Annotated in this window: 55 protein-coding genes (2 of these 55 running past the window's edge); 22 read left to right on the plus strand and 33 right to left on the minus strand. The window is 42.3% G+C overall.

Going from position 1 to position 57,671, the window contains the following annotated elements; genetic code table 11:
- The 6 genes from ACYUCY_RS17335 to ACYUCY_RS17360 all read left to right on the plus strand — a co-directional run.
- Nucleotides 1-14 carry the end of a transglycosylase SLT domain-containing protein gene (locus ACYUCY_RS17335; protein ID WP_460227792.1) on the plus strand. It extends 655 nt beyond the left edge of the window, so 14 of the gene's 669 nt are visible here — the last part of the coding sequence; its start codon lies beyond the left edge, outside the window; the stop codon is at nt 12-14.
- A gap of 69 nt (nt 15-83) precedes the next feature.
- Nucleotides 84-509, plus strand: a complete 426-nt coding sequence (locus tag ACYUCY_RS17340; protein WP_460227793.1) for a hypothetical protein — start codon at nt 84-86, stop codon at nt 507-509.
- On the plus strand, nt 479-1,372 hold the full coding sequence (locus ACYUCY_RS17345; RefSeq protein WP_460227794.1) for an HAD family hydrolase: 894 nt from the start codon (nt 479-481) through the stop codon (nt 1,370-1,372). Before ACYUCY_RS17340 ends, ACYUCY_RS17345 begins: the two co-directional genes overlap by 31 nt.
- Nucleotides 1,373-1,423: 51 nt before the next feature.
- On the plus strand, nt 1,424-1,678 hold the full coding sequence (locus ACYUCY_RS17350) for a hypothetical protein (RefSeq protein WP_460227795.1): 255 nt from the start codon (nt 1,424-1,426) through the stop codon (nt 1,676-1,678).
- 133 nt (nt 1,679-1,811) lie between these two features.
- On the plus strand, nt 1,812-3,416 hold the full coding sequence (locus ACYUCY_RS17355) for an AMP-binding protein (protein WP_460227796.1): 1,605 nt from the start codon (nt 1,812-1,814) through the stop codon (nt 3,414-3,416).
- 116 nt (nt 3,417-3,532) lie between these two features.
- Nucleotides 3,533-4,672, plus strand: coding sequence for a patatin-like phospholipase family protein (locus ACYUCY_RS17360; RefSeq protein ID WP_460227797.1), 1,140 nt, complete (start codon nt 3,533-3,535; stop codon nt 4,670-4,672).
- 106 nt (nt 4,673-4,778) lie between these two features.
- Here ACYUCY_RS17360 and acnB read toward each other — a convergent pair whose 3' ends face one another.
- The gene (acnB, locus tag ACYUCY_RS17365) at nt 4,779-7,370 is read right to left on the minus strand and encodes a bifunctional aconitate hydratase 2/2-methylisocitrate dehydratase (RefSeq protein ID WP_460227798.1); all 2,592 of its coding nucleotides are present in this window, start codon (nt 7,368-7,370) and stop codon (nt 4,779-4,781) included.
- Nucleotides 7,371-7,814: 444 nt separating this feature from the next.
- On the opposite strand from acnB, the gene ACYUCY_RS17370 reads away from it, so the two are divergent.
- On the plus strand, nt 7,815-8,279 hold the full coding sequence (locus ACYUCY_RS17370; RefSeq protein ID WP_460227799.1) for a DUF1289 domain-containing protein: 465 nt from the start codon (nt 7,815-7,817) through the stop codon (nt 8,277-8,279).
- 4 nt (nt 8,280-8,283) lie between these two features.
- Here ACYUCY_RS17370 and ACYUCY_RS17375 read toward each other — a convergent pair whose 3' ends face one another.
- On the minus strand, nt 8,284-8,844 hold the full coding sequence (locus tag ACYUCY_RS17375; RefSeq protein ID WP_460227800.1) for a PepSY domain-containing protein: 561 nt from the start codon (nt 8,842-8,844) through the stop codon (nt 8,284-8,286).
- 366 nt (nt 8,845-9,210) lie between these two features.
- On the opposite strand from ACYUCY_RS17375, the gene pcaF reads away from it, so the two are divergent.
- Both pcaF and ACYUCY_RS17385 read left to right on the plus strand, forming a co-directional pair.
- Nucleotides 9,211-10,416, plus strand: coding sequence for a 3-oxoadipyl-CoA thiolase (gene pcaF / locus ACYUCY_RS17380; protein WP_460227801.1), 1,206 nt, complete (start codon nt 9,211-9,213; stop codon nt 10,414-10,416).
- A gap of 90 nt (nt 10,417-10,506) precedes the next feature.
- Complete coding sequence (locus ACYUCY_RS17385; RefSeq protein WP_460227802.1) at nt 10,507-11,115, plus strand: MiaE family protein; 609 nt, start codon at nt 10,507-10,509, stop codon at nt 11,113-11,115.
- A gap of 250 nt (nt 11,116-11,365) precedes the next feature.
- On the opposite strand, the gene ACYUCY_RS17390 is transcribed toward ACYUCY_RS17385, so the two are convergent.
- The 14 genes from ACYUCY_RS17390 to ACYUCY_RS17455 all read right to left on the minus strand — a co-directional run bounded on the left by ACYUCY_RS17390 (nt 11,366) and on the right by ACYUCY_RS17455 (nt 25,501).
- Nucleotides 11,366-11,884 carry a DUF1287 domain-containing protein gene (locus ACYUCY_RS17390; protein WP_460227863.1) on the minus strand — a complete coding sequence of 173 codons (519 nt, stop codon included), beginning with the start codon at nt 11,882-11,884 and terminating at the stop codon, nt 11,366-11,368.
- 127 nt (nt 11,885-12,011) lie between these two features.
- On the minus strand, nt 12,012-12,473 hold the full coding sequence (locus tag ACYUCY_RS17395; protein ID WP_460227803.1) for a hypothetical protein: 462 nt from the start codon (nt 12,471-12,473) through the stop codon (nt 12,012-12,014).
- Nucleotides 12,474-12,493: 20 nt separating this feature from the next.
- The gene (locus ACYUCY_RS17400) at nt 12,494-13,615 is read right to left on the minus strand and encodes a phosphatidate phosphatase App1 family protein (protein ID WP_460227804.1); all 1,122 of its coding nucleotides are present in this window, start codon (nt 13,613-13,615) and stop codon (nt 12,494-12,496) included.
- Nucleotides 13,616-13,706: 91 nt separating this feature from the next.
- A complete protein-coding gene (locus ACYUCY_RS17405; RefSeq protein ID WP_460227805.1) occupies nt 13,707-14,771 on the minus strand; it encodes an MJ1255/VC2487 family glycosyltransferase in 1,065 nt (354 codons plus the stop codon).
- Between the two features lie 507 nt (nt 14,772-15,278).
- The gene (locus ACYUCY_RS17410) at nt 15,279-15,464 is read right to left on the minus strand and encodes an SDR family oxidoreductase (protein ID WP_460227806.1); all 186 of its coding nucleotides are present in this window, start codon (nt 15,462-15,464) and stop codon (nt 15,279-15,281) included.
- 214 nt (nt 15,465-15,678) lie between these two features.
- Nucleotides 15,679-16,173: a CHRD domain-containing protein gene (locus ACYUCY_RS17415; protein WP_460227807.1), complete on the minus strand. Its 495-nt coding sequence runs from the start codon at nt 16,171-16,173 to the stop codon at nt 15,679-15,681.
- A gap of 158 nt (nt 16,174-16,331) precedes the next feature.
- Entirely contained in the window at nt 16,332-17,441 is a 1,110-nt protein-coding gene (locus ACYUCY_RS17420) for a S41 family peptidase (protein WP_460227808.1), read from the minus strand.
- Between the two features lie 479 nt (nt 17,442-17,920).
- Nucleotides 17,921-19,267, minus strand: coding sequence for an HD-GYP domain-containing protein (locus ACYUCY_RS17425; protein WP_460227809.1), 1,347 nt, complete (start codon nt 19,265-19,267; stop codon nt 17,921-17,923).
- A 216-nt stretch (nt 19,268-19,483) separates the two neighbouring features.
- Nucleotides 19,484-20,473, minus strand: a complete 990-nt coding sequence (locus ACYUCY_RS17430; RefSeq protein WP_460227810.1) for a hypothetical protein — start codon at nt 20,471-20,473, stop codon at nt 19,484-19,486.
- 401 nt (nt 20,474-20,874) lie between these two features.
- On the minus strand, nt 20,875-21,606 hold the full coding sequence (locus ACYUCY_RS17435) for an energy transducer TonB (protein ID WP_460227811.1): 732 nt from the start codon (nt 21,604-21,606) through the stop codon (nt 20,875-20,877).
- Between the two features lie 101 nt (nt 21,607-21,707).
- Complete coding sequence (locus tag ACYUCY_RS17440; protein WP_460227812.1) at nt 21,708-21,938, minus strand: hypothetical protein; 231 nt, start codon at nt 21,936-21,938, stop codon at nt 21,708-21,710.
- A gap of 82 nt (nt 21,939-22,020) precedes the next feature.
- A complete protein-coding gene (locus ACYUCY_RS17445) occupies nt 22,021-23,292 on the minus strand; it encodes an O-acetylhomoserine aminocarboxypropyltransferase/cysteine synthase family protein (protein ID WP_460227813.1) in 1,272 nt (423 codons plus the stop codon).
- A 254-nt stretch (nt 23,293-23,546) separates the two neighbouring features.
- A complete protein-coding gene (locus ACYUCY_RS17450) occupies nt 23,547-24,491 on the minus strand; it encodes an NAD(+)/NADH kinase (RefSeq protein ID WP_460227814.1) in 945 nt (314 codons plus the stop codon).
- A complete protein-coding gene (locus ACYUCY_RS17455; RefSeq protein ID WP_460227815.1) occupies nt 24,488-25,501 on the minus strand; it encodes an SPFH domain-containing protein in 1,014 nt (337 codons plus the stop codon). Before ACYUCY_RS17455 ends, ACYUCY_RS17450 begins: the two co-directional genes overlap by 4 nt.
- Nucleotides 25,502-25,849: 348 nt before the next feature.
- Here ACYUCY_RS17455 and ACYUCY_RS17460 point away from each other — a divergent pair, with 348 nt between their 5' ends.
- Nucleotides 25,850-26,740 carry an alpha/beta fold hydrolase gene (locus tag ACYUCY_RS17460; RefSeq protein ID WP_460227816.1) on the plus strand — a complete coding sequence of 297 codons (891 nt, stop codon included), beginning with the start codon at nt 25,850-25,852 and terminating at the stop codon, nt 26,738-26,740.
- A gap of 108 nt (nt 26,741-26,848) precedes the next feature.
- On the opposite strand, the gene ACYUCY_RS17465 is transcribed toward ACYUCY_RS17460, so the two are convergent.
- The 6 genes from ACYUCY_RS17465 to ACYUCY_RS17490 form a co-directional block, all read right to left on the minus strand.
- Nucleotides 26,849-27,166: a hypothetical protein gene (locus ACYUCY_RS17465; protein WP_460227817.1), complete on the minus strand. Its 318-nt coding sequence runs from the start codon at nt 27,164-27,166 to the stop codon at nt 26,849-26,851.
- A 70-nt stretch (nt 27,167-27,236) separates the two neighbouring features.
- Nucleotides 27,237-27,641, minus strand: a complete 405-nt coding sequence (locus tag ACYUCY_RS17470; RefSeq protein ID WP_460227818.1) for a hypothetical protein — start codon at nt 27,639-27,641, stop codon at nt 27,237-27,239.
- 121 nt (nt 27,642-27,762) lie between these two features.
- A complete protein-coding gene (locus tag ACYUCY_RS17475) occupies nt 27,763-28,938 on the minus strand; it encodes an MBL fold metallo-hydrolase (protein WP_460227819.1) in 1,176 nt (391 codons plus the stop codon).
- Between the two features lie 193 nt (nt 28,939-29,131).
- The gene (locus ACYUCY_RS17480; protein ID WP_460227820.1) at nt 29,132-30,400 is read right to left on the minus strand and encodes a phospholipase D-like domain-containing protein; all 1,269 of its coding nucleotides are present in this window, start codon (nt 30,398-30,400) and stop codon (nt 29,132-29,134) included.
- Between the two features lie 344 nt (nt 30,401-30,744).
- Nucleotides 30,745-31,491, minus strand: a complete 747-nt coding sequence (locus tag ACYUCY_RS17485; protein ID WP_460227821.1) for a UDP-2,3-diacylglucosamine diphosphatase — start codon at nt 31,489-31,491, stop codon at nt 30,745-30,747.
- A gap of 103 nt (nt 31,492-31,594) precedes the next feature.
- Entirely contained in the window at nt 31,595-32,095 is a 501-nt protein-coding gene (locus ACYUCY_RS17490) for a peptidylprolyl isomerase (RefSeq protein WP_460227822.1), read from the minus strand.
- Nucleotides 32,096-32,268: 173 nt separating this feature from the next.
- Between ACYUCY_RS17490 and ACYUCY_RS17495 the strand changes: the two genes are divergently transcribed.
- The 8 genes from ACYUCY_RS17495 (at nt 32,269) to ACYUCY_RS17530 (ending at nt 42,402) form a co-directional block, all read left to right on the plus strand.
- A complete protein-coding gene (locus tag ACYUCY_RS17495; protein WP_460227823.1) occupies nt 32,269-33,942 on the plus strand; it encodes a glutamine--tRNA ligase/YqeY domain fusion protein in 1,674 nt (557 codons plus the stop codon).
- A gap of 47 nt (nt 33,943-33,989) precedes the next feature.
- Complete coding sequence (cysS, locus tag ACYUCY_RS17500; protein ID WP_460227824.1) at nt 33,990-35,372, plus strand: cysteine--tRNA ligase; 1,383 nt, start codon at nt 33,990-33,992, stop codon at nt 35,370-35,372.
- A 177-nt stretch (nt 35,373-35,549) separates the two neighbouring features.
- Nucleotides 35,550-36,536, plus strand: a complete 987-nt coding sequence (hemB, locus tag ACYUCY_RS17505) for a porphobilinogen synthase (protein WP_460227825.1) — start codon at nt 35,550-35,552, stop codon at nt 36,534-36,536.
- Entirely contained in the window at nt 36,533-36,721 is a 189-nt protein-coding gene (locus ACYUCY_RS17510; RefSeq protein ID WP_460227826.1) for a DUF3012 domain-containing protein, read from the plus strand. The genes hemB and ACYUCY_RS17510 overlap by 4 nt, the downstream gene beginning before the upstream one ends.
- Nucleotides 36,722-37,051: 330 nt before the next feature.
- A complete protein-coding gene (locus tag ACYUCY_RS17515) occupies nt 37,052-38,851 on the plus strand; it encodes an FAD-dependent oxidoreductase (protein WP_460227827.1) in 1,800 nt (599 codons plus the stop codon).
- Nucleotides 38,839-40,710: a 2-oxoacid:acceptor oxidoreductase subunit alpha gene (locus ACYUCY_RS17520; RefSeq protein WP_460227828.1), complete on the plus strand. Its 1,872-nt coding sequence runs from the start codon at nt 38,839-38,841 to the stop codon at nt 40,708-40,710. Before ACYUCY_RS17515 ends, ACYUCY_RS17520 begins: the two co-directional genes overlap by 13 nt.
- Before the next feature lie 61 nt (nt 40,711-40,771).
- Nucleotides 40,772-41,824 (plus strand): 2-oxoacid:ferredoxin oxidoreductase subunit beta, encoded by a 1,053-nt coding sequence (locus tag ACYUCY_RS17525; protein WP_460227829.1) that lies wholly within the window; start codon nt 40,772-40,774, stop codon nt 41,822-41,824.
- 362 nt (nt 41,825-42,186) lie between these two features.
- Nucleotides 42,187-42,402 carry a hypothetical protein gene (locus ACYUCY_RS17530; protein WP_460227830.1) on the plus strand — a complete coding sequence of 72 codons (216 nt, stop codon included), beginning with the start codon at nt 42,187-42,189 and terminating at the stop codon, nt 42,400-42,402.
- Between the two features lie 59 nt (nt 42,403-42,461).
- Here the strand turns inward: ACYUCY_RS17530 and dmeF are convergent, their stop codons facing one another.
- Nucleotides 42,462-43,376 carry a CDF family Co(II)/Ni(II) efflux transporter DmeF gene (gene dmeF, locus ACYUCY_RS17535; RefSeq protein ID WP_460227831.1) on the minus strand — a complete coding sequence of 305 codons (915 nt, stop codon included), beginning with the start codon at nt 43,374-43,376 and terminating at the stop codon, nt 42,462-42,464.
- 330 nt (nt 43,377-43,706) lie between these two features.
- Between dmeF and ACYUCY_RS17540 the strand changes: the two genes are divergently transcribed.
- On the plus strand, nt 43,707-44,153 hold the full coding sequence (locus ACYUCY_RS17540) for an acyl-CoA thioesterase (RefSeq protein ID WP_460227832.1): 447 nt from the start codon (nt 43,707-43,709) through the stop codon (nt 44,151-44,153).
- A 94-nt stretch (nt 44,154-44,247) separates the two neighbouring features.
- Nucleotides 44,248-44,949: a DUF3047 domain-containing protein gene (locus tag ACYUCY_RS17545; RefSeq protein ID WP_460227833.1), complete on the plus strand. Its 702-nt coding sequence runs from the start codon at nt 44,248-44,250 to the stop codon at nt 44,947-44,949.
- Between the two features lie 16 nt (nt 44,950-44,965).
- Here ACYUCY_RS17545 and ACYUCY_RS17550 read toward each other — a convergent pair whose 3' ends face one another.
- From ACYUCY_RS17550 to ACYUCY_RS17570, 5 genes are all read right to left on the minus strand, one after another.
- Nucleotides 44,966-45,676, minus strand: coding sequence for a dienelactone hydrolase family protein (locus tag ACYUCY_RS17550; protein ID WP_460227834.1), 711 nt, complete (start codon nt 45,674-45,676; stop codon nt 44,966-44,968).
- 48 nt (nt 45,677-45,724) lie between these two features.
- Nucleotides 45,725-46,405 carry an NUDIX hydrolase gene (locus ACYUCY_RS17555; protein WP_460227835.1) on the minus strand — a complete coding sequence of 227 codons (681 nt, stop codon included), beginning with the start codon at nt 46,403-46,405 and terminating at the stop codon, nt 45,725-45,727.
- 132 nt (nt 46,406-46,537) lie between these two features.
- Nucleotides 46,538-47,704: a cation:proton antiporter domain-containing protein gene (locus tag ACYUCY_RS17560; protein ID WP_460227836.1), complete on the minus strand. Its 1,167-nt coding sequence runs from the start codon at nt 47,702-47,704 to the stop codon at nt 46,538-46,540.
- Between the two features lie 258 nt (nt 47,705-47,962).
- On the minus strand, nt 47,963-48,484 hold the full coding sequence (locus ACYUCY_RS17565; protein ID WP_460227837.1) for a DUF934 domain-containing protein: 522 nt from the start codon (nt 48,482-48,484) through the stop codon (nt 47,963-47,965).
- On the minus strand, nt 48,468-50,132 hold the full coding sequence (locus ACYUCY_RS17570; RefSeq protein WP_460227838.1) for a nitrite/sulfite reductase: 1,665 nt from the start codon (nt 50,130-50,132) through the stop codon (nt 48,468-48,470). Before ACYUCY_RS17570 ends, ACYUCY_RS17565 begins: the two co-directional genes overlap by 17 nt.
- A 955-nt stretch (nt 50,133-51,087) precedes the next feature.
- Here ACYUCY_RS17570 and ACYUCY_RS17575 point away from each other — a divergent pair.
- The gene (locus tag ACYUCY_RS17575; RefSeq protein ID WP_460227839.1) at nt 51,088-51,567 is read left to right on the plus strand and encodes a MarR family winged helix-turn-helix transcriptional regulator; all 480 of its coding nucleotides are present in this window, start codon (nt 51,088-51,090) and stop codon (nt 51,565-51,567) included.
- A gap of 175 nt (nt 51,568-51,742) precedes the next feature.
- On the opposite strand, the gene ACYUCY_RS17580 is transcribed toward ACYUCY_RS17575, so the two are convergent.
- Together ACYUCY_RS17580 and ACYUCY_RS17585 are read right to left on the minus strand one after the other, a co-directional pair.
- A complete protein-coding gene (locus ACYUCY_RS17580) occupies nt 51,743-51,946 on the minus strand; it encodes a DUF2970 domain-containing protein (protein WP_460227840.1) in 204 nt (67 codons plus the stop codon).
- A 149-nt stretch (nt 51,947-52,095) separates the two neighbouring features.
- The gene (locus ACYUCY_RS17585; protein WP_460227841.1) at nt 52,096-54,180 is read right to left on the minus strand and encodes a M13 family metallopeptidase; all 2,085 of its coding nucleotides are present in this window, start codon (nt 54,178-54,180) and stop codon (nt 52,096-52,098) included.
- 417 nt (nt 54,181-54,597) lie between these two features.
- Here ACYUCY_RS17585 and ACYUCY_RS17590 point away from each other — a divergent pair, with 417 nt between their 5' ends.
- On the plus strand, nt 54,598-55,146 hold the full coding sequence (locus tag ACYUCY_RS17590) for a hypothetical protein (protein WP_460227842.1): 549 nt from the start codon (nt 54,598-54,600) through the stop codon (nt 55,144-55,146).
- 144 nt (nt 55,147-55,290) lie between these two features.
- Here the strand turns inward: ACYUCY_RS17590 and ACYUCY_RS17595 are convergent, their stop codons facing one another.
- The 3 genes from ACYUCY_RS17595 to ACYUCY_RS17605 all read right to left on the minus strand — a co-directional run.
- The gene (locus ACYUCY_RS17595) at nt 55,291-55,881 is read right to left on the minus strand and encodes a hypothetical protein (protein WP_460227843.1); all 591 of its coding nucleotides are present in this window, start codon (nt 55,879-55,881) and stop codon (nt 55,291-55,293) included.
- 332 nt (nt 55,882-56,213) lie between these two features.
- A complete protein-coding gene (locus tag ACYUCY_RS17600) occupies nt 56,214-57,224 on the minus strand; it encodes a hypothetical protein (RefSeq protein WP_460227844.1) in 1,011 nt (336 codons plus the stop codon).
- Between the two features lie 207 nt (nt 57,225-57,431).
- Nucleotides 57,432-57,671, minus strand: the final stretch of a protein-coding gene (locus ACYUCY_RS17605) for a hypothetical protein (protein ID WP_460227845.1). The gene runs 807 nt beyond the window's last position; only the last 240 of its 1,047 coding nucleotides appear in the window; the start codon falls outside the window, past its right edge; the stop codon is at nt 57,432-57,434.

Below are 57,671 nucleotides of genomic sequence, written 5' to 3' on the forward strand. Positions count from 1 at the left end.
GGTGGCCTTTTTAAAATATACTGTTTTAACTATTGGTTGAGAGTGGATGCCATTAACCAAAGCGAGTGTACTTAGGGGGAAAAGTGGATCAAGAGTCAATAGTTTACGGATGTATAAAAGACGCGGCATATTATTACGACGAATCTCAGCGTCGCCGTGTTAATCGTGATGCAATGTTAATGTTGCCACACGAAGATGAGTGGCCATTTTTAAGCCAAGAAATGTTTTCTGTTCCAAGGCTCGAAGGTTCAAAAGGTCAATATCAAACCGAGGTTATGCATTTCGGTGCATCCTACAAAGCTGTTGAATACGAATGGGATCAGTGGGTTTCGCAATTTGAAGGTTTATTGAAACGTATGTATTGGGTGTCGGCGGTCGTACATCTAGAAACCGAACTTAATGGCACTCACACTTTCGTTTGGCATTCACTATCTAACTGCCATGAGCCGGGTTCTGACGATATGCAAGTGCATTGCGAGTGGAGTCAAGAAGCAGCGATTGGTTTTTAAGTACAGTGATAGAAGGTTTAATTTCACAGTTGCCCGTTATTAATAATAGTGACATTCGATTAGCTTTTTTTGACATTGATGGCACCTTAATTGGGTCTGATGGAAGGTATTCCGAAAGTACAAAACGAGAGATTAATAGAATACAAGCTTGCGGTATAAAAACCGCCATCGCGAGCGGAAGACCGAAGTTCGCTGCGGAATTTTTGATTGAAGAACTTTCAATAAACGGTGCAGGATTATTTAGCGCTGGTGCATTGTTAATTGATCCAAGTAGCAATGAAGTTATTATGAAAAAACCATTAGAAATTGATGGTTTAAAAGAGCTTGTTAGATTTTCTCGTCATCACCAAATGCATTGTGAAATTTACGAAGAAGATTGTTACTGGGTTGAGCACGATTCTGACATCCAGCTAGCTCACAGCAGGGTGTTAAGGTCGATGCCACAGACCACCCAATTTGATGACCTGTTGAGTAATGAAATAAATCCAATGAAGTTGCTAGTGGGTATAAATGAAGTAGAGCGCCCTGGTCTTCTCGAAACGATGATCGGTACCTATCCGCAGTATAATTTTGCTCTAGCGCGAATGGCCTCTCACCAGGAATGGATTTTCGCAAGTATTATCAACAAAGAGATTGATAGGAAAAAGGCCTTTAAACAGCTTTGTGATTATCACAAGGTTAGCCCAGAGCAAGTGATCGCTTTTGGCGATGCACCGTCGGATTTGGCTTTCCTGGAAATGGCGGGTGTCGGTGTTGCGATGGGGAATGCTACGCCAGAGGTCAAATCTGCTGCAAACTTTGTTACTCTTCCGGATGGTGAGGACGGTGTTGCTCACGCCCTAAAGGTGTTAGTACCGAGATAAATTCCTGGAGTTGCTGATTATCTTACAAATTATCTAACGTGGTTGTAGTAGATGCGAGATTCAAAAAGATTATCGAGAATCGTTATTGTTATAGTGGCAATAGCGACGGGCCTCGCTTTTATTGGCTTGGCGATTTATGGTTTAAATTTTCCTGTAGACGAAATTCTATTTCAGTTAATTTTGGTAGGAATCTTATTGTTTGTGTTGCTAGCCTTTGCTGCATTAACGGCATGGGGGATTAGGTGCGTAATTAACACAATGGAGTTACGCCGACAGAAGCAGTTTGATGAGAATGATAGCGAATAATGATGTTGTAGATTATGGGAAGTTGATAGCTTATGGGAAGTAAAGCTGATTCAAGGGTAAAACTAGTTTCTAGTTATCTAAAATTATTTATTATAAATGACGAACGTTTAAAGAGTGAGAGTTGAGGAATGTTATGCTAGGTGATCAAGGTGTCGTTGCGGATGTTTTCGCGGAAACTGTTAGAAAATATAAAAATAATAGAGCGTTTACGTGCCTTGGACATACCATAACCTTTGGCGAACTCGACGAACTAAGCGCACGATTTGCCGCTTTTTTACAAACGCAAACTAATCTTAAGCCCGGCGACAGAATCGCCGTACAGCTTCCTAATATTTTGCAATACCCGGTTGCCGTATTCGGCGCACTTCGCGCTGGTTTGGTTATTGTCAATACCAATCCGCTTTACACGGCAAGAGAAGTATCCCATCAGTTAAAGGATTCTGGTTCCAAAGCGCTTGTAGTGCTGGCAAATGTAGCGAGTGCTGCTGCCAGTGTGATAAAAGAAACCGATGTAGAACAAGTTATCGTGACGGAGGTGGCTGATTTACATAAACCGATGCAACGTTTTCTGATTAATAACGTCGTCAAGTATGTGCAGCGCGCAGTTCCGAGCTATTCATTTCCAAATCAAATTTCTTTTTTAAATACTTTAAAAGTAAGTGGTAGCCATTTCACTCCTGTAAAACGCTTGCCTAGTGATATCGCTGTTCTGCAATACACGGGTGGTACTACGGGTGTTGCTAAGGGAGCAATGCTACTTAATTCGAATCTCGTTGCAAATAAAGAGCAGTTATCAGAAAAAATGAAAGAAGTGATGAAAGAGGGCGATGTAACTTACGTAGCACCTTTGCCGCTTTATCATATCTACGCATTTACCGGTCATTGCATGTCAATTTTTGGGAACGGAAACCATAATATTTTGATTCCAAACCCAAGGGATTTAAAAAGCTTTGTGAAGGCATTAAAAAATGAAAAAATATATGGCTTCGTCGGCTTGAACACCTTGTTCAATGCACTCTGTCATAATGAAGAATTTAAAAAATTGGATTTTTCTAATTTGCGTCATACCGCCTCAGGCGGAATGGCGTTAACTTCAGATACGTCTAAGCTTTGGAGAAAGGTGACCGGCAATGTACCCAATGAAGGCTACGGTTTAACTGAGACATCTCCAGTGGTATCGGCAAATCCTCCCAATGAAATTCAGATTGGCACCGTTGGAACGCCTGTTCTTGAAACAGAATTGAAAGTTGTTGATGAAAATGGTGAGGTACTCCCTGCGGGTGAGGTTGGCGAGTTATTAGTTCGCGGCCCACAAGTGATGAAAGGTTACTGGAATCGCCCTGAAGCAACAGCGGAGGTCATTGACAGTGAAGGTTGGTTTAAAACTGGCGATATGGCTTTGATTCAGTCGGACGGATATTTACAAATAGTCGATCGGAAAAAGGATATGATTTTAGTGTCCGGGTTTAATGTTTACCCGAATGAAGTGGAGGACACTATTTGTGAGCACCCAGGCGTATTGGAGGCGGGTGTTATTGGCGTTCCCGATGAACGCAGTGGCGAAGTGGTGAAAATATTTATCGTTAAAATGGATCCGAATTTAACGGCGCAGGATGTTCAAGCGTATGCTAAGAAAAACATGGCGGCGTATAAGGTGCCCAAAATAATAGAATTTGTTGATGATTTACCTAAATCTGCTGTGGGTAAAATTCTTAGGCGTGAACTAAAAAAATTATGATTCTAACAGTATTACGAAAGCATCTTAGATATACGTGGACAAAATACAGTTCGGTGAACCTTAAATGTTAGATCGCTACGCGCTGAGTAATAAGAATTAAGGACGAAAGACTTGCAATGAAAACAGCCCTCATTCTTTCTGGAGGTGGAGCTCGAGCAGCGTATCAAGTTGGCGTATTGCAAGCGATCCATGAAATTCTTCCTAGCGATGTACACAATCCGTTTCCAATTATTTGCGGTACTTCAGCGGGAGCTATTAATGCACTCGCTTTAGCCACGCATACGGGTAGTTTTAGCGAAGCGTCACAAAATTTAAATGATATTTGGCAAAATATTGCTATCGAAAGAATTTTCAAAACTGGCTGGCTGAACATGTTGGGCGGTGTTGCGAGGATTGGCGCTTCGTTTTTCAATCAAGGTGCCGGCAAGGACAAACCTATTGCGTTATTGAACAACGACCCTCTTCGTGAATTACTGACTGATATACTTGATTTTAGCAATATTGATAAGGGCATTGACGCCGGTGATCTTGAAGCCGTTTGTGTTACCGCGATGGGCTATACAAGTGGTGAGTCTGTCAGTTTTTATCAAGGTCAAAAAGATATTAAACCCTGGCGTCGTCATCGTCGAGTGGGTGTGAGTTCTACATTAAACGTCGATCATTTATTAGCATCTTCTGCGATACCAACTATTTTTCCTACTGTAAAAATTAATCGCGAATATTTTGGTGATGGGGCGATGCGGCAATTAGCGCCGATCAGCCCGGCCTTACATTTGGGTGCGGATAGAATTTTTGTGATTGGTGTCAGTGGAAATCGAAATCCGGCTCATTGGGGAAAGCGTCGCGCAAAACCAAAGCGTTCTCCATCAATGGCGCAGATCATGGGCCATATGTTTTCTAGTGCGTTTATTGATAGCCTAGAGGGAGATATTGAGCATCTAGAGCGAGTCAATAAACTGCTTGATCGTATTGATGGAAATGTAAAAACCGATAGTGGTGCGATTTTGCGGCCCGTTAAAACCCTGGTGATTTCGCCTTCAAAAGAATTGGATAAAATTGCAGGACGAAAAATTCGATACCTTCCCAAAAGTATGCGATTTTTCTTGCGAGCCACAGGTGCCACAGCAAAAGGTGGTGGTGCTGCGGCAGCGAGCTATCTTTTATTTGCCAAAGCGTTTTGTGATGAATTGATAGAGTTGGGTTATCAAGATGCCATGTGGGAAAAAGAAGCGATTAAAAAATTTTTTATTGATTGAATGATTTTCTTTGTTTAGATAGAAAAAGGCCGGTAAAGATTTCTCTTTACCGGCCTTTAATATTTTCTACAGAAAGAAAATTGTTAAATAATACCCGTTCAATTCTTTAGCGAACGGTTTGTATCTCCACAGCAGCAATTCGTTTACCTTCATCCGCAGCTTTTTGGAAAGACTCAATCTCATTGAAATTTAAATACCGATAAATTTCCGAACTCATTGAGTCAATTTTATTTGCGTATTCTAGGTATTCAGCAGGAGTAGGAAGTCTTCCTAAAACTGCAGAAACTGCAGAAAGTTCAGCCGAACCTAAATAAACATTCGCACCATCTCCAAGTCGGTTGGGAAAGTTTCGCGTAGAGGTGGAAATGACAGTGCTTCCCGGCGCCACACGCGCTTGGTTACCCATACACAAAGAGCAGCCTGGCATTTCTGTACGTGCGCCTTTGCGGCCAAAAATACTGTAAAAACCTTCTTCCATTAACTGATGTTCGTCCATTTTAGTGGGTGGAACAATCCATAGGCGCGTCGACAACTCGTCGTTAGTTGATTCAAGTAATTTTCCTGCAGCCCTAAAATGACCAATGTTAGTCATACATGATCCGATAAAGACTTCATCAATTTTAGCGCCTGACACTTCGCTGAGTAATTTCACGTCGTCGGGATCATTAGGGCAGGCGACGATGGGTTCTTTAATGTCATCTAGATTGATGTCAATTGTTGCTGCGTACTCAGCATCTTTATCTGCTTGGAGTAACTCAGGGTTCGCTAGCCATTCTTCCATCTTACTGGCGCGTCGTTCAATAGTGCGGACATCGCCGTACCCTTGTTCAATCATCCAGCGCAACATAGTGATATTTGATGTGAGGTATTCCTTAATGGGCGCATCATCTAACTTGATTGTGCAACCTGCGGCAGAGCGTTCGGCAGAGGCGTCAGAAATTTCGAATGCTTGCTCCACTTTGAGATCAGGCAAGCCTTCGACTTCTAAAATACGACCAGAAAAAATATTTTTCTTTCCTTTTTTCTCAACCGTTAACAAACCTTGTTTAATTGCATAAAGAGGAATTGCATTCACCAAGTCACGTAAGGTCACACCCGGCTGCATTTTTCCACTAAAGCGAACAAGAACTGACTCTGGCATATCAAGAGGCATGGTTCCGGTTGCGGCTGCGAAAGCGACTAAGCCTGAACCCGCTGGAAAAGAAATTCCAATTGGGAATCGAGTATGTGAATCGCCACCAGTACCAACAGTGTCTGGCAATAACATGCGGTTTAACCAGCTATGGATAATTCCATCACCTGGGCGCAAAGAAACGCCGCCTCGGTTCATAATAAAATCGGGAAGATTATGTTGAGTGTCAATGTCGACGGGTTTTGGATACGCGGCAGTGTGACAAAAACTTTGCATGGTTAAATCGGCAGAAAAACCCAAACACGCAAGGTCTTGTAATTCGTCGCGAGTCATCGGGCCGGTTGTGTCTTGCGAGCCGACCGTTGTCATCTTAGGTTCACAGTAAGATCCGGCGCGAACGCCAGGGACGCCACAGGCGCGACCGACAATTTTTTGTGCAAGTGTAAAACCTTTATCTGAGTCAGCGGGTTGCTCAGGGGTTCTAAATAAATCAATCGGGCCTAGTCCTAATGCTTCGCGCGCTTTTACCGTTAAACCTCTACCGATAATTAAGGGTATGCGTCCACCTGCTTGGACTTCGTCGAGAAGAACGTCGGATTTCAACTCAAATTCTGAAACGACTTCGCCTTTTTCGTTAAGAATTTTTCCTTCGTAGGGGCGAACTTCGATAATGTCACCCATATTGAGTTCATCAACGGGTGCTTCGAAAACCAATGCGCCTGCGTCTTCCATTGTGTTGTAAAAAATCGGCGCAACTTTGCCACCAATACAAATACCGCCACCACGTTTATTCGGAACGCCGGGAATATCATCGCCGATATACCAAAGAACAGAGTTAGTAGCAGATTTTCGCGAAGAGCCTGTACCGACAACATCACCAACAAAAGTAACCGGTAAACCGCTTTCTTTTAGTTTATTAATCTGTCCTTCGTTGTCGGTAATACCTTCACGGGGAACTTTGTACATGGCTTTTGCGTGAAGAGGGATATCTGGTCGAGACCAAGCATCAGGTGCAGGAGACAGGTCATCGGTATTGGTTTCGCCAGTAACTTTAAAAACGATTGTCTTAATCGATTCAGCAACCTTCTTACGGTTGGTGAACCACTCGCCAGCGGCCCAGGATTCTATGATCTCTTTGGCATGGCTATTACCCGCTTTCATCTTTTCGTCGACATCATGGAAAGCATCGAACATTAAAAGGGTGTGCTTTAATTCTTCAGCAGCTAATTCTGCGAGTTCCGCATCGTCTAGTGCGTTGACCAAGGTCACGATGTTATATCCACCGTGCATGTTACCGAGGAGTTTTACCGCTGCTTTTCGATCGATAAGGGGCGATTGTGCCTCGCCTGTTACGATGGCCGAAAGAAAACCCGCTTTGACATAAGCAGCTTCGTCGACACCAGGGGGGATCCGGTTAGCGAGTAGGTCTAAAAGAAACGCTTCTTCACCCTTGGGAGGACTTTTAAGCAAGTCAATTAAGCCTGCAACTTGTTCGGGATTTAAAGGCTTAGGTACAACACCTTCGGCGGCACGTTCTGCTACGTGTTTGCGGTAAGCTTCTAGCACAGTTTGTTCCTTTTTAATAAGGCGTTCGTTTCACACTTAGTTCATCAAGCCAGTTTTTGGCCAAACGCTTTGGATATGAGACAAATCGATGGTTTTGAAGATTTCGTTCTTAAACGCTGCGCTTTGATAGCGCATAACTGGTTCCGCTAACAACTTTAGTTTCGTAATTAGCCAGTATTTCGGGGCCGATATCATACACTAAGTGGCTTGAGCTGTTAAGGTAGTGGCTACTAACCTGGGCTTATAATCACTATTTGCAAGCGCATATATTGACGATAGTTTAGTTTCAGTAAATTCGTTAATATAGCGGCGCGACAGCCCAACAAATTCACAAAGTGTTTGCTGATGGTTCAGCGCCGGCGCTGGAATCAGTTAATGATGTCGCATCAAGCTCAAGCAATTTAACGCCTGTTCATTCACTAAATTATTTTCACCCTTAAATCGATGGCAAAAGTACCTTTAACCCCGTGCATTGGCGTTTGCTCTACTGGCATTGGCGACGACGTTTGTCGCGGCTGTAAACGCTTCGCAGATGAAGTTGTGAGATGGAATGGATTTAACATTGAAGAGCGCAGAGCGGTTATTCAACGGTTGGATAAACTACTTGTTGAAACGGTAAAGAATAAAATCACCATCGTTGATGCTGATCGTTTAAAGCAACAAATTCAATTTCAACAAATAGCGTTTGATGAAGATAAAGATCCCTATTGTTGGGTCTTTGAGCTACTTCGGTATGGAGCTAGCCAAATAAAGACCATTGAAGACTTTGGTATCGAAATAAACTCTGAATGGAAAAATACCAGCTTATTTAAAATAAAAGCCGCCATTGATAGCGACTTTTATGAGTTATCTTGTGCGTATTATCAGCGTTACATTGTCCCGGGCCAAAGTCAGCAAATTATTCCCTAGCGTGTTAATAAAACCAAAGCGTGTAGGCCCAGGTAGCTAAAGTAATCACCGTACCGGCGCTAACTAAAGTAATCGCAATGCGTTTATGTGTTGGTGATTGCAACATCATAATTGCACCACTAATCGTCATAATTATCATGCCGACGCCAAAAGCGAAACCAAGTAAAGAAAAATACTTTCCCGCATGGTCTTTATGAATTTCAACTAACTGTTTGTACCATGTGTTTTTGGTGTGGTTTAACGCAATTGTTGAGCTGCCCTCTGTGATGGTTACGCGAACAGATTCACCTAGTGAAGACCACAAATAGCCATCCTGAAGTTCTCTAACATACTCATCAGCTGAGGGGACTCGCCAATTATTTTCGTTGAGTGTCGCTTCAATTAAAGGAATGATTTCTTTTGCAGTAGTGGGAATGTTACTGGATTCAAGCGAAGCATCTGTGCGCACAACGCCTCCGGTTTCGCCTAAGATGTAGAACGCACCTGTGATTGCATAAAGCAATGCTAAGGGTAAAAAGAATACGGCGATATAACCATGGATTTGAATGAGTAATTTCCGTTTCACGATTGACCTCTTTATTATTTTTTCTTGTCTAAGAAATAATTCACTTGAAAATATTCAGTGATTGATTTTTGAATTTTAGAAACATTTTCCCGTTTATCTAAAACATTATTTTTATTTTCGGTTCGCGCTAAGGGAGATTTCTCCGATCACCGCTAACTAGCGATTGTAATTAGCTTAAGCATTGATTGCTAGTTTCGAGGTGTCAGCGCTACATTTTGGATGTAGGGTGTCCGCTCATTACAATTGGATGAAATCTGTTGATTACAGAGTCTGAGCAGAGGTGGCCTGAAAGCTTAACACTGCAATCCGCTTCCTATACACTATGCCGCCAGTTTTTCCTTTCTATCCTTTTCCGGAGATTTATTGATGTCCAACGCTTATATCTGTGATGCTATCCGAACCCCAATCGGCCGTTATGCTGGAGTCCTCAGTCCTGTTAGGCCCGACGATTTGGCTGCATTGGTTATAAAACGTCTGATGGAACGAAACCCTTCAGTTGACCAAACTCAGATTGAGGACATCGTATTTGGATGCGTGAATCAGGCGGGCGAAGATAACCGCAATGTGGCAAGAATGGCGGGGCTTCTCTCAGGTTTACCTGTAGACGCAGCTGGAGTGACTCTTAACCGTCTATGCGGCTCTGGAATGGACGCTGTGGGTATGGCGGCTAGAGCAATCAAGACAGGTGAGATGGATTTAATTATCGCAGGTGGTGTTGAATCTATGTCCAGGGCGCCCTATGTGATGGCGAAGGGCGAGACGCCATTTGCTCGTAATTATGAGTTGCAGGATACGACTATGGGTTGGCGATTTGTTAATCCATTGTTAAAAGCGGAATACGGAATCGATTCTATGCCCGAAACCGCAGAAAATCTGGCCGAGAAATACAATATATCTCGTGAAGATCAGGATGCTTTCGCTCTCCGTAGCCAGTTACGAGCAGCGGCTGCGCAAGAGAGTGGTCGCTTAGCAGAAGAAATTACCCCGGTAGAAATTAAGCGTCGTAAACAAGACCCGCTCATTGTCGATAAAGATGAGCATATTCGTGGCAATACCACTTTAGAAGGTTTAGCTGGTCTTAGAGCACCATTTAGAGAGGGAGGAACGGTTACGGCGGGGAACGCATCAGGTATCAACGACGGTGCTTGTGCGATCCTAATGGCTTCGGAATCTGCTGTAGAAAAGTACTCCCTAACCCCAAAAGCTAAGGTTATCGCAGCCCAAGTAGCAGGTGTAGAGCCGAGAATCATGGGTTACGGTCCGGTGCCTGCGGTCCAAAAGCTCCTGGCCAAAACCGGTTTAAGCATCGAGCAAATGGATGTTATCGAGCTAAATGAAGCGTTTGCTGCTCAAGCACTCTCTGTGACTCGAGGCCTTGGTATTCCCGATGATGCCGAATATTTGAATCCAAACGGTGGTGCAATCGCGCTTGGTCACCCTTTAGGTATGTCCGGTGCGCGGTTGGTAACTACTGCGGCGCTTGAGTTACATAAGCGTGGCGGTAAGTACGCACTTTGCACGATGTGTATAGGGGTGGGTCAAGGTATCGCTATGATTATTGAAAAAGTATAGCGAAGTGCTGACTAACGGAGGGGTCTGTAGCGGATCTCTCTCGTTGGTGTTTTATGCTTTGAATTTTTTTGTCCGGCGATCTTTTCTATTATGTCTTTAACATCAATCAAGCAATTTCTTCTCTGTGAAACCCCTGATACCTGGCTTGAAAACGCGCTGGTAAACCAAGATCTACTCCTAATCGACCACGCTAATTGTGAAAAAAAAGCGGCAAGTACAGCGATGAACCTGATGTATCGCTACGTTGAGCATATGGAGTTACTCAACAAAATGTCCAAATTGGCAAGAGAAGAGCTGCGGCACTTTGAGCAAGTTATCGCAATTATGGCGGACAGGAATATTGCCTACGAGCAAATTGAGGCCGCAAGGTACGCGGGTGAACTAAGAAAACTTGTTGCTACCCACGAGCCTCAGAAGCTTATCGATACGTTAATTGTTGGAGCCATAATCGAGGCGCGTTCTTGCGAACGCTTCGCCAAATTAGCGCCGCATTTGGATGAAGAGCTGAATCGCTTTTATTCCTCTTTATTGAAATCCGAATCACGACACTTTCAAGATTACTTGCAGTTAGCAGAGCAAGCAGCGGGGAAGGGTATCGAGGAGCGCGTAATGCGGTTTTTGACAAAAGAAAAGGAGTTGATTGAAAAAGAAGATTCAGTTTTTCGTTTTCACAGTGGACCTGTCTCGATAGTGGGTTAATTTTTATTTTTCTGCTTGAGTTTAAATATTTATTATTAAAATAAAAAATTATTTATTACAGATGATCAGCTGTTTCTAGTAAAGGTAAAACCATTCTTGATAAAAATAATTACCAATGTCTATGAAGTTTCTGTGATGTTTCAATGAAGTTTCCGTAAAGTTTCCGTAAAGTTTCAATGAAATTTTTGCGAGTCATTTACAATGCAATGCAAAGATAAAACCCTGCCCCAAAAATAATAGTTCAACAGTATTAATTGTTTGGAAAGTAGCGAAAGTGCCCGACTATTTTATAGTCGAATATCATGTCTTGTAACTTCGGTCCCGCGCCAATATTGTGAATGACCATGGGGCGTCCAGTCGTAGAGTTCAACTGATCACTGACAATCCCAATATGAGGTAAGTTACCGGGTAGCATCCATGTAACTAAGTCTCCAGCTTTATAGTCTTCGTGGTTTTGGGTTATAGGAAGTGTTTCTCCTTTGCGTGAAAAAAAGATTTCTAGATTGGGAACACGACGATGATCAATATTCGTGTCCGGTTTATTAAGATTCCAAATTCGTTTTGATGGATATAGCTCGAAATTTTCTTTAATGTCTTCGTTGAGCAATGCTTGTAAATCTAAACCTAAGGCTCTATAGCTACGTATGACAACATCAGTGCATACCCCGATAGTGTTAGGCACGTCTCCGTTAGGGAAGTCAATTATTCGATAGCTACCATCGTAACGGATATGCTCTTTGGTACGTTCTATGGCGGCATTCACTAGCATCTCAGGCCTTGGCTTAGCGCTAGTTGAAAATGAGATTAATAGAGCGCAATTTAGAATTAAGAATCTAACTATGTTGGCTGCCATAGTGCTGAACTCACTAGTTGTTCGAAGTGCTTCGTTTAGAATATTAGTTTTGGCTCAGTATTTTCTGGTTTGAGCGGGCGCAGAAGTAGTTATGGTTTTCTTTTGCTTGTACTTTTCGCATTTCTCTAAGACAGTTGGAATAGGTGTTGGTTTCAGTGACGACAGGGTTATTCGTTCGAATATCGATTAGATAAATGTGCTCATACTCGGCGTAGTCATTCCAAACGCCAAAGTTAATCGCTGTCTCTATACAAAAATAGTTTACGTTGGCTGAAAACCCGCGGGTTCGATTCACCATGTGATTGTAATATCGCCAAGAACCACCTCGTCCATAAATCCGTTCTTTTTCACAGTTATCTTTTCCCTGTACTTCCTTTTCTTCAAAAAATACGACTTGCGTATAGGTTGTTCCTTTTAGTTTGTACTTTCCAAGCAGATAGGTATGGGTCGTTTGGGCGAGTGCATTTAAGGGTAAGATTACTAGAAGCATTAAAAGGTATTTCATATACGTTGCCTTGATCAAGGTTAAAGTAGCTTGCTAAGTTCGAGTTCGCTTGGGTTCGTAAAAATAGACCAGCGATCGGGTTCAATTCCTTGAAAGATCTCCTTGAATCTAATATCAGTCGCAGATTGCCCATCAACATTTCGAATGAAAATTTTAATGATCTGCTGAGGATACTTTCGTAGTAATGCGGAATAGACTTCTGGATCTTGTTCGCCACTATCGCCAAGCAGCACGAACCGACGCCTCGGGTAGCGTAATAAAATCGGTTCTATCTGAGAAGGTTTGGTTTCGGTTCCATCTTTAAATAGATTAAAAAGACTCTTGTCCTTTAGGCGTATATATTTCAATTCGAAAGATGCCCATGGAAAGCCACTGGAATCGACAAAGTCGAGGAGTGGCGGGTATAAATGCCAAGGACTAGAAGAAACATAATGAAAGCTGGCGCTTTCGCTGGCTAGTTGGCGATACAGCTCGGGCATCCCTGCAGCGGCTTCAAACTGATTGAGGAATGTATTTTCAAAAAGCGCTTTTCTATTATTAACTTCTGATACTTTGATTGTGTCGTCGATATCGCTTATATATGAGATGCCATCGGGCGAAACTAATTTTACTTCGCCAGCGAAAATTCTCGTATCCTTAGGGTGAGTGATTGCGTGAAAACCAATTGTTTTTCCGGCTGGTATATTGTCAAAGGTTTTTGTCGAGATTGATAATACTGTAGAGAAGTGCCCGTTTGCTGTTGATTTTGGTAGGGCAAAGGTCTGTCCCGCAAGTGAAATACTAATTTTCCGTCTTCGTATGTTGTCTGCTAATAACAAATTCGTTCTATGGCTAAAATTCACTTCAGTTTCTTCGTCAGGGGCGAGATCATACCGAGATTTTAATAAGCTCCTAAGTACGGCTTTTCTTACCGAACTATTTTGCGGTCGATAAATCCAACCGTGAATAGGAATTTTCCATTCCATTTCTGTTTCATCTAACCAGGCACTGGTTCGAAAGAAAAACAAATGATCATGTGGTCGAATATCACTAATGTCTGGTTTTTTTGGCCGACCAGAAATGATGAGCCGGCGAGTAATAAAAAAGACAATGATGAAAGAGAGAGCTAGCGCAATCGATACGATCGGGATAAAGTTACTCATTATATTGAGTCGCCGAAATATTTTGACAGGAGCGACAAGAAGTTTTCTTTTAACATGGCTTTAAGCACTTTACTCTCATGTTAATTATTTACTAGCGTCGAAAAGTCAGCAACAATTTCATTTGATTCGCCAAAAGCTCATCCAGCTTATCTTTAATTGCTTGGTTGCCACCGCGAGGAAAGCTTTTTAGCTTTTCTTTGTAATCAGGAATGCGGTATAGGAAAGCAGCAATACTATCCACGCTAGGATTTAATCCCTCTTCACCGTAGCCTTGCGTATTTAACATATGAGCATTGAGGTGTTGTTCAAATTGTCCCTTCATCGGTAAAGCTAAATAGGGTTTTGCGAAATAAAGCGATTCACTGATAAGCGTAAACCCAGCGGTAGCGATAACGGCTTTCGCACTTGCTAGGTCCTCTAAAAAGCCTTGTTTACTGAAAGGGCGATAATGAATATTGCCGATTGTTTCTTCTTTGTTGTAACCATAAACATAAAATACTTCACGCGAAAAGTTAGGCAGTAAGTTTATAAGTGAATCAAATCCTGCGGTAACATATACCAGGATGTGTTGTTTTTCAGAGGCTTTCATTTCGAGAATATTTTCTCGAAGAATGGGGGGAAATAAAAACGCATGTTGACGAGTAAGAGGGTCAAAATGAAACGTCGTGATTAGGGACACCCAGGGTTTAGGCACCATTGCTTTAATTACTGTTTCGGTTAACAAGGCTTCTTTCTTAAGGGAGCTAGGACAATCGTAATCCATGTAGCGCATGCGATGCTGATTGTCTATGGTAATAAGCGGCAGGCCAAAATTGTTTGCGAGATAGCTAGTGCAGGGTTCGAAATCGCTAATAACGCAATCAGGTTCAAATTCCTTAAAGGTTTTTCGTAATAGATTAAACGCTTTGGTACCTTCCGGTAATTTTCCGAGATTAGTTGATACAGTTTTAAGAAAAGAAATTTTGTTATCTTCGCTAATTATCGAAAGACCAACGATCTCAATAACATCAAAATCGTCTTTTAAGTTTGCCGCGCCGCGATCGTAAGACACAATTTTAACTTGATGCCCCGATTGTAATAAATGATTTGCGATCATTCTAGCGCGGGAAGAATGCCCTGATCCTTCACCCGATACTCCATATAATATTTTTAACAAAACTAGGTCTCCAGGCGGTTCAATTGACTCCGCATCAATTGGAATATTTTTAATATTGATGTCGTTTTTATCAGTACTAACCAACAACGAGGGCGTAAATTAGACAAGCTGAAATTATTAGGGTACCGATAACAATACCCCAATTAAGATAATTGAGTAGCTTCAATTTATCGTTAAGAATTTTATCGTCAGATGTGTATTCAATTGCTAGAGAACGAAGACGATAATATTGAGCAAAGAAATGCAGCTTTTTGTTGCCGGTGCCAAACCTTTTCCATAAGTCAACTTGGTGTCTTTGTAGATAATTGTTGAGATTCAATAAGCACCCATAAAAAACAAAAGCAGAGGCCATCGTGAGCGCCAAACCCAAATAAATTAGAGACTCCAACACCAGACTACTATCCTTGCCAATTAGCGATGAACTGTAAACCACCTCTATTTTCAATGCCTGTCTCAAGCAAATCAAACAATGCGATCACAAATACAGTAGATTGTGCAATTTTTCAATTAAGTTTTACAAATAGAAGCTCCTCCGTCGGCCAACAATGCGGTGCCAGTGGTAAAACCCGAAGCGTCTGAAGCCAAAAATAATGCCGATTTTGCAATTTCTTCCGGGGTCGCTAAGCGTTTTAGTGCATGAATATGCTTTACGAAATCAATCGCTTCTGGCGTATTGGCTGATTGTCGACCCATCGGAGTATCGGTGCCGCTAATGAAATTAGCGCATTAGATGTTGATATCCAGGGTGATGGGAGTAGGAGGGTAATTATTCCAGTCGGGTAATTAGGTAGGCGTGGGAGCGATTAGATTGAAAGAGGAAAAACTATGGAAAAAACCGGGACGATATGTCTGTGTAACGAGGGCTATGTAGCGAGCCCTCGTTCGTATTATTGAGTAAATAATTTGTTTATCTAACTCGGCCTCGCAGTTCTCCTGATGGGAAAGCTGAAGTGTGTACATTGATATAAGTATTTCCGCTACGTAATGCTTTAATGACCGCTTCTAGATCGCCTGCTGGGATACCTTGTGAGGCTGCGCCAGCGCCAACATTTTCTGCATTGATAGTCCCGCGCACGACGTCGCTACAGGCGGGTACTGCGGCTGTAGGAGGTCCGCCGCAAAGCGTAACCATGACTCCACCATTGACGCCTTTCTGTGCAAAATGAATATGCGACGCAGCGAATATCCCACTCAGATTATCAACCTTCAATACGAAATCAATCGTGTTGTCTCGGTTGACTCTAGCGCGAAAAAAACCTGAACCGTCACTAAGCACAGCAGGAACTTCTTGAAAACCGGACAGCGATGCAAAAAAACGCGAGTCACTGGCGTTTGCAGATGACGCAGCTACCAGAAGACCGGTTAGTAAGGTAAAAAATGAAATTTTTCTAAGGCTAAACATTATAATTATTCCTCTTCGGTTTATTGTCTGGATGCCGAACAAAAAATCCAGTGTTCGACAATGACAATACGAAAAGAAATCAGAAGAAGATGCAGCTAAAAATAAATATTATTATAGGTGTTTTGTAGTGTAGACCAACCGTTTTGCTAAACCTTGTATTATTTGTTGTTTATTTCTAACGATCCGCCTTCAAGCCAATTTTTAACTTTGTTTATCTCCAATTTCATATCTTCTTCGTTGTTCGGGGTTGGCAACAAAATATCGGGTGATACACCAGAAACGTCGACTGGCATGATAGGTAGTCTGTGCGAACGAGATACGGCATAAATTAAATCGCGCTTTCCGGACGGCAAGGGATAAGGCCGCAAGTTACTATAGTCTAGAGCTCCAGCACTATTGCGGCCTAACAGCTTTACGTTAAAGGATTGTCTCGCAGTCAATAAAAATTGTTCGCAGGTACTTCCACAATTTTTATCCATGAGAATAGCAACACGACGTCGAGTTGCGCTTTCTCGAAAGTTATAGTGATGATAACTAAACGGGGTAGGAGGGCTGGTGAATTCCCCATTTTTTGTTGCCCGCATTAAACTGACAACGGAATCCATCATACTCTTGCAGCTCGAATCATTCGGCGCCGCTCGTTGACAAATTGATGCATTTGCTTCGATGTTGATTGGCGTAACGAGCCAGGATGTATCGACGTTAATCACTTCACTTGAGATAAACCACGTTAGTAGCGTTTCGTAAGAGGAGTCGGAGCCTCCGCCATTACGGCGAACATCAATAATCCAGTTCAGGCTTTCTTCTAACTGCGTTTCATTTTCCTTGAGTAAGTCTTCTATGGATTGTTTGTAAGCAAATCGGAAGCTGGGAATGACAAGTAGCGCGGTTTCCTTAGATAAAAATTCAATCTTGGGTTTTAGTGATACGCCAGTGTTCTGGGGGCTGGATCTCTCATCTCTCACAATTAGGCGGGTAGAACGAATGTTTATATGATCTTTTCGCCAGCTCAATAGGTAACTTTTTAATTGCGCGTCACATTGGGTCTCGGTACTTATCGAATTTATTTCATCACTGGTTTTTCTGAAAGCCGCATCTAATGTGTTCTCGCCGTGATGAGCAAGATGGTCGCGTGCTCCTGAGTCATTTTCAAGTAAAAACACAGGAATAAATTCGAGATCTTTTTTACAGTCCTCAATGAGTGATTGGGCGTGAGAGACTACACTAAATGAAAGAGCTAAGGATCCAACAATAGATAAAAGTTTCATTTTTCGATGTTCCTTTGACTTTTTATGGGAAATATTTTTCGAATAAAAAAGAGCGGGTCGTGAATTATTATTAGAGGCATTGTCGATTTGATCTTGAGTCGTATTGCGCCTCCGGCAACTATGCTTGAAATGTACTGAGAGACCGAATCGAGGATACGATCAGCGGATTGACGCGATTGGCTTGAGGTCTATGTTTGAACGCCAAAAGCGATGTTCTTCGATAAGTCTATTTTTTATAAGTATTTAATTACGCGTCGAAGTAGCATAGACAGTTCGCGATGAATATTCGTGCTATATCCCAAAACATCATCCGATGTCGTCTGAATCCCGCCTCGGCTTCCCAAATAATTTTGGTTCGAATTCTTGAGCTTTAGTCATTATCCAAACTATTCAGCCATATTGTTGAATATTATTGTTAGAATCACGTCAAAACTATTCATTTCAAATCAATCCATTTATTAATTTTATATCCAATCGAATTAATCAGGAAACAATTCGGGGTGACGATCAATTAGATTTTTTAAACTGATGAAACATTCTGGGTCAATCGCTGTATCGATGGAGTTTGACATAATAGAGAGGGTTTTATCAACAGACATGGCGCCGCGATAAGGTCTCTCGGCGGTTATCGCATCAAATATATCGGCGGTCGTAATAATTCGCGTTTCCAAAGCGATGTTCTCTGATTTTAGTCCTAGTGGATATCCCTTGCCGTCCAAACGTTCATGGTGAGCACTTGATACTTGCGCCAACTCCCTAAAAGGTTTAATTCGTTCTAAAATCTCACCAGTATAAACGGCATGCATTTTAACAGACTCGTATTCTTCATCCGATAACTTTTCCGGTTTATCTAAAATACTATTGCTTACTCCCAGCTTGCCGACATCGTGTAGAAGTGCTCCTCGTTTGAGCCAGCGTCGCCGCTCTGAATTTATTCCCAATTCTTCCGCGAGCAACATTGTATACAAGCCAACACGCGTACTATGTCCTGCGGTGTAGGGGCTTTTCGCGTCGACGACTTGGCCAAATGCTTCTGCGATATCATCTAAAAAATCTTCATCTAAAGGCTTGGTAAATTCACCCGGTTCAAGAGATAAAATTGTCGCATCAATATTTTTGCTATTAAGTTCTTGCCAAAAACTCGATTCTTTGGCAATCGAGTTAAAGGCATCGGTTAATTCTGGATCAAACCATGAGCCCTTACGAGAATTGATTTCTTCAATAACGGCGGACTTTCCGCCGGAAGAATGCATTACGTCGATCACTTGAGACAGCAAGGCTATTCGAGAATAAATTGGAATAGCGCTGCCAACTAAACCCTCGGGTCTACCTTTACCATTAAAATGTTCATCTAGTGAATGTATTCCTTGGGCAATTGGTTCTTCGAAACGCAAGCGACGCGCGATGTCGGCACCGCGGGTGCAACGTGTTTGAATTAATTCCTGAGCGAATTTCTCGCCGTTGGCAAATATTTCTGAGATAGCTTTGAAGCGCGAGATGATGCCAGCAGTTGAGCCGGTGTGATGCATAACAAATCGAAGTACTTGCGGTAGGCTACCATCGACGAGTTTAAAGTCTTTTTTAAAACTGAGATCATCGGTGAGGTAGAGTTCGCATATGCGGGAGGCGTTGCTGCTGCAGCCGAGATCTTTTAATAGAAGTACATAGTAAAGTTGCCACAATTGTTCGGACACCAAACCGATTTTTTGCCCGATATTCATTCCTATCCAACAACAGCGAACGCAATGTCCCTCGGGCTGACCTTCGGTAATATCCAATGCATAACTTAATGCACTCATAAGTTCCGCTAGCTTAAGATTTTGCATGAATCACCTGGATGATGGATGGTTTGCTGAGTTTACTGAATCCGAAATATTTACAAGCGTTATTGTAGACCAAAGAAAATAAAAAAAGTGCAGGAGGGAATTGAAATGGGCTTACACTGTTACAGGCAAAACCCAATCCGAATTTATTTAGGAGAGTGAAATGGTTTTTCGCAAATAAATCAATTTTTGAAAAACAAAATATTATACACAGGCGGTTTAATCCTTAGCTGTACCATCGCCATTTAAGCCCATGCTTTCAAAACGTCGCCAGCCTTCCATGACACCTTCTAATCCATAGTTACCTTCGTGACACGCGTATTCGTAAACCGGTTCGCCGGTGCGTTGTAGGGGGAGTTTTGCCGACCAAGGTTGAGTCCAGGTTTTTGGGTCAGTAATGGTGAAATCATAATTCAGCGTATCGCCGTCTACCCAGCTAATCCGCTCGACCAAGCTCATGTCTTTTGTAGAACCGCTGTAGTTGTAGTCGTAATAAAAGTTTTTTGTTTCGATGACGAGCACATCATTTTCCCAACGAGCGATCGCGTCGCCCTCCCATTTGGGTGTGCCAGAGAAAGTGTCAGAGTAGGGGATTATTCTCGCCATGTGGATCATTTCGTTTAAGATCATCACATGGTCTTTGGATTGAACAATTTGAATATTATTGTTGTAAGACTTTGGCACCATCGGAACGGTGCCACCAAAACTCATTAAACAACGTTCAGCTAATGGTCGCGCTTCAACACCGGCACTTTCTTTTCTCACTTGCGCCATTTCGCGACGGCGTTCATTCGCTTCTTTCGTGCGTGGCGGCATCCGGCCATTGGGTGGATCGTAAATCAAAGATGTACGACGTGACTCGATGACATCATCACCGCGTTCATACCAAAATTCATTGTAAGAAATTACGCCAGGCGCGTAGCCGGCACCGCCTTTCTTATCGTCGATTAGATCTCGGTTCTGGCGAAGGTTCTCTTTCGCTGCCCATTCGGCCGCTTCTTCGGGACTTAATACCGCTTTGTTGCCGAACTCGGTAGGGCGTTGCAGTGGTGTAATAGTTCGATAGGTAAAAAAACCCTGGATATCGGGGTGCCCCCAAGCAGTTCGTTTGATGGGGTCATCTTGCGCATGTGAGCAAGGAGGAAATAACAATAGGCTGGCTACGGCAACTATTCCGGTACATATCCCGTTATATTTTGGTAATTTCATAAAGGCCTCAGTAAGACAGTTTGGCGACATCCTGCGCCCTAAAATCATTATTATTTATTGTTTGGGTTTCGATTCATTAATAATTAATTACGCCAAATTTGTTTTATTCGTGGCTTAGTAGGCTATCGTCCTATTTGAGCAATCTTTACATAGAGTTAGCGAGCAAGACTTCAGCGCTATTATTCGAATTTATAAACACCAATAATACGGTGGAGAGAATCAATAGTCACGTTTAAAAAAGCAAAGGACAGCGGATGCCTTAAAGGTGGACCGAGGGAGGGAATAAGCAGTTTTTCAGTCAATTATTTTGATAAACCGCTTAGAGATTGTTGTGAAAAAATAACCGAGTCGAGTATCTAGATATAGGCTGTACTGAGAATTAACAACAGGATTTTAGTATGTTATCCAGGATTTATATGGCTTACTCCTCTGTGCTTTGTTCCGGCGGTTAACATTAAGTAAACACCATCCTTTCTAAGCTCTTGACTATCGTTTCCGTAGAAATACGTAGGAACGAAATATAAGGTGGCTTCGCCAAAAAATGTTTGAGAGTTCCGGGGTGTTGAATAGGACAAAACCTTCATCGATGTTGTATCAGTAATGTTTAAATCGGTTTCATTTTTTATAACCCACTTAACTTCAATACTGTCGTAAAAATATGGACCCATTCTTTCTCTACTGATTACCTTAGCTCTTAATACAACGCTGGCATCGCCATATCTTGCCAAATCAATAACGTTTTTTGATGTTGTGTCTAAGTGTGAAATGTCTATTGTCGTCGGGTCGCTACAAGGTTCTTCTTGCGTGAAAGTCATTTTCGAAAGATAGCCTGAAAACGGTACGCCTTTACCTTCGCTGATTTTTGGAAAATATTCGTGCTCCAGCCAGGCAACTTTGGACGCTTCATCGAAAATTCCAGCGGGATTTGACTGAAGGATTTTGACATCGGTAACTTTTCCTTCACCTGAAATAGTCAAGGAGCCAATAGCGTATCCTTCTATGCAGCTCTTTGCGGCTTCTACCGGATAAATAGGTTCGACAAATTTAGCCACACTAGGCCGACTTCGCTCTTGAGTCGCTGCACAGGATATCAAGAAAATCCCGATTAATAGAATATTTAAAAATTTACTCATATGGTTTTCTTCTGCAATTATTAAGAGTGGGTGTCTTTTAAGCGCTTCACCGCCAACTTAATTTAGCTTTCATAAAGGCGAATTTAGAAATGAAAAATCGCCTAATCAATCTTCTTACTATTCGCTAAATCTTTAGCGTGCTTTTCATTTCCGCGTTTATAGTTCCCAGTTATTTTGGCCATTTCAATTTGTAAGGCAGCGCTATCCAGGGTCTCAATCTTAAAAGAAAAGTTAGTCGCTTTTTTGCCACGCAAAATAAACTCTTTCATACCCTGGCGATAGATAACGAAATCGTTTCCTCTAGCCTGATAAGTAAAACCTAAATCTTGCATGCTGCCTCCCTGTTTCGAAAAGTTGGTGTGCGAAAGTGAGCGAGCAAACTATTAGCTTTATATTGAGTGCATGGACAATTGCTCAGGCTTTTTCTAACGCTTGACTCACATCCGCAATAATGTCGTCAATATGTTCTATTCCTACTGAAATCCTTATTAGGTCAGCACTAACACCTGCTCCAGCAAGTTCTTTCTCATTCAATTGCCGATGAGTTGTGGAGGCGGGGTGACAGGCTAGTGATTTCGCATCGCCAATATTAACAAGACGTAAAATCATCTCAAGCGCGTCGATAAATCGCCCACCTGCTTCAATTCCTCCGGTAATACCAAAGCTTAAAATTCCGGAAGCTTTACCGCTCGTTATTTTTTTACAAGATTCGTTATACGGGCTGTTTGGCAGCGCTGCATAATTTACCCATTCAACTTTGTCATGCTTCTGCAGAAATGCCGCGAGTTTTTCGGCGTTCTCACAATGACGATCCATTCGTAAACCTAAGGTTTCCAGACCTTGCAAAATTTGAAATGAATTCATCGGCGAAATTGCAGCGCCTGTGTTTCTAAGCGGTACTACTCTACAACGACCTATGTATGCTGCGGGACCTAAAGCCTCAGTGTAAATAACACCGTGATAAGAAGGGTCCGGTTCGTTCATAATCGGAAAGCGTTTTTTATTCGCTACCCAATCAAATTTTCCTGAATCAATGATTGCGCCACCAACGGAAGTGCCGTGACCGCCGATGTATTTTGTTAGCGAATGGACGACGATATCGGCACCGAGTTCAAAGGGACGACACAAGTAGGGCGTTGCAACCGTATTATCGACAATTAATGGTACGCCGTGTTTGTGGGCGATTTCAGCTAAACGAGCAATGTCTACGATGTTTCCCGCTGGGTTACCAATCGATTCGCAAAAAACCGCTTTGGTTTTTTCGTCAATAGCTTTTTCGAATCCTTCGAAGTCATCATGAGAAATCATTCGGGCTTCTACACCTTGGCGAGGCAAAGAATGTGCAAAAAGATTGTAGGTGCCGCCATATAGCTGGCTAGTGCTGACAATATTATCGCCAGTTTCACAAATACATTGCAGCGAGTAGGTAATGGCAGCCATGCCTGAAGCCAAACATAATGCACCTATACCACCTTCCATTGCTGCTATACGTTGTTCCAAAACCGCCGTGGTTGGGTTCATAATTCGTGTATAAATATTTCCAGGCACTTTCAGATCAAATAAGTCTGCACCGTGTTGAGTGTCATCAAAGGTATAAGAGGTTGTTTGGTAGATCGGGACGGCAGCGGCTTTAGTTGTTTCTTCGGATTTATAACCTTCGTGCAAGGCGATTGATTCGAGTTTCATTTAATTTCTCCGTTTTTTACCCTGATGATAGATAATAATTTAGGTATTCCTTGTTATACACGTAAAACCTAAGTCCTGCATGCTATCTCACCAAATTGGGCAAGTCTAATTTAAAGCACTTACTTTTCGTTATTAACTGTTTTCAATTCTCAAAAACTAAGTCAGAAAATTATATAATCGCATTTAATCAAAGAGGGTAGATGTCTCTATCATAAATGACCAGTTGTGTTTGTTGGTAAAAGGCAAAACACTTCTTAGTTTGTTGTAAATTTTCGGAGTCTATTGGTAACCAGCTTTGCGTTTTCTTTCGCGACTCCTATTGTGGCGACAGAGCCGCTGTTGAACTGTAAATAATCTTGTTCTATCCCGTCACTAAAAATCACTCCATTGGAGGGCATCAGGGATTCTACTATTAACTTCGATTGATTTTTGATTACCCCTGCTGCGATGTCGGTTTGTGTTCTTATACTTTTGAATGGTTCGCGAACCGCGAATAACAGTTCGCTATTGTCGAGCTTAGGTCTTTTTGGTGCCTGATTTTTTTCGAATAGATTTGTTATGCCATATGCCATATTAAAAATTGAACTTAGCCAACCTGTCGAGCCTGCGGGCGTAGAGACGATTAAACCACTCGAAGAATGTTCTTCTGCTTTGTTTTCGAATGAAATCTTGTATCGAGCGGAAACATGAGATGAAGCACCGATGAACAAATCATTGAAGGCTAAAATTCTTTGTCCGTCGTTAAGCCTCGCCTCCGCTAGCCTCATTATTTCAGAGTCAAAATTTCCGCTCAGAACATTTTCTACTCCTGATGCAAAGTCCGAGGTATTAAAAGGCAATAAAACCCCGTCGTACCTATCCTTATCTGGATTAACAGCAATGATCGGAAGGCCTTTTGAGTACTTTGCAGTGTTGGCTACGAGACCATCTTGTCCGATGACAATGATAATATTTTGTTCGGAAAAAAGGTAAGAAGGCACATAGTTTCTTTCGATAGTCTTGTTCTTGATCTGTTTGGTAAGCTTCGTTTGAAGAGAGTTAAGGGAATCCTTAAATACTTCGTCCTCAAGGACATAATCTTCAAAATCGCCACCAAGACTTTCAATGTAAAACTTAGCCTGGGATTTAGTATTAAAACGCTCAATCAGGGTTTCTAGGCGAGTTTTATTCTTTACGATAATGGCGTAATCAAAGTTCATTTTTTAGAGTCTTTTAGGATGGAATCTAAAAGTTCGGGGCTAATGTTTAAGTTACCAATTTTATCGGCGTTTTCCGCTATCTGACGAAAGGCGAGGGCAATATTAAATTTTGGGTCTGAATTATTGTTTAATGCTGTTAAGGTTTTCCAGTCAATATCTTTGTATGGCTTCAAAGTTGCGTCCAAAACATACCCTTGTGCATCTGCTTCTTTTCTGTCGTTAGCCGATTTTTGATCAATTAACGATTGTCTTTGATTTTCTATAGAAATATCCGCTTCAATCTGCATTTCTCGTAGTTTTCTTTGGTTTTCTGCTTTTTGTACGTCGGATTCCATTTTCTTTTCCGATATTTGCTTTTGTTTTTCTTCAACAGCTATTTCAGTATTTAATTCTGATTCTTTAATTTTCCTTTCTTGTTCCACGGCGAAATTTCTTCTCTCGTAGATCGATTCATCAGCTTCCTGCTGGAGTTTTTCTCTGGTTTCTGTCTCTAATGCTCTAGCCATTTCTGGTGTAGCCCGAATTGCAAGTATATTGGCACCAAGAATCTCGATACCAAGCATCACTATTGCTTCTGATGATTTAAGCCCGATTAGAATTTTTTCTTCGATTGTTTTGGCAGATCGAATCGCCTCTTTTAATCCAATGCTGTGAATGTAAGCAGAGGTCGCGGTTTGCGCTTCATTAATGATTCTCTGGTTCAATTTTTCAATGTCATTTTTTTTGAGTTGTCCGGTATCGTTTACTGTAAAATCTAATATATTCACAACAGTTTTAGGATCGCTAATTTTATAGCTGATCTGACCTTGAATAGAAACCGTTTGATAATCGTGAGTCGACTCATTGAATACAAAAGGCAAATCATTGCTTCCCATAGGGATCGCGGTGATCGAACTATTTGGAGAAAAATAAAAAAATGAAAGTCCGCGACCTTCCTTTTTAATAACACCGTTCTTGAAATGAAGCACGTAAGTCATTGAGTCGAACTTTATATGTTTAATCCCGAACATTATTTTCTCTCTTATTAATGTGTGCAAAGGTGAAATATTAGCTTGTAAGTAGTTGATATTAAATGTGGGTATCTAAATTGTACTTAGAACTACGGAACGTTTCTGTTTCTCCATTATCTTTCTTGTTCTTTTTAGAAACTCAACAATTTCTCGATCTAGATCAATTTGCAGTCGTGTTTAGGTGATACTGAGATAACTCAGGTGCTGGGCCATTACCTATGAGGTAATGGCTTTACCTGTATTCGCCGCATAGTATAAGTCAGCGAAAGGGTAACCTCCATAGTGGCTTAGGTTATGGAAGTAGATCCAAGGCCCGTTAATTCATCGCATAGATCCGGAGTGATAAAGTTGATACCTAAAATAACAGCTCGCTACTTCACAGACAGCGGAATAGCTTATACACAAACGGGAGATGGCCCCGCATTGATTCTCTTGCATGGTTGGCCATTTCACGCTGATAGTTTTCGTCAGCTTATTCCTTTGTTAAGCGAACGTTTTACTTGCTATGCCATCGATTCGGTTGGAATGGGAGAAAGCCCCTACGATGGATCCACAGATTTCAGCTTTCGAGCTCATGCGAAAAGAGTGATTGAGTTTGTAAATGCTATGGAAATAAGTGAATTTTCATTATTGGGTCACGATACCGGCGGTACCATCGCGCGGCTTGTCGCTGTTGATACGCCAGCACGAGTAAAACAATTAATATTGTTAGATACTGAAATGCCAGGGCATTTGCCTTCTATTGTTCCAAAGTACCAAAAAATACTGAGTACCTCGATAGGGCGGTTGGTGTTCTCCTGGTTGTTAATGTCAAAACGCTACGCGCGTTCGCGTTTTGGTTTTACCAGCTGCTTTCATAATAAAGAAATGATTACCGACGAATTCCTAGAGCTGTTCTGTCATTACTGGATCAAACCGAAAACAAAACTTAATGGGCTTATTGCTTATCTCATGGCAATTGATCACCATCTTGTCGATGAGCTAGACGAAATTCATAAAAATATAAAGTGTCTGACGCTCGTTTTGTGGGGCGAAAACGACGCAATTTTCCCTGTTGCATTGGCCAAACATATGGTTATGAATATGGCAAAACATACAGAATTTAAAGTTATTGCAGAATCCGGTTTTTTGGTTCACGAAGAACGCCCGACGATCGTCGCAAAACACATTTTGAATTTCAATTATGAGAATCAAATAGAGAAGGGAAGTTTGAAGTTGGTGGGAGACAAAGTGGGGTAATATATTATTAACATTCTCATAATGACGAAAGGGTTTATAAAATTAAATTGATTGGAGTCTAGATTTTGTAAGATGATTTTTTATATTTGCCTATATCGAATCATTTGATTATTGATTAGTTGCTCTAAGTTTTGCCTGCGCGATCTCCATCATTATCAAAACTTCACAAGGCGAATACTGTTCTAGCAGGGATGCAGACCGGTAGTTGGTCCATTCTGCAACGGGATCGAATTTGTCTTTCTTTTTGAAGGTCAGTTCTTTGAGACCAACCAAACATTCACCCTGCATTTTTGCTCCCTTTACAGTCTCTTGTCCTAAAGACGAACCGTCGTATCGTTTAGCAATTTCATCGTAAGAAAATTCTGCCGAATATGCAGCAGGGGCGAGCAGGGTGGTGAGTACAAATAGCGCGATTATAATTCTCATTTTTTCTTTCCTTGCTGGAATAGAGTGTAACCTTGTTACATCAGATTGACTCTGCCCCCATGATTTCTTGTTACGAGTTTTCAATTTTATGAAAGGCCTTTAAAAATTGGTTTTTTGTTTGATTGAAACGTTGATGCCCCTCAGCATTTAGCTTTTTTTGATTCTGAGTAAATGCAGGCATTACGTAACCCCAATTCGCATTGCGCGCAAAGGCAACTATCACATCTACGTGTCCTTCTTTCCAACGATTCTCCAATTTGTGATCCTCACCTTTCGCCTCTACGGTTTTAATTTGAATGCGGTAGTAGTTTGGACCATCTGAAATTAGTATATCCGTCTTATGTCCATTATCTAGAATTGGGATGAAGACTTGCCAGCCATCTTGCATCAGCCAACTTACTACCAAGCTTTCAAATGAAGAATTTTTAAGTATCTGACGAGTTCCATCTTTTGTTGCTGTTAATCTTCTAGGCATAATCCTTGAGCTCCTTTACTCATAGCACCTCATTCAGCGAAAAATGAAGCCCAAAAAAACCAGCTTGTAGAAAACAATCACTCTGAGCCAGTGATTTTTTTAGGAGTAGTGTTTTAATCAGTTACTCTGAGCCGTGAATTTTCGTAGCCAAAGTCAGTTCACCATTGCGATCAAGTGATAAGCCCTTGACTTGGCCTTGACTATTTCGAGTAAAAGAAACCAGTGTGCCATTACGCGCAATGTAAAATAGGTCCTTGGCGCCTGGTGAGATTTCATGAGTAAAATATTGTGTCGTCATTGTACCTAGCCTCAGCATCCCATCCAGAAAAATAATGTCGTATATATCTTCATTTTCACTTTGATAAGAGCCCGTGTACGAAAGAAGTTCCTCATCCGATAACTTGATCGAATCGCCATAAGTATGATTAAGGACAATTGAGCTAACAATGGACCTAAGTACACGATTTTCATTACTGCGAAACCGTTCCTCTTCATTATTTATGCGAGTACTTATTTGAACGGCTAGGCCCAATATCGCGGGGTCTGTGGTGATGGTGTTAATATCTTTGCCCTGTTTGTGTAGCTCAATAGAGCGCTCTTTAATTTCCCTTAATCCGTGAGCGTAGGACGCTAAGTCTTTCTTGTTCGATAGCTTACCGAAACCAGGCACGATCAATGTATCTTCGTCTGAGTTCGATAGAATGTAGCCGTACACATCCATTTGCCGATCGAAGTTTTCAGATTGTGGTAGGCGATTACTGACGTAGGCAAAGGACGTAAATATAACATTACTCTTGTTTAGTTTAACGACGGAGTCGCCAAGCGTATGAACTCGAAAGCGTTTTAATGTTATGTCTTCCTCATTAAAGTAAAGGCGGAGTTGATCCGAATAGACGACATCCGCTGTAGAGTCGTTCGCCGCTAGCCAGGTTGGGAATTCGTCTAACGCACTCACAACAGTAGCGCCGGATTCTTGGAAAAGTTTGTTGGCGCCGGTGCGAGATTCCTGTGAATAAGTATTCAAAACAAATTTCACGGGCTTCTTACTTAAAGACTTTACTTTCTCAACCAGGCCCTCGTTATTATCATTGGGTAAGCCGTCTATTAGCATTATCCCGTCATCGCCAACACTTATGCCAATGGAAATTTCACCGTTCGGGCGTTGCTGGGTTAGGATGTAAAAAGTGTTATTGATTTTTTGAGCGGAGAGAGGGAATTCGCTTTCTTGAGCGAGAGTTGCCGACGAATAACACATGCCAACGCAAAGTATTATTTTGAGAAATAGTCGGAAATGCATCGTTTTCTTCCCTGTATGCTTATTTTTTAGATAAGTTTTATTTTGAACTAATTTGTCTGATGATTCGATCTAAGTTTAAAATCAATTACTCTGACCCCATGATTTGTTGAGCGCTTTTGTGAAAAAATGTAGCGCAGCGAAATTCACCAAAGAGCGTAGCAAAAAATTGTCCGGTTGACATGCTTGTTAGGCATTACAGTTGACGGACATCGAAGCCAAAATACCTAAGAACTTTTGTGGTGCGGCCATTAATAACAGGCAGGTTTTCCTTACTAATCCAGCCAATGAGCTCCTGAACATTTGCTTGACCAAACTCATTTAAGTTATACCTGTCATCAAAAAGGCAGTCCGACATTCTCGATACAACCTCTCCTTTACCATAAAGAAGATGCGTCAAAGTTTTTTTAATGTCATTTATATCATTTGAACTTAAGAATTCGGTTTTAAGTGTTTCAAGGCCACCCTTATAAAATCGTAACCTATCATGAAACGAGTGCAACACACATAACGCATCTACAATATCTTCAGCGGAGGCTGCGTTTATAGCCTCCTCAGTGTTAAACACACGACGAATCAGTGGGTAGTTTTCAGGAACAATTCTTTCTTCGAAATGCTTCCACTCCGTAATGAGCCACTCATCAATTAGCGAATTTAGGACTGTTTTTTTTGAGTTATCCCAACCAACTGACTGCTGCTTCCACGTTTCCTGGGTTGCATGGCAATCTCGTACAAAACTAAAGAATGAATCTATTTCCAAGCGAAGTGGAATGTCGCTTTCGCTCACTTTACGGCTTTTAAGCGAATATACTTCTTCAATTTTTCTAAATGCCGAAACTGACTCTTGATAAGATTTTCGATATGTATCTAAAAATATTGATTTTTTTGTGGTTTTTTTCTTTCCTCTATCGATATTCGAAAATGTCTTATCACCCAGTGTATTGAGAACCTCATTATCCAATTCACTTACCAGCCGAGATGCTGTTTTGAATTTTTCGTATATAGATTTGTAAGAATCAATAGCATCCTCATTTAGAACTTCAGCTTCATCCCAATACTCTGCAAATAATTGTGATAACTCATCGAATCTTGGATCATCAGATGGCAGCCCAACCATAACTTCTTGATTGGTTAATATTGCTGACCTTGTGAGGTTTGCAGAGCCAACCAGTACCGATTTATCACCAAAGATATAAATTTTTGGATGAAAAGAGTGGCTTGTATAAAATCTCGCCTCAATATTGCTTTTGTTTAGGAGTTTTCCTAACGCTGCTGGGGAAGTTGGAAATCCCAACCGTACAACAATTCGAATATGACATTTATTTTCCAATAGCATTTGGATAACATCAAACTCGGTAAAGAAAGCTGATGCAATAAAAACGTTCATTCCCTCTTTTACGTTTTCATATAGGCCATTTTGAACAAAATCTTTTTTTGAGTTTCTGTTGGTGTATAAGTTATCCATATTTCCTCAGTGATTCGATTTTGCATAACAGCTTAATACCTAGCATGGTCAGATCGAGGCATAGCGCCTAGATCCACCCACGCGACGCATTTCCAAATTTGTCTACGAGTAGGCATCGTGCAGATGATTCTCACTCACCACACCCCATTCATCAACAAAAATTACACCGCCTTGGCTTTTTCTCTAACAAGAGAGTGTCGCGAATTGTTATGATTGAATAATTTATTTTAATAAAAATAAAACCTTATGCTGAATGATGTGGCGCGCAAATCAACTCTCAAGCAGATTAAAACGGCTTGAGGATGGCATGATGAATTCGGAAGTATACGGTTTAGCGGGGGTTCTTAAATTATTTCCCAGCTTTCCAATTCCCACTCTTTATCAACCCTTAGACACCATCCTTGTTTATCCCAATCACCCAACACAATACGCTCTGGTTTTTGTTCACTATCAGCAGATATTTTATTTTCCAGCGAATGCCTGAATGGGCGATGTGTGTGACCGTGGATTAATTTTGTTGCTGAATATTTTTCCATTACGCGAATTACTTCGTCTTCACTCACATCCATGATGTCGTCAGCTTTGCGGCTGCTCATTGATTTACTTTGTGAGCGTAAATGTTTACCCAGTGCGCGACGTTCCGCTAATGGTTTGGCGAGAATATCTTTGGCCCAGGCCTCTTGTCGAACTTGGGCGCGGAAGGCGAGGTAGTCTTTATCTTTGGTGCATAGGGTATCGCCATGCATGAGCAAGACGTTTTCTTTTTTGTTGTTGATGGTGATGGTTATGAGTGTTGGGTCTTCCAATAACGTTGCGCCGGTGTTCTTTGCGAATTGTTCGGCGATAAGAAAGTCGCGATTGCCATGCATGAAATAAAGTGCAGTGCCCGAATCGCTAAGTTGTTTTAGCTGTTGTTGTATTTCGAGTACCGAAGCGTCGTCGTCGTCATCGCCGATCCATAACTCGAATAAATCGCCGAGTATGTAGAGGGCTTCGGCTTGGCGGGCGTCTTGTTTGAGAAACTTGAAAAAGGCTTGGGTGATGGCGGGGCGAGAGGGATCAAGGTGGAGGTCGGAAATGAAGAGAATCACGTTGATGCCTGCCGTTAACTATAAAAGGGGTCAGGATAAGATGTGGGGCTTTTGAAGGCTCATCTTTGTGGCAAGTGATGAGCAACCAAAAAGCCCCTGATGTTTATTCTGAATAAGCTACGGTGACTTTTTCGATAACGATGAAGTCTACGGGTACGTCCTGGTGAAAACCTTTGGTGCCGGTGGGGACTGAGCGGATTTTTTCTACCGTGTCCATGCCGTCGACAACCTTGCCGAATACGCAATAACCCCAGCCTTGGGTGCTTTTGTCGCTGTGGTTGAGGAAGTCGTTGTCTTTCAAGTTGATGAAAAACTGAGCGCTGGCGCTGTGGGGTTCCATGGTTCTGGCCATGGCGACGGTGCCGACGTTGTTCTTTAAGCCGTTGTCGGCTTCGTTTTCAATACTGTCGCGGGTTTCTTTCTCGGCCATGTTTTCGTCCATGCCGCCGCCTTGAACCATGAAATTGTCGATAACTCGGTGGAAAATCGTACCTTCGTAAAAGCCTTCTTCTGCATATTGTTTGAAATTAGCAGCGGTTTTGGGCGCATTTTCGTGGTCTAGTTCAAGGACGATATCGCCCATCGTCGTGTGTAGGGTAATCATTTCAACTCCATCAATATAAAAATAGGCAGGCTTAAGGCAAGACTGAGGTCAAATACTTTGCGACTAGTGATGTTTGCCAGCGAAAGAGGTGGCTATAATACGCAGTTTGTGGGGATTCTCAAGTTCCGGGAATCCCAAATTTGCTTCGCAATGACGAGCTAAGAAACTGATTAATGACTGAACAAACTCGACCGCTACATTTCATCGAACAGCGCATTCAAGCTGATCTTGATAGCAAGAAAATCTCTAAAGTAATTACTCGTTTCCCACCGGAGCCGAATGGTTATTTACACATTGGCCACGCCAAATCGATTTGTTTGAATTTTGGTGTTGCTGAGAAGTTTTCTGGCGAATGCCATTTACGTTTTGATGACACAAATCCCGCCAAAGAAGATCAAGAATTTGTTGAAGCCATCCAAGAAGATATTCGCTGGTTAGGGTTTGAATGGGCGGGTGATGTTCGTTATACCTCAAATTATTTTCAACAACTTTATGAGTGGGCGCTCTTGTTAATTCAGCAAGGCGATGCTTACGTCTGCGATTTAACTGCCGAGCAAGCGCGGGAATATCGCGGTACCTTAACGGAAGCGGGAAAAAACAGTCCTTATCGTGATCGTAGTGTTGATGAAAACCTCGCATTGTTTGAAAAAATGCGCAGCGGTGAATGTGAAGAGGGCAGTTGTTCTTTACGCGCAAAAATTGATATGGGCGCTCCAAATATTAATTTGCGCGATCCAATTTTGTACCGTATTAAAAAAGCCAGCCATCATCAAACCGGGGACAAGTGGTGTATTTATCCTTCCTACGATTTTGCCCACGGACAAAGTGATGCGATTGAAGGTATTACTCATTCCTTATGTACTTTGGAATTTGAAGATCATCGTCCTTTGTACAATTGGTTTTTGGAACATTTGCCTACACCGGCAAAGCCTGAGCAAACTGAATTTGCGCGTTTAAACCCGAACTATACGATTACCAGTAAGCGTAAATTAAAATTACTGGTTGATGATAATCATGTTGAAGGTTGGGATGATCCTCGGATGCCGACAATTTCAGGTTTGCGTCGCCGCGGTTACACACCGGCATCGATTCGCAATTTTTGCGACGCCGCTGGTGTAACACGCTCACTCGGTATTACAGATATTAGTATGCTCGAATATGAAATTCGTGATGATCTTGATAAAAACGCACCGCGCGCAATGTGTGTACTCAATCCATTAAAGCTTGTTTTAACAAATTATCCAGAAGATAAACTTGAAGAAGTCACCGCACCCGCACATCCAAACCGTGATGATTTAGGTTCTCGGATTTTACCGTTCTCTCGCGAGATCTATATTGATCAAGACGATTTTAGAGAGGAAGCGAATAAAAAGTTCAAACGCTTAGTGTTGAACAAAAAAGTACGCCTGCGTAATGCTTACGTCGTTGAAGCAAAAGAAGTGATCAAAGATTCTGATGGGAATATTGTTGAAGTGCATTGCCACTGCGATATGGACACCTTAGGTAAAAACCCTGAAGACGGTGTAAAACCAAAAGGCGTTATACATTGGGTGAGTGCGGCGAAGAATTTGGATTGCCAAGTTCGTTTGTATGATCGTCTGTTTTTAGAAGAGGCCCCCGATGCGGGTGGCAAGGATTTTTTACAATCTTTGAATCCAGATAGTTTAAAAATTTTAGAAGGCTGTAAAGCTGAAATTAGTTTGGCTGAAGCCACTCTGGATGATCATTTTCAGTTTGAACGCGAAGGCTATTTTTATCTTGATAGTAAATATACTTCAGCGGAAACCCCAGTCTTCAATCGAACGATCGGTCTGAAAGATAGTTGGGCCAAAATGGATCAATCCTAATTCTATTGATTAGGGCTAGAAAAAATAATTTGTTAACAGGAAAGTGTGTGAATTCTTTAGTTTTATATAATACCCAATCTCGAAAAAAAGAAGTGTTCGAGCCCATCGATCCGAAGCGCATTACCATGTATGTGTGTGGGCCGACAGTTTATTATTTTTCTCATATTGGCAATGCTCGTCCGGTCGTTGCTTTTGATGTGTTGTTTCGTGTGCTGCGCAGTCTTTACGATGACGTGGTATATGCGAGTAACATTACCGATATCGACGATAAAATCATGACGGCAGCGCGAGAAGAGGGTACGGATATCGCGACGATTTCAAAGCGCTATACGGAAGCTTACAGTGAAGACATGGCGGCACTTGGAAATTTAAAGCCAAGCATGACACCCTATGCGACTGAGCATTTGCCGCAGATGATTCATCTGATGGAAACCATGATTAAAAATGGTTGTGCTTACGTTGCCGATGAACACGTTTTGTTTTCTGTCGAGGCCTTAAAAGATTATGGAAAGTTATCTAACCGTAATTTAGAAGATATGCTCGCGGGTGCTCGTGTCGAAGTCGCCGGATATAAAAAACACCCCGGCGATTTTGTTTTATGGAAGCCTTCTAAAGAAGAAGACCCAGGTTGGGAAAGCCCTTGGGGAAGAGGGCGGCCCGGTTGGCATACTGAGTGTGTGGCAATGATTGATGAGCTGCTTGGTCCGTCAATTGATATTCACGGCGGCGGCCGCGATTTAATTTTCCCTCACCATGAAAATGAATTGGCGCAAAGCATGTGCGCCCATCCTGATCACACCTTCTGCCGTTATTGGATGCACAATGGTTATGTGAATATGGATGGCGAGAAGATGTCGAAATCTCTCGGCAATTTTAAAACCGTTCGTGATCTTCTGGATAATTATCGGGGTGAGGTATTACGCTTCGCTTTGTTATCTGCTCACTACCGATCTGAGTTAGCCTTCTCAAAAGATTTGTTAGATCAATCGAAAGCTAGTTTAGATTCTTTATATACGGCTTTGCGTGACAGCAAAGATATTGTAGCGAAAGAGGGCATTTCGATTAAAGATTCGGCTTTTCACGATGCTTTGATGGATGATCTAAATACGCCAATGGCGATCAGTGAATTACATCGCATCGCTAAAGATTTAAATAAAGCAGGTGATGCAGACAAAGCAACACTTAAAGCTGAACTCTTAGCCAGTGCGGAATTAATCGGTTTGTTAAATGAAGATCCCGAACAATGGTTTAGATCAAGCGCCGATAGCTCTGCAATTAGTGAAGCAGACATTGAAGCCTTGATTCAAGCACGAGTCGACGCGAAAAATGCGAAGCAATATCAGCGTGCCGATGAGATACGTGAAGAGTTAAAAAATGCTGGTGTCGTGTTAGAAGATTCCCGTGAAGGGACGACTTGGCGGAGAAGTTGATTATCGGCGAATTGAGCAGAACGAAGAACGCTTTTAAAACTCGCTGTAAACACATCCATGTGCGCTCGACATCGGCATCCCTGCCGATGACGGTTTTAAAAGCGTCCTCCGTCCAGCTCCGGAATGTTTTAGCGTACCTGGAAGAGTTAAACCCATATAAAAAAGAGATACCATCTCATGAATAAAATTGATCCCAGTCTGGTGACAAATCGCTTTCGTCGCTTACGTCGAACTAAAGTCATTCGCGATCTCGTGCGGGAAACGCACATCAGTAAAGACGATTTAATTTTGCCTTTGTTTATCGAAGAAGATATCGACAAGAAATCTGAACTGAAAACTATGCCGGGGGTTTACCGCTATCCCGAGTCTGAGTTGGCAGAAGTCGTACAGCGAGTTTGGAAAAAAGGCATTAAAGCCGTAATGTTGTTTGGCGTATCTCATCATAAGGACGCGACGGGCTCGGATTCTTGTATTGATGCGGGTTTGATGGCGAGAATTATTCGTATCGCAAAACAAGCCCAACCAGAAATGTTGGTGATCTCCGATAATTGTTTTTGCGAGTACACCGATCATGGTCATTGCGGTGTGATTGTTGATGGCGATGTTCATAACGATCAAACCTTGGTAAATCTTCAACAGCAAGCAGTTGTTGCTGCGAGAGCGGGTGCGGATATGATTGCGCCCTCAGGGATGATGGATGGCATGATTGCAGCCATTCGTGCGGCACTTGATGAAAATGACTTCCATCATATTCCCATCATGTCTTACTCCACTAAATTTGCGTCTGCTTTTTACGGGCCATTTCGTGATGCTGTTGATGTACATCTAAAGGGAACGCGAGATGGTTATCAGCTTGATAAAGCGAATCGACGTGAAGCGCTGGCGGAGTCTTTACAGGATGAAGCCGAGGGTGCGGATTTGCTAATGGTGAAACCGGCAACGGCATATTTAGACGTGGTTTCCGACATCCGCGCTAATTCACTTTTACCCTTGGCGGTTTATCACGTAAGTGGTGAATACGCGATGATAAAAATCGCGGCTGCAAATGGCGCGATTGATGAACGGGCAATCGTGATGGAGACGATGATTTCATTTAAACGAGCCGGTGCTGATTTAGTACTGACTTATTTCGCTGAGCAAATTGCAGATTGGTTAAACGAATGATTAGTAAGATTTTGATCAATAGATCAGTTTTAGTTATGTTTGTCGCAGTTTTTGTTATGGCATGTGAAGCCAAAATAGGCAGTGAACGCTGGTGCGAAAATATGTCTGAGAAGCCGAAAGGTGATTGGACATTTAATGAGACAACCGATTACGCGAAGCACTGCATCTTGCCGAAAAAGGAATAATGATTTCTTTTTAAAAAAACGCTAGGTCTTCAAGCTATTAAATTAACCTTAGCCTAGCGTATTAAAACATTTCTTAACGTTTGCGCTTTAAAACTTCCAACATTCACTTCAAATTCTCTGCGCTTTTTAGGTCTTTGCTACATAAGGCCTAAAACGATTGTCTTCACTCACAACAAGCTATACCATCTGCCGCACTCAGTCCGGTTAATAATAAAAAACGTGACTCAAACACAGAAATAATTTTTAAAAACACCGTCGCGTAACATTTGTTAGCTTGGCTAAATAAACGTAATACTAAAAATAAACCGTTTAATTAGAAGTGGCTTTGTTGTGGAAGTAACCAATACTGCGGATCCCGAATATTTTCATCGTGTCGTCGATTGTCAATTTGCTTGTCCTGCTCACACTCCAGTTCCTGAATACATTCGTTTAATTGCCGAAGGGCGTTATGACGATGCCTATATGATTAACTGGGAATCGAATGTGTTCCCTGGCGTATTAGGCCGCACTTGTGATCGACCTTGTGAACCTGCTTGTCGACGCGGACGTTTAGGCGATAAAGATACTGAAGAAGAGCCAGTAGCAATCTGCCGGCTTAAACGAGTCGCCGCCGATAATAAAGGTGATATAGAAAAACGTCTGCCAGCCATTCCGAAACAAAAAAACGGTAAACGGATAGCGCTTATTGGAGCCGGGCCCGCTTCTTTAACCGTCGCCCGCGATTTATTACCCCTCGGTTATTCCATCACTTTGTTTGATGAACAAGGTGTAGCCGGTGGAATGATGCGCAGCCAAATTCCTAGTTTTCGATTACCTGCGAAAGTTCTCGACGAAGAAATTCGTTTCACTATTGGTGATTATGTCGAGCAACGATTCGGCAATCGCGTCGACAGTATGAAAGCAGTTCTGGACGAAGGCTTTGATGCGGTATTTATTGGCACCGGCGCGCCCAAAGGTAAAGAATTAGATTTACCGGGTCTAGAAGAGGGCGGAGACAATATTCATATCGGTGTGAATTGGTTGGGTAGCGTTGCCTTTGAGCATGTCGAGAAAATTGGTAAACGCGTGATCGTGCTGGGTGGTGGTAACACGGCAATGGATTGTTGCCGAACCGCAAGACGGCTTGGTGGTGAAGATGTTCGCGTAGTTGTGCGTAGTCCGCGCGAAACCATGAAAGCTTCGCCTTGGGAAATTGAAGACGCCGAGCACGAAGGTATTCCAATATTTAACAATCATGTACCGAAGGAATTCGTTATAGAAAACGGTAAGCTTAGCGGGATGCTGTTTGAGAAAGTGGTTGCGGAATACGATAAAAACGGCAAGCGAAAACTTATTCCTACCGGTGAAGAACCCGTATTGTTTCCCTGCGATGATGTGCTTGTTGCAGTGGGTCAAGAAAATAGTTTCCCTTGGATTGAGCGTGATATCGGTATCGACTTTAATCAATGGGATATGTTGGAGGTTGATGCAACGACGTTCGCGACAACTAACGCAAAAGTATTTACTGCCGGTGATGCCGCATTTGGCCCAGAAAATATTATTACGGCGGTTGCTCAAGCTCACCAAGCGGCGATTTCAATTGATTTAATGTGTTCCGGTGAGTCCCCCATTAAGCGACCTGAGCCTGGCGTAACCTTGGTCAGCCAGAAAATGGGCGTTCATGAATGGAGTTATAGTAGCGGCGTCGCTGATGATCCTCGACATGTTGTGCCGTTAATCGCAACCGACAAAGCATTGGCCGACCGTAAAGTTGAAGTTGAATTAGGCTTCGATCAAAAGCTCGGTTTGGAAGAAGCCGAGCGCTGTTTAAATTGTGATGTACAAACGGTTTTCTCAGAAGCCCGTTGTATTGAATGTGATGCCTGCGTTGATATTTGTCCCACCGATTGTTTAACCATGGTCGCCAACGGCGACGAATCAGAGTTGCGCCAATCCTTGACAATGCCCGCGAATAATCTTTCCCAACCTATGTACGTTTCGGACAAGCTCGCAACAGGCCGTGTAATGGTCAAAGATGAGGATGTTTGTTTGCATTGCGGCTTGTGCGCAGAACGTTGCCCAACTGCTGCGTGGGATATGCAGAAGTATCTTTACCGAGTGACACATGCAGGTAAAACATGTCGAATCTAAAAACCCCTCAAGAATTAAATGCTCTTAATGAGCTTGTCGTAAAATTCGCGAACGTGAATGGTACCGGTTCTGCCAGTGCGAATAATTTATTTGCTAAAGCTATTTTCAGAATGGGCTTGCCTGTAGCGCCAAAAAATATCTTCCCCTCCAATATTCAGGGTCTACCGACTTGGTACGAAGTGCGAGTTAGCGAAAAAGGCTATCTAGGCCGTCGCTCTGGCGTTGATTTAATGGTAGCGGTAAATCCGCAGAGCATCGTTAAAGATGTTCAAGAAGTCGTGAGCGGCGGTTATTTTCTTTATGATTCAACCAAGCCTTTGGATTTACGGTTGATTCGTGATGATGTGAATTACATTGGCATTCCTTTAACGGAGATGTGTTTGCGGGAATATAAAGACCCCCGTCAGCGTCAGCTGTTTAAAAACATTATTTATGTTGGTGCATTGTCCGCGTTGATTAATATTGAGTTTGATGTGTTGACTGGATTGATCGCGGATCAGTTTAAAGGCAAAGAGAAATTAATCGCTCCCAATGTCCATGCGCTCGAACTCGGTTATCAATATGCGAGCAAGCATTTTAAATGTCCACTCGGCATCAAACTCGAAAGACGTGATTTAGTGGGCGATAAAATTTTAGTCGAAGGAAATGCCGCCACAGGTTTGGGTGCGGTTTATGCAGGCGCAACAATTGCGGCATGGTATCCAATAACACCGTCAACCTCTGTTGTTGAAGCCTATGATAAATACGCGAAACGTTTGCGTATCGACCCCGGCACGGGCCAACAAAATTTTGCGGTCGTCCAAGCGGAAGATGAATTGTCTGCAATTGGAATGGTTATTGGAGGTTGCTGGAATGGCGCTCGATCTTTTACGGCAACCAGTGGCCCCGGTATTTCATTGATGAGCGAATTTTTAGGCTTGGCCTACTTTGCTGAAGTCCCCGCGGTTTTGGTTGATGTACAACGTACCGGACCATCAACTGGAATGCCGACGCGCACGCAGCAGTCTGATGTATTGGCATGCGCATATGCTTCCCACGGTGACACAAAACATATTGTCTTATTCCCCAGCACGCCAAAAGAATGTTTTGATTTTATGGCAGCCGCCTTTGATTTAGCAGATCGTTTTCAAACGCCAGTTATTTTATTGTCTGATTTAGATTTGGGCATGAATGATCACCTTACTGAACCCTTCGTGTGGGATGACAAACGTTTATATGATCGCGGCAAAGTATTGAATGCTGAGCAGCTTGATCAATTAACAGCGGAAGGTAAGAAGTTTGGTCGTTATGTTGACGTCGATGATGACGGTATCGGCTATCGAACTTATCCCGGTACACACCCGAATAAAGGCGCGTTTTTTACGCGAGGTACTTCACGAGATCCCTACGCGGTATACACCGAAGACGGCAGCGTCTATGCAGAAAACATGGATCGCTTAATTAAGAAATTTAACACCGCGAAAAAGTTCGTCCCGCAACCCCAATTTATTCCCGCCGCGAAAGATAGCAAGCCCAGTGTCGGTTTAGTATTGTTTGGTACCAGCGTGTTCCCCATTCAAGAAGCGATGGATACCTTAGCGGAGCAGGGCCTTAGTACCGATGCGATGGTTATCAAAGCCTTCCCGTTTTCTCAATCGGTAGAAGAATTCATTCATAAACACGAGAGAGTTTTTGTCATCGAACAAAACCGTGATGGACAAATACGTACGCTGTTAATGAATGAGTTGGATATTTCAAGCGAGAAATTAATTCCCTTATTAAATTACGATGGAATGCCCTTAACAGCAGTAACTATTGTTGGGAAAGTTCGAGAAGCCTTAGGAATGAACGAGAAATCAGAACGAAAGCACGCGAATTAAAAATGTGCTCACTAAGATTAAGCTAGCCGATTAGAAAAACCTTTATAGAGTAGAGAAGGCAATGACCTATTTAAGACCGAATTTTCGCCACCCAGCTGCCGAAGTAAATAAAATTGGTTTTACCGAAAAGCACTATGAAGGTTCACTTTCTACTTTGTGCGCAGGTTGTGGACACGATTCAATTAGTGCGGGTATTGTAAAAGCTTGTTTCGATTTGGCGATCGAGCCGCATCGCATTGCAAAATTATCAGGTATTGGTTGTTCTTCTAAAACTCCAACATACTTTTTAGGTCAGTCTCACGGATTTAATTCTGTTCACGGTCGTATGCCTTCGGTAACGACGGGGGCAAATTTAGCGAATAGAGATTTAATTTATTTGGGTGTTTCCGGTGATGGCGATTCCGCATCAATTGGTTTGGGGCAGTTTGCCCACGTTGTACGCCGGAATTTAAACATGCTTTACATTATGGAAAACAACGGTTGTTATGGTTTAACTAAAGGACAAAATTCAGCGACGACAGATCTTGAATCTAAAAACAAAGCGGGCAACATTAATCCTTTTGAACCAATTGATCTTACTAATTTGGCTTTGCAGTTGGGCGCTACCTTTGTCGCCCGAAGTTTTTCAGGGGATAAAGATCAATTGATTCCACTAATCAAAGCGGCGATTTCTCACCGTGGTTTTGCTTTTATTGATGTCATTTCGCCTTGCGTTACCTTTAACAATAATCCCGGTTCTAAAAAGAGTTACGATTTCGTGCGAGAGCATTGCGAAGCAACGTCAACGGTAGATTTTGTACCAATGGAAAAAGAAATTACCACCGAATATGATCCTGGTACGACGCAGGATGTGACATTACACGATGGTTCAGTAATTCGCTTGCAGAAAAACAGTCACGATTATGACCCCAGTTCTCGGCGTTCTGCATTAAGGGCGTTGAAAGACGCAGAGGAAAAAAACGAAATTCTCACGGGTTTGATATATGTCGATACCGATCCAAATGATCTTCACGACACCTTAAACACGACAAGTAAGCCGCTTAATTCTTTGAACGAGTCCGTCCTTTGCCCAGGTAATGCAACCTTGCAAACCATCAACGATAGCTTTCGCTAGTACTTCAAAAGATTTTGCTGAATGAGTCTTTATCTTTGCTACACCAAGATTAAGGTAAATTGCTATCAGCCTCGTAATATCACTTCGCTCTCAAAAAGATACGTTAAATCAATGGCTTAGTAGCGTTAGCTAATCGGCATTGTGTGCCTATAGAACGTGATCCCCTGTACTACTCAGACTTTTGATTACCATATGCTCTATAAGCAAATGCAATAAGAGAGGGTAAAACGCTGGCTTTTAGGTATAATGGCGCCTAATTCCACAGTGATAAATACCCTTATAGAGAGCTCCTTCCAGCCATGAACGACACCTTTGGACTTAAGATCAGAGAGATTTTCCATTTCCATTATGGAATTTGCCAAATGATTTACTTTGCGGGGGGTAATTGCTGGGTTGGCTTAAATGAAAAAAATGAGTCGCTCTGGGCGCCTGATATCGATGGCGGTCCAAATATGGATAGAGTGCGAAGGCCGCAATATTTATATCGAGAACAGCTATCTTATTTGGAAATTTTAAATAGTGCTTATCAAGCAGATTGCATGATTATCGAAAAACAAAAAGAAGATGGCATCGCTTAAATTCCTATCGTTACCTCGACCCGCTGTTGAAGTTGTTTTCAACTCTTTTAAATTTTTTACTATTTCAGAACATAAATTTCCATCGAAAGATGTGAAATTTCAACTCCATTTTCATGCAAACAACTTTTATATTCAGTAATTGGTTTTGGTTCAGATGTCGCGATGCTAACGATTCCGGCGCGATGCATAGGCGAAATTTTCCATAAATGTAAATCGGTAATTTGTAGTTCAAAATTATTTTGTAGAACAGAGTTGATTTTTTCGAGCTCTTTATCTGAATGATTTTCATCAAGTAGGGGACCGCTAGTTTCTTGAATTAATCCAAAGGCCCATTTAAGGATAACCATAGCGCCGACAATCCCCATCACCGCATCCATCCAAATCCAACCAAACCATTTGCCCGCAAATAAGGCTATTATCGCGAGCACTGAGGTCAAGGCATCTGCAAGTACATGTAGGTAGGCTGCTTTTAGATTGTGGTCGGCGTGGTGGTGGTCATGGTCATGGCCGTGATGATGATGGTGATGATCGTGGCGCAATAAAAATGCAGAAATAATATTCACCGTCAAACCAACGACGGCGACAGCTATCGCTTCGTTGAATTGTATATTTTGCGGTTCGATCAAGCGCAATATCGATTCGACAATCATTATTAACGCGACGACACCAAGAGCGATCGCGCTTGCGAAACCTCCGAGAAAGCTGACCTTTCCAACCCCGAAGCTATATTTGGGGTTTTTAGCGTGTTTTTTCGCATAGTGATAAGCGAACAAGGTAAGCGCGAAAGCGGCAGAGTGTGTGCCCATGTGCCAGCCGTCTGCTAGCAATGCCATAGAACCCAACCAAGTACCAGCTACTATCTCGACAACCATCATGAGGGTTGTCAGCCAAAAAACATAGGTCACCCGCTTTGCTTGGTGTTGAGTGTCTGAGCTGAAGTCGTGAGAATGTTCGAGTGAGGGACTGTTGTTCATAATGGTATTTTTTAAAAATTTGAAAGTTAGAATTTTAAGTTGAACTTGGTTTCACATAATAAGTGCAATTTTTTGGGCGCATCGCTCGAAAATAGATTTGGTTTAGCTAGTCACGTATAGCGACGAGAGTCTTTGTGGGGAAGAATAGTAGGAGTTTACGCATAAAATGTATACCTTATATATCGATATAATTGTCGTCTATAACAATGTGAATGCAAATTTATTAGCTTGGGCTTATGTGCTAAAGTTCTGACTTCGTAAAATTCAGGATTATTGAAATCTTTTCCGTAACAACTTAAAAATTTATATAGAGATCTTTAGGAAGTACAAATGCCAACCATTGATAAACGTCGTAAGCAAATTGAATATTATCCATTTTCAATGCAAATTCATCCGCGATTTGCTGACCTGGATTTTCAACGTCATGTGAATAATGTCTCGATCGCGAGTTACTATCAAGAATCGCGAGTTCGGTTTAATCGAAATGTTTTTCAGGCACTGTATGCGGAAGGTGAAGATCAATCACTGGTTCGAAAAGTACTTGCAGATATCGGCATTACTTATTTGGCCGAAGTGAATTACCCTGAAATTGTCACGATCGGAGTTGGTGTAAGTCGGATTGGTAATTCGTCTTTTACACTGTCTGCCGGAATGTTCCAGCTAGATCAGTGCGTGGGTATTAGTGATGCGGTATTAGTATTTACCAACACCAAGGCCACCGGTGCAATGCCTCAATTAGCGAGAGATAATTTGGCAGGTTTCCGTTTGGATGAGTAATACCTTGTAGATAGTATTTGTCGAAAATTGAACTATTCTTTAGCGGTAATGATCAAAGGGTTCTTACATCAATAACTGCAGGACATTGAGTGCCATGACATCTCTTTTAATTATTACCCGGCAACAACATGGGCAATCAATCTCATTTTTTTTCTGCCTTTTATTAGTGTGCTTATTATTTTCTGTCTCGTTTCCAGCGAATTCAGCAAAAGCGGATTTGTATCTATCGCAATTCTCAAAGGGAATACTAAACGACTGGAAAATGGAAGAGTTCGATGGTGAAACAGAATATCTGATTGTAGAAGATAACGGCAATAAAGTATTGCAAGCAAGTAGCCGAGCAAGCGCGTCGGGCTTGGTAAAAAAGCGTCGCATAGATTTATGGCAGCTGCCGTACTTAAACTGGAGTTGGAAAATAGACAATCGTTTGCCACAGCGAAATGAAACAACGAAAGAGGGTGATGATTATCCGGTTCGAATTTACGTCATTATTGACGGTGGATTTCGTTTTTGGAGAAGCAAAGCGTTAAATTATGTCTGGACGAGAGGTCTAAGTAAAGATTCGACTTGGAATAATGCTTTCGCAGAAAAAAATGTAGTGATGGTTTCCTTGCGGGATGCCAATGATGAAATCGGCGTGTGGAAAAATGAAAAACGCAACGTACTAGAAGATCTACAAAAATATATTGATCCAAAAATTCGTTATATTGACGGTATAGCGATAATGACCGATACGGATAATACGAGTAGTTTTGTTAACGCCTACTACGGCGAAATATTTTTTTCCTCCCAATAAGAGCGAGATTGTTAGATTAACTAAACAATTCTTCTAGGAAGTTTCTTGTTGCTTGCCAGCTTCTTCGGTCTGCGTCGGCATTATAAACTGTTCCCATTTCCACGCTGTTTGCCGCAGGGTTGGTGAAGGCGTGGTACGTTAGGCCGTAGGCGTGGACTTGCCAATCGGCTTTTGATTCAGTTAATTCTGATCCCAGTGCGGTTAATTGTTCTGGGGTTGCCATCGGGTCGCTATAGCCATGTAGAGCTAAAATTTTTGCCTTAATGTTTTGATTTGGAAGATCTTCTGCGGGCATTAATAAGCCGTGAACGCTGACCACACCGCATACATCGCTACCGCTTCTGGCGAGGTCGAGTACGCAGAGGCCACCGAAACAATAACCGATGGCTGCGGTTTTATTTTCATCAACGCCATCGAAAGTCTTCAAAGTATTTAAACCCGCGCTAATTCGCTGTCGCAACATCGCTCTATCTTCGACGAAAGGCGTCATTAATTTTTGGTTCTCTTCGACACTCGACCCGCGAACACCTTTGCCGTACATATCTATAGCTAAAACGTTGTAGCCCAAATCGGCTAGGGCATGTGATTTTTCTTTTTCATAATCCGAAAGGCCACCCCAGGCGTGACTGACTATAACGCCGGGTCTTTTTTTATTGTCGTCGTGAAAAACGTAATAGCCTTCAAGGATTTGCGAATCGTCTTGGTATTCAATCAGTTTATTGTTCATTGTTAACTACATCATCTCTAAAAGTTTTTGGGTGCTAGCGTTTTAATTTCATTCGCTACGTTCATGGTGCCAAGCTTTTTCCTTCATAAATATTCTATTTCTGACACCTTGGGTATCGAGTAGACCACTCTCATAAGCCGCGTCGTCGTCATACAAAATAACACTGGTTCCATCGTCTGCAACAATCCTCTTAGGGTTGTAATGCATCACCTTTTTTTCTTCAAGCGCTTTAAATGCTGAACTGCTATTTTTATGGTCAACAACTTCGCGTAAGCAAATAAAAGTTGGTGGCATTATAGATATTTCACCTTTCGCTTGTAAGTCGATCGCCGCGCTAGGACTTAGCCACCGGTAATCGACGATTTCGCTACCGTCTACCTGAATTTCATTTCCATCCGTTACGCGTGAAGCAAAAAACCAGGTTGCAAAACGACGCGGTACTCCGATGGGAGTTGTCCAGTGTGCAAAGGGAGTTAACGCGGTTAAGGAAATATCAATTCCGGTTTCTTCTTGTGTTTCTCTCACTGCAGCAATTTTTGCTGCTAAAAAATCGTCATCCTGATTCTGAAAATCATCAGTTTCAACGCGACCACCAGGAAATACCCAGGTTCCACCCGCGGTTTTTAATTTATCGTTTCTACGCACGAGTAAGACCTCCAAAGAGTCTTCATAATCTCGTAACAATAAAACCGTGGAGGATAAGGCAGGGCTAGGGTGGCTATCAGTCATTGCGGCAGCTTTTTTGATTGTTTGAGTAAAGGAAGTCTTTTCTTCCAAGATCGGAAGTTATTTTAATTATAAAATTTAGACCGGAGATTTTATCCCGATTTTTGAATTCACGCAAAGTGCGATTGGGCCGTATTAATCTCGCCGTAACGAATCCTTAACAGCAATAGGAGTAGGATAGCGAAGTATGACAATATAACTGGATATCAGGAACGTAATAATCGCTGTTGCTTGAATGAGAGTGGATGCTTTCTCACTAATAAGAGATGCGTTTGTGGCTATCAAAGCGATTAAAAGGGAAAACTCACTAATTTGACCGAGGCGGAAACCAATATTCCATGATAAAAAACGTTGTTCGCTTTGTTGTCTGAGCAGAACCCGAAAAGTAACGGGTTTAACAATGAGTACCGCGATTCCAAGAACCACCGCGGCTATGACGACTTCGCCGAAAATACTGATATTGAAACCCGCGCCCAATGAAAAGAAAAATAAAATTAGGAAAAAATCACGCAGTGGTTTTAGGCTTAATGCAATATATTGTGAAACAGGACTCGTGGCTATGGTAATGCCCGCGAGGAATGCGCCAACCTCTGCAGACAAGCCGATGTAATGTGTAAGTTCCGCCAACCCAAGACACCAGCCCAAAGACATTAAAAAAACATATTCATGGATGCGATCAAATTTGTGAATTAATTTGAGTAGTACGAAACGAACGAATAAATAAGCGAAAGCACCAACAATAGGTAAAGCAATAAATGTCATGCCCAGTTTTTTTAGATCGACTTGTCCTAAATCGCCACTGAGTAATACGACCAAGCAAATAATAGCCAGAAAATCTTGGAATAATAATAAACCCACCATTAATTCGCCGGTGTGACGATGATGGAGAACGGTTGTCGGTAATAATTTTATGCCAATGATCGTGCTAGAAAACATCATTGCCATGCCGATGATTAAGCAATCGGTGTGGCTAAAGCCAAATAAATAACCAATCACGTAGCCCATAACTGCAAATGTTGCAGAGCTGATAATTCCTACTGTAGTGGCTTCTTTTAAAACGCTCCATAAGGCCTTCGGCTGCATATCGAGACCGAGTAAAAATAATAAAAATATAATGCCGATATGAGAAATTTCGGTAAGTAACTCGACGTTAGTCACTAAACCGAGAACGTGCGGGCCGAGTAGTACGCCCAGTAGGATATAGGCGACCAGCAGAGGTTGGCGTGTGTATAACGCCATAGATGCAATGATCGCCGCGCCGGTGAAGATTAAAAAAAAGGATTGGAATAAAGCGCCTTCCATATCGACATCGACTCATTATTTTAGTTAAAGCGGAATACTACGGAAGTATTTATGGAACCTCTGAATAAGTAGAAGATTTTTGCGCAAATGTGCCTAGCGTGAAAATATACACTTATTCCCCCACACATCCATAGCCGAAGAATGACATCAGTATAGCGGTAATTTAGGGCTCTGATGAGAACCCTAAGATGATTTTTTTATGTTGTGCAGAAAAGAAGCTTAGATCGTAGCTTCAAAAACAAATATCTAAAGGAATGGCTAAGCTCTGCGTCTAAAAAGGGGTAGGGGTTGATTACTGCTCGCTTGGTAGTATTCCTGAAAATCGTTTAGAGAGTTTAATGCAGATTCGAGATTCGCCTCTTCTTTTTCAGCGTCAGGGCTTAAGGCAAAGCTGAATGCATTAAAACCACAGCGATTTAGATAGCAGAGTTGGTCACGAATAAATGAACCGATGGCACGAAGCTCGCCACCAAACTGGTAGCGATCACGCAACAAGCGGCCGGTAGAAAAACTACGACCATCCATAAACCCAGGAAAGCGTACTGCAATCAAAGGAATTGTCGATAGATGACTTGTCAGTTTATTAAGATCTTCGTCACCGTTAATCCAAACGCCGATCTCTTGTTGTCGGCTGGATGCTTGATCGGCTTGCGCGAGATAGATATCAAGTGGAAGAATTATCTTTCCCGCGGGTAATGTGTTTTGTTGTTTGTCCGCCTCGAATTCAATAAATTGCCACTCATCTTCGACTATCGACGCGTCTTTAATTAGCTTTGGCATATACACTTTCCTTAAACTGATCGATACCGATACGACGATAAGTATCGAGGAATTGTTCACCCTCAATACGTTTGTCGACATAGGTATTTAGAATTTTTTCAATTACGCCAGTGACTTCATCACGACCAAAAGAAGGGCCGAGTACGGCACCGAGTGAAGCGTCAAGTCCTGCGTTACCACCTAATTGAATTTGATAAAATTCAGATCCTTTTTTGTCGACTCCTAGCACACCAATATGTCCGACGTGGTGGTGGCCACAAGCATTCATGCAGCCAGAAATATTAAGATCTAAATCGCCTAAATCGTAAAGGTAATCGAGATCTTCAAAATGACGTTGAATGTCTTCGGCAACCGGAATTGATTTTGCGTTAGCGAGGGAACAATAGTCTCCACCGGGGCAACAAATAATATCTGTTAACGTACCGATATTTGGCGTTGCAAAGCCGAGAGGCTTTAAAGCTTCCCACAAGTTAAATAGATCGTTTTTGGCGACATCGCCAAGCACAATGTTTTGTTCATGGGTGGTGCGAACTTCACTGAAAGAATATTTGTCTGCTAAATCTGCAATCGCTTCTAACTGCGAATCGGTGACATCACCCGGTGCGACGCCGGCGGGTTTTAAAGATAAAGTTACCGTGGCATAGCCAGCAACTCGATGGGCACTTGTGTTGCGGGTTAGCCAGCGTTTAAACGCTAGATTTTCTCCAGCAATTTTTTCGAGCTCGCTATTGCAAGATTCGTCGTTCAGACTTTTGTAGCTTGGTTCAGTGAAAAACGATTTAGCGCGCGCTATCTCTTCATTGGTTAAAAGGCTCGGCGCTTCTTTTAAGTGTTGCCATTCCTCTTCGACTTTTTGTGCAAAAATTTCTGGTGTCATGGCGCGAACTAAAATCTTAATTCTTGCTTTGTATTTGTTGTCACGACGACCGTGCAAGTTATAAATTCTTAAAATGGCTTCCAAATAAGTTAGCAAATCTTTTTCAGGTAAAAATTCACGAATGACACTGCCGATAACGGGAGTGCGCCCAAGCCCACCGCCGACGAGTACTTTAAATCCTATTTCTCCGGCGTCATTCTTTTTCATTGCTAAGCCGATATCGTGAACATGAATTGCGGCGCGATCTTCATCGGCACCGGTCACGGCAATTTTAAATTTACGCGGTAAGAAAGCGAACTCGGGATGAAAGCTTGACCACTGTCGAATAATTTCACAGTAGGGCCGGGGGTCGACTGTTTCGTCTGGTGCGATACCGGCGAACTGGTCTGACGTTGTATTACGTATGCAGTTACCGCTGGATTGGGTTGCATGCATTTGTACGCTGGCAAGCTCGGCGAGAATATCGGGAACCTCTGCAAGATCTGGCCAATTGAATTGAACATTCTGTCGCGTACTAATGTGGCAATAACCTTTATCGAATTGTCGGGCAATGTATGCCAGCTTCCGCAATTGAGTGCTAGAAAGCATTCCGTAGGGGACATTAACGCGCAGCATTGGCGCCAGGCGTTGGACATAAAGTCCATTTTGTAAGCGCAAAGGTAGGAACTCTTCTTCTTTCAGCTCGCCCGCAAGATAGCGTTCCGTTTGATCGCGAAATTGTGCGACACGCTGAGAAAGGATTGCATGGTCGTAATCGTCGTACTGATACATTTAAGTTGATCCAGTAAATACAAATTTAAAAACTAGGGCGGAAATTCAGACTCTGTACGTAGGTGATTCCATTTTTTGGACCGAGTCTGAGCGTTCAAATCATCGAGATAACTGAGGGCTGAACCCCCGCAACTATGTCGGTAATTCCCAAGCAAAAATAGGCGCGAAGAATACACTAAAACCTCCGTGACTACTAAGCTAGGTTTGAGCCTCCCGGAAAAGACGCATAAAATTACGTTCGATTTTCTGGTATTTTTGCGATCAGCTACGCTATCACTGGCCAGATATGCTGTAAAATGGCCAAATGTTATGAATTAATAGCAAATCTTTATAAATAAAACGAAAGAGGCGTCACTTCTAGCGATAAAAACAGGTAAAATGTGATCCAGTTAACCAAAGTTGACGACTAAAAATAGCTGGAACTTATCCCAGTAAGATTAAAATATAGATTTACTCAATCAGACCAACCTTAGCAAGGAGACTTATTCAATGTCCGATAGTAACCCCGAAATTAGCAGGAAAGGAGACCATCTAATTGACGCCGTTGCCGCCGTCGTTCTGGTTGCGATTTTTATTACCACAGTTGCTTATTGGGTCAGTTCTCAATAAGTCCAAACTGACTTCCGAGGATTCAACAATTGGATTCTCGGATTATTTATAAGCAACTCATTTCTTAATTATTAGCTCTCAAGCATCTAAAGCATTTCGAAAGACCCAACTTATCTATCTTTTCAATTCCCGTCGTCCCATCTTGATCAGTCTACACAGCCCAAACGTACTTAGACGTCCTCAAGTCTGAGTGATCCACTGACCGACTATCACCCAATTCAACTGGTCATATTTGCTTCCTTGACCGTTATTGCTTAGTCAATTAATTTGAAGCTTAAACCATGGATAAGATTCTCATTGCAGAACCCATCCACTTTTATTTTCGATAAGTAGAGACGTGTCGTTTATGAAGCCAAATTCCTCAAATGATGATTTTTTGATCCACAATAGCTATACGTTTTGGATTTCGCGTTTAGCCAATCTTATGCAGGAGCATTTCAATCAACGTTTAAAAGAAGAAGACGTCACCTGGCCACAGTGGATGGTTTTGAATGTACTCGATCAAAAGCTTGCAACCACGCCCGCAGCAATCGCCAGCAATATTGGCGTGGACCGTTCTGCCGTTACTCGCCTATTAGATCGACTTGAGAACAAAGGTCTGATCTCAAGAGAGCACGACAAGCTCGACCGCAGATCAATCAATATTGATATCACTGAGCGGGGCCAGGATCTGATGGCAACGCTCAATCATATGGCGCGCGAGCATCAAGAGCATTTTCTTAGTCAGCTACACAATACGGAATATCGAAGCTTGAAAGGGAACATCCAAAAGATGCTGAGATTAGGAGGAATTGATACATCCTCGCAATGGAAACAGCTGCTTTAGTTAGCGTTTCGCACCCGAAAATTAGGGCTTGAAACACAGAAACGGTCATTTTTTAAAATGGCCGTTTTTTGGTTTCTGGGGAAACGAATTTGTTAGAGGGCTTTTAATACAAGGGGGTCTAGATGGGTAATTGCCTAACAAACTATATTGATGCCGATGATTGCAAAAAAACAAGCTAAGCAGTGGCCAATCTGAGGACTTGTTTGACGATGAAAGATACGGTTAATACAAATAAAATCATGAAGATTATTCCCGCCACTATGTAGTGGGAAATATTACCGTGTTTGGTATCTCTTTCGAGGTTCTTCTTACTCTGAACGCCAAAAGCCGCAGCTAATGTACTCAGGACAATTTGGAAAAAATTGGGTTTGTCGCTCATATTTTAATCGCCGAGGTTCTGTTAGAAAGTTCGGATTATACCGGTAGGAGAAACAGAAAAGCTGCCAGTATTTCTACTGGCAGCTTTCATTAGCAGGGGACGTTACAGCAGCCAAATTGTCCGATGCTTGCCCATATCTTCTTGGTTCCCTACCAAATCTTCACGCGATCTTCTTCTGCTAAAAACATGTCATCACCTTCTTTGACGCCAAATGCATTGTGGAATTCTGGCATATTTGGCAATACACCATTCACTCGATAGAGCGGGGGAGAATGCGGGTCAGTCAGAATACGACGGCGTAATTCTTCATCTCTATATTTGTTGGCCCAGACTTGACCCCAACCCAGAAAGAATCGCTGTTCTCCGCTCAAGCCATCGAGAGTTTGGTCTTCCTTGCCTTCGAGAGACAGCAAATAGGCTTTGTGGGCGATGGTAAGGCCGCCAAGATCGCCAATATTCTCGCCTTGGGTTAGTTCGCCATTTATCGCTAAGTCGCCCAATACGGTGTACCCGTTGTACTGCTCAACCAATTTGTCCGTTCTGGACTCAAACTCTTGTAAATCAGATTCTGTCCACCAGTTTTCGAGCAGACCATCACCGTTAGATTTCGCTCCCTGATCGTCGAAGCCGTGGCCCATTTCATGACCGATCACCGCGCCAATAGCGCCGTAGTTGATTGCGTCATCCGCTTCCATATTGAAAAAGGGCGGTTGAAGAATGGCCGCGGGAAACACAATCTCGTTCATGCCAGGGTTGTAATAGGCATTCACGGTTTGTGGATTCATAAACCACTCATCTCTATCGACGGGTTTGCCCAACTTATCGATCTGGATTTGATAGTGGAAGGCGTCGGCCCGTTGCGCGTTGCCAAACAGGTCATCTGCTTTGATTTCAAGGCTGCTAAGGTCGCGCCATTTGTTGGGGTAGCCAATCTTAGGATTAAATTTTTCTAACTTGTCGATGGCCTTAAGCTTGGTTTCATCTCCCATCCACTCCAAGGCAATGATGCTTTCGCGATAGGCTTCACGCAGATTTTCTACTAATTCTTCCATGCGCGTTTTCGCTGCCGCGGAGAAATGTTTCTCGACATAGAGTTTGCCAATAGCATCGCCCAATTGGCCATTGAGGGTATTAATAGCGCGTTTCCAGCGTTCTTCTTGTTGCTCGACGCCGCTTAACCGCTTTCCGTAAAAATTAAAATCCTCTTCGTCTAGTGCTTGAGCCAGTCGAGAAGCTTTCGATGTGAGGGCATGCCATTTCAGGTACGTCTGCCAATCTTCCACTGAAAACTGCTCGACTAAAGCATCCAGGCTTTCGAAATAGCTCAAGGCTGAAAGAACCACACTATCGGCTTTACTTAGGCCGGCAGAGTCGAGGTAAGCAGCCCACTGAAGGGTGTCGCCAAGTGCGGCTAAATCTGCCTGAGAACGCTTATTATAGGTTTTGTCGCGGTCCCGTAACTCTGCACGAGGCCAATGCTTTTCCGCAATTGCATACTCTATCGCGTAGATTTTTTTAGCGGCATCTTCGCCGTTTTCAAGATCGGCTAATTCGAACATTTTGGCGATGTGGGCACGATAATCATTTTGCAGTGAAGCCGATTCTTCATCGTCTTTTAAATAGTAATCTCGATCCGGCAGGCCCAAGCCCGATTGATAAAAGTACGTCATGTAGGAAGAGGGGTCTTTTTCATCGGTATCGATGTAAAAACCTAAGGGTGTACGAGACCCCAAACTATTGGCCTTGGCGAAATACGCAGACAGCTCGGAATATGTTGAGATGTCGGAGATTTCGTCAAAGTAGGGTTTAAGTGGAGAAACGCCAAGTGAATTGATGGTGGCCGTATCTAAATAACTCGCATAAAAATCACCAATCTGCTGGGCTTCACTACCTTTAACTTTTGCGGCTTGCGTATTACCCGCCTGCTGAACGATTTCCCGGACATCCTCCCGCGATTTATCCGCCAACATCGTAAAAGCACCGTAGCGACTTTTATCTGCGGGAATTTCAGTACTCGCCATCCAACCACCATTGGCATAGCGAAAGAAATCCTCCGCCGGCGACACCGATGTATCCATGAAATCCAAACGAACCCCAGAAATTTGCGGCGCTGTGGCTGCACTCATTTCAACCGGTGTATTCGCACTGTCTTCTGGTTCCGAGGAATTATCACAAGCGATACACAGGAACGCAGTCAGGGGGAGGGCTAGCAAGACTCGCTTGGTAGTAAACATAAGAAACTCCGCAGATTTACATTAATTATTAGTTTTGAGGTATTCATTAATAGACGTTTAGGAAAGTGATTTCCGCAAAAATAAAGGTCTGTAGAGTGTCTGGGACAATAGTTTTTTTCAAGTGTTCATTGATTGAATTCTTTTAGAAATATGCGTATCGCTAGTTTTCTAGTCACTCTACGTCAATAATTAGGAGAATATTGATGAGGGAAAGCATTTTCTTGGCAACCCATCTGTTCACTCTGATACATCAGTCTGGCCGAATATGCAGTTGTTATTGCGTTGGATTAAACATTATGATGGGTGACTTTTGCTATGTTGAGGAACCAAGGAGAGAGAAAGATATAAAATTCAGCACTGTTCGCAGCCAACACTCTAAGTGTTTTTAGTTTTTAACAAATGAATTTAAGGAAATCTATGAAAAATAAAATTGGAAAAAATACTGCACTATTACTTTTAGCTTCTCTTTTAACAATGCTCGTTGGTTGTGGTAGCGTACACACGCGCACTGACATTGCAGGCGAATCTCTAGACCAATATAAAATTGCCTATATCGTTGAGCCCAAAGTCTACTCAATGGAAGAAGCAGCAGAAACAAATAAAGCTTTGCAGGATAAACTGTGGAGCTGGAAGAGTTTTGCCCAGAAGGATTTAGAATCTTACTTTCATGGTAATGGATACAAAGTCGTCTTTGACTTACCTAATGTATACACTCAGGAAATTATGATGGTTGATCTTGATGTAAATGTGAAATACGGTAATCGCGCTCTTCGATATTGGGTTGGCTTTGGCGCAGGAGCAGGTAGTGTTGATTCTGTCTTGAAGATAATGGATTTGGAGTCAGGTGAAGAGCTATTTAAAGCTGTAGCTGAAAGCGATTTGTCCGTAGGTCGATATGGTGGAGATGTGGGTGCTGTCGTTAAGAAAAATATTCAAGCTTTGGTAAACCAAGTGCCGATTCGTTAACATTTTTTGAATGTAATAACGGCGACGTTTTATAAAATTTAATAGGAAAAGGGGACGGAGGGATTTAAATTTGATCAATTCGATATTGGTTATTTTTAATTCCCTCCTTCCCTTTTTTGCCGCCTAACTAGCTTAATTTTATATCTAGTGGCTTCGGCAAATTTCAATTGTCTGAAACCCGGTTAAGCCAAGCGCATTCGCTTTGCTTAAGAAGTTATAACCTTCACCGCCGTCATTCTGGGCAAAAAATATTTGTGAACTGAGTAGGTTATTTAAACTGCCAAGACGTACCATCTTAAAAAACATAGATCGATTTAACAGCGGATGATTGGGGTCGATGAACGAACGATTTGGATGATTAAAAGGTAACGGATTTGTTTTATTTCTTTTTATCAGTTCGCGATCCCTAACGTCGATTACATTGGTAATTATCGCTGTATAGAATGGCGTCCTATTCTTTCCTAGTTCGAAGGGAACGAGATCGATATCACTACATGACGCAAGCGAGAGGTCCTCAGATGTTTTTTTACTTAAAGCAAAATTTCCTCGCGCGAGTCCTGAAAATATATCGGGTTCAAGTCGCAAAGCGCCATCGACCAATAAGCATTCTTTAGACAGTCGATGTGCCAACAAACCGTTTGTGTGATCTTCGCGCAATTCCGTTTCACTAGGGTAGTTCAAACAATAAATGGCTTGGAATTCCAAGCCAAACTTTATTTCGTAAATTATATTCATGCGATCTGTGCCTATTACTTCAAAACTACCACGGTAATTTGCCAAAAGAAAATCAAAGCAGAAAATCAAAGGGTCAGAGTAACTGATTTTTACGAAAAATATTTTTAACCACGAATTAGTTGCTGTGACCCGCTGATTTTCTTGGCAACGAACGTTTTGTAAATAAAATCGCGAAGCTGTCTGGTCAGACAGCCCGTTTAAAGCGAGGTCGGCCGAGGAGGAGGTTAATAAATAATCCCTCCGTCACCTTTTTTTCGCATTCCCCTTTTTTTCTAAAAAAAACCCAAGTAATTAGCCATTACTTGGGTTTCTCGGGGTAGTGTTTAACGAGATTATTTTTTCAATTCTCGCTCTTCTGCTCTCGCACCGCCCAAAATATTTGGTAGTGCGTGATTGCCTTCGTGACATGCGTATTCATAAATCGGTTCTTCAGTTTTATTGAATACCATTTTAGCGGTCCAAACTTCTTTATAAATTTTTGGGTCGTCGACAGAAAATTCGTAGTGTATTTGTGAATCTGACACACGGGTAAATTTTTCTGTGATGAGAGCGTCTGGTGAAATATAAAGAGACTGGTTAAACCAAGTTCTTAAACTTTCACCGGGGTTCAATCTTCGTGTTTCTACGACAAGGCTATCGCCTTCCCATCGACCAATTGAATCACCAAACCATTTTGTCATCCCTAAGGGAATGTGTTCTTCGTTCATTCGAATTATACGAGCGTCGTGGTTCATCTCGACAAGAATCGCGATCGCGTCGGGTGTTTGAACAAATTGGTAGTTATTGTTGTATTGCACGTTCAGCATCGGCGGACCAGCGGTAGAGCCGAAACCGATAACGCAGCGTTCGGCCATGGGTCGCGTTTCTGGTCCAGAAAAATCGGTGCGAACAAACGCTAAGGTTTCATCAAACGTTTTTTTGCCGAATTCAGTGTAGGGTAGTTGCCCGTCTTCTTGGTTTGTTAACCACGTGGTTCGATATTTGCCATCGATCTTACTTAAGGCGTCACCCTGGTCTAAATAAAATGAGTTGTAACCGCCGACGTTTGATCCAGCACGCGGCGCGGGAGCATTTGGATCTGTTCGTTGCAGGCCTCGGGCTGATCGTGCTGCCGTTTGCTGTTCGATTTTTTCAGCTTCTTCGTCGGACAGTACATTGGACTTATATCGAGAGGAGCGTTGGAGGTAAGTCAAACTAACATTCGTCCAGGTACCTTGGAAGTCGGGTTTATTGTCGGCTAGGCGAGGCACTTCATAACCAGCTGCAGAAACAAAAGCCGAAGCCACTAGGGTGGAAACGAATAAAATGCCATGTGGGAGGAGTGTTGATACACGCGGTTTCATATTAAGGTCCAGATTTATTTTAAAAATATCGAGGTACTTTACCAGGCATAAAGGGAAAATTTAATGTCTTTACATAACATGACGAGCGAGAAGGATTAGTTGGCGGGAGAAGGGTGTGTTTTCGCTAGTTGGTAGCTCTAGAATAAAAAAACCCGCCTAAAGTAGCGGGTTTTTTCTCTCGGTCTAACGAGTAGAGTTAGATTATGACTATTCGTCGGCTTCCATCAAGATGCCTTTTAAAATACCTGGCAAAGCATAGTTGCCTTCGTGGCAAGCATACTCATAAAGCGGCTCATCCATCATGGAAAACTCATACTCGCCACCCCAAGGTGCATCCCAAACATCTGAATCTTCGACCGTGAAAGCGTAGTGTAGTCGTTCGTTGGAAACACGAGTAAATCGCTCGGTGACCTTGAGATTTTCCCAAGAGCCATAAAAAGCGAGGCG

Source organism: Aurantivibrio infirmus, assembly GCF_054767315.1.

What these genes read in the sequence shown, in the direction of transcription:
- ACYUCY_RS17525 (WP_460227829.1), top strand. Translation starts at nt 40,772, where the DNA reads ATGACCTATTTAAGACCGAATTTTCGCCACCCAGCTGCCGAAGTAAAT.
- ACYUCY_RS17390 (WP_460227863.1), bottom strand. Translation starts at nt 11,884, where the DNA reads ATGCTAGTGAATGCCGCCATAGAACGTACCAAAGAGCATATCCGTTAC.
- ACYUCY_RS17490 (WP_460227822.1), bottom strand. Translation starts at nt 32,095, where the DNA reads ATGATTACCCTACACACGACGATGGGCGATATCGTCCTTGAACTAGAC.
- ACYUCY_RS17600 (WP_460227844.1), bottom strand. Translation starts at nt 57,224, where the DNA reads ATGAAACCGCGTGTATCAACACTCCTCCCACATGGCATTTTATTCGTT.
- ACYUCY_RS17370 (WP_460227799.1), top strand. Translation starts at nt 7,815, where the DNA reads ATGGCAAAAGTACCTTTAACCCCGTGCATTGGCGTTTGCTCTACTGGC.
- ACYUCY_RS17530 (WP_460227830.1), top strand. Translation starts at nt 42,187, where the DNA reads ATGATTTACTTTGCGGGGGGTAATTGCTGGGTTGGCTTAAATGAAAAA.
- hemB (WP_460227825.1), top strand. Translation starts at nt 35,550, where the DNA reads ATGAATAAAATTGATCCCAGTCTGGTGACAAATCGCTTTCGTCGCTTA.
- ACYUCY_RS17510 (WP_460227826.1), top strand. Translation starts at nt 36,533, where the DNA reads ATGATTAGTAAGATTTTGATCAATAGATCAGTTTTAGTTATGTTTGTC.
- pcaF (WP_460227801.1), top strand. Translation starts at nt 9,211, where the DNA reads ATGTCCAACGCTTATATCTGTGATGCTATCCGAACCCCAATCGGCCGT.
- ACYUCY_RS17360 (WP_460227797.1), top strand. Translation starts at nt 3,533, where the DNA reads ATGAAAACAGCCCTCATTCTTTCTGGAGGTGGAGCTCGAGCAGCGTAT.
- ACYUCY_RS17595 (WP_460227843.1), bottom strand. Translation starts at nt 55,881, where the DNA reads ATGAATATAATTTACGAAATAAAGTTTGGCTTGGAATTCCAAGCCATT.
- ACYUCY_RS17455 (WP_460227815.1), bottom strand. Translation starts at nt 25,501, where the DNA reads ATGTTCGGGATTAAACATATAAAGTTCGACTCAATGACTTACGTGCTT.
- ACYUCY_RS17550 (WP_460227834.1), bottom strand. Translation starts at nt 45,676, where the DNA reads ATGAACAATAAACTGATTGAATACCAAGACGATTCGCAAATCCTTGAA.
- ACYUCY_RS17450 (WP_460227814.1), bottom strand. Translation starts at nt 24,491, where the DNA reads ATGAACTTTGATTACGCCATTATCGTAAAGAATAAAACTCGCCTAGAA.
- dmeF (WP_460227831.1), bottom strand. Translation starts at nt 43,376, where the DNA reads ATGAACAACAGTCCCTCACTCGAACATTCTCACGACTTCAGCTCAGAC.
- ACYUCY_RS17480 (WP_460227820.1), bottom strand. Translation starts at nt 30,400, where the DNA reads ATGGATAACTTATACACCAACAGAAACTCAAAAAAAGATTTTGTTCAA.
- ACYUCY_RS17560 (WP_460227836.1), bottom strand. Translation starts at nt 47,704, where the DNA reads ATGGAAGGCGCTTTATTCCAATCCTTTTTTTTAATCTTCACCGGCGCG.
- ACYUCY_RS17430 (WP_460227810.1), bottom strand. Translation starts at nt 20,473, where the DNA reads ATGAAATTACCAAAATATAACGGGATATGTACCGGAATAGTTGCCGTA.
- ACYUCY_RS17540 (WP_460227832.1), top strand. Translation starts at nt 43,707, where the DNA reads ATGCCAACCATTGATAAACGTCGTAAGCAAATTGAATATTATCCATTT.
- ACYUCY_RS17580 (WP_460227840.1), bottom strand. Translation starts at nt 51,946, where the DNA reads ATGAGCGACAAACCCAATTTTTTCCAAATTGTCCTGAGTACATTAGCT.
- ACYUCY_RS17400 (WP_460227804.1), bottom strand. Translation starts at nt 13,615, where the DNA reads ATGAGTAACTTTATCCCGATCGTATCGATTGCGCTAGCTCTCTCTTTC.
- ACYUCY_RS17470 (WP_460227818.1), bottom strand. Translation starts at nt 27,641, where the DNA reads ATGCCTAGAAGATTAACAGCAACAAAAGATGGAACTCGTCAGATACTT.
- ACYUCY_RS17425 (WP_460227809.1), bottom strand. Translation starts at nt 19,267, where the DNA reads ATGCAAAATCTTAAGCTAGCGGAACTTATGAGTGCATTAAGTTATGCA.
- ACYUCY_RS17440 (WP_460227812.1), bottom strand. Translation starts at nt 21,938, where the DNA reads ATGCAAGATTTAGGTTTTACTTATCAGGCTAGAGGAAACGATTTCGTT.
- ACYUCY_RS17545 (WP_460227833.1), top strand. Translation starts at nt 44,248, where the DNA reads ATGACATCTCTTTTAATTATTACCCGGCAACAACATGGGCAATCAATC.
- ACYUCY_RS17350 (WP_460227795.1), top strand. Translation starts at nt 1,424, where the DNA reads ATGCGAGATTCAAAAAGATTATCGAGAATCGTTATTGTTATAGTGGCA.
- ACYUCY_RS17355 (WP_460227796.1), top strand. Translation starts at nt 1,812, where the DNA reads ATGCTAGGTGATCAAGGTGTCGTTGCGGATGTTTTCGCGGAAACTGTT.
- ACYUCY_RS17495 (WP_460227823.1), top strand. Translation starts at nt 32,269, where the DNA reads ATGACTGAACAAACTCGACCGCTACATTTCATCGAACAGCGCATTCAA.
- ACYUCY_RS17420 (WP_460227808.1), bottom strand. Translation starts at nt 17,441, where the DNA reads ATGAAACTTTTATCTATTGTTGGATCCTTAGCTCTTTCATTTAGTGTA.
- ACYUCY_RS17395 (WP_460227803.1), bottom strand. Translation starts at nt 12,473, where the DNA reads ATGAAATACCTTTTAATGCTTCTAGTAATCTTACCCTTAAATGCACTC.
- ACYUCY_RS17585 (WP_460227841.1), bottom strand. Translation starts at nt 54,180, where the DNA reads ATGTTTACTACCAAGCGAGTCTTGCTAGCCCTCCCCCTGACTGCGTTC.
- ACYUCY_RS17415 (WP_460227807.1), bottom strand. Translation starts at nt 16,173, where the DNA reads ATGTTTAGCCTTAGAAAAATTTCATTTTTTACCTTACTAACCGGTCTT.
- ACYUCY_RS17385 (WP_460227802.1), top strand. Translation starts at nt 10,507, where the DNA reads ATGTCTTTAACATCAATCAAGCAATTTCTTCTCTGTGAAACCCCTGAT.
- ACYUCY_RS17570 (WP_460227838.1), bottom strand. Translation starts at nt 50,132, where the DNA reads ATGTATCAGTACGACGATTACGACCATGCAATCCTTTCTCAGCGTGTC.
- ACYUCY_RS17575 (WP_460227839.1), top strand. Translation starts at nt 51,088, where the DNA reads ATGAAGCCAAATTCCTCAAATGATGATTTTTTGATCCACAATAGCTAT.
- ACYUCY_RS17590 (WP_460227842.1), top strand. Translation starts at nt 54,598, where the DNA reads ATGAAAAATAAAATTGGAAAAAATACTGCACTATTACTTTTAGCTTCT.
- ACYUCY_RS17555 (WP_460227835.1), bottom strand. Translation starts at nt 46,405, where the DNA reads ATGACTGATAGCCACCCTAGCCCTGCCTTATCCTCCACGGTTTTATTG.
- ACYUCY_RS17445 (WP_460227813.1), bottom strand. Translation starts at nt 23,292, where the DNA reads ATGAAACTCGAATCAATCGCCTTGCACGAAGGTTATAAATCCGAAGAA.
- ACYUCY_RS17410 (WP_460227806.1), bottom strand. Translation starts at nt 15,464, where the DNA reads ATGGGTCGACAATCAGCCAATACGCCAGAAGCGATTGATTTCGTAAAG.
- ACYUCY_RS17565 (WP_460227837.1), bottom strand. Translation starts at nt 48,484, where the DNA reads ATGCCAAAGCTAATTAAAGACGCGTCGATAGTCGAAGATGAGTGGCAA.
- ACYUCY_RS17465 (WP_460227817.1), bottom strand. Translation starts at nt 27,166, where the DNA reads ATGAGAATTATAATCGCGCTATTTGTACTCACCACCCTGCTCGCCCCT.
- ACYUCY_RS17435 (WP_460227811.1), bottom strand. Translation starts at nt 21,606, where the DNA reads ATGAGTAAATTTTTAAATATTCTATTAATCGGGATTTTCTTGATATCC.
- ACYUCY_RS17475 (WP_460227819.1), bottom strand. Translation starts at nt 28,938, where the DNA reads ATGCATTTCCGACTATTTCTCAAAATAATACTTTGCGTTGGCATGTGT.
- ACYUCY_RS17520 (WP_460227828.1), top strand. Translation starts at nt 38,839, where the DNA reads ATGTCGAATCTAAAAACCCCTCAAGAATTAAATGCTCTTAATGAGCTT.